Origin of the sequence: uncultured Desulfovibrio sp. (assembly GCF_902477725.1) — a bacterium.
GTDB lineage: Bacteria > Desulfobacterota > Desulfovibrionia > Desulfovibrionales > Desulfovibrionaceae > Desulfovibrio.
Genome location: NZ_CABSIF010000016.1, coordinates 1 through 57,671, shown reverse-complemented (window position 1 = coordinate 57,671; position 57,671 = coordinate 1). Strand labels below are relative to the sequence as shown.

Below are 57,671 nucleotides of genomic sequence, written 5' to 3'. Positions count from 1 at the left end.
AATGCGGGCGGCGCCTCGGACACTACCATCAATGCCAAGCGCAAGGCGGAACACGGCGCAGAAGTGGTCAACAAGGTGGTGCAGGGCATCAACCAGTTGCACACGCAGGCAATGGGCCTCAAGACCGGCATGGCCTCGCTGGGCGATCAGGCCCAGAGTATCGGCCAGATCATGACCGTGATTTCAGACATTGCAGATCAGACCAACCTGCTGGCCCTTAACGCGGCCATCGAAGCGGCGCGCGCGGGCGAAGCCGGACGCGGATTTGCCGTTGTGGCCGACGAAGTGCGCAAGCTGGCGGAAAAGACCATGCAGGCAACCCGAGAGGTTGGTTCCGCCATTCAGGGCATCCAGAACGGCACCACGCAGAACATTGATCAGGTCAACCAGACTGTAGACACCATCGAGCAGACTACCGAGCTTGCCGGAACCTCCGGCGAGGCACTTTCCGAAATTGTGGTGCTGGTGGATCAGGCTGCGGATCAGGCTCATTCCATCGCCGCCGCCGCTGAAGAACAGTCGGCCACCAGCGACGAGATCAACCGGGCTGTGGAGCAGATCAACACCATCAGCTCTGAGACGGCCTCCGCCATGTCGCAATCTGCAAACGCAGTGACGGAACTGGCGAAGCAGGCGCAGGAACTCAAAAAGCTCATTGCGCAGATGGTTTCCTAGCTGGCGCGGAAGTGAGCCTGCCCTGCAACAAATGCAAAGTCCCTGAACGGCAAACTGTTCAGGGGCTTTTTCGCGCTCTGCCCCATCGACACAGGCACGGCAGCAATAAAACAGATCAGACCCGCCTTCGTTCAATGCAGCACCTAACGTGTTGCCACTGAACGAAAGCGGGCCTGTTTTAAACACCCTGCATTGGTCTGCCCAAAAGAAGTAAGACCAACGGATATTGTACAAAACTGAAAGCTTACGAAGGTAGAAACAGCCTGCGAAGCTCTATCTGCTAGATATCCTTAATCACATCCTGCATGCTATAGAGCTTGCCGGGCTTCTGCCCTGCCATCCAGCCAGCGGCGCGGATAGCGCCGCGCGCAAAATTCTCGCGCGAGTGGGCCTGATGGGTCACTTCAATGCGCTCCCCGGGCCCCATAAAGTACACGGTGTGTACGCCCACCACATCCCCGCCGCGTATGGCCTGAATGCCGATCTGCTCCTTGGGGCGAGCGCCGATGATGCCGTCACGGCTGGAGCAGCGCACATCGTTGAGCTTCCAGTCGCGGGCCTCGGCAAGGCACTCGCCAAGTGTCAGGGCCGTGCCACTGGGGCTGTCCTTTTTGCGGTTGTGGTGCAGCTCCACCATTTCAATATCATAATCTTCGCCAAGGGCCTTGGTAAGCTGGGGCAGGATGTTGAGCAGCACATTCACGCCGATGCTCATGTTCGAGGCCCAGAAAATGGGGGCCTTGTCGGCAAGGGCGCGCAGTTCATCCTTTTGCTCATCGGTAAAGCCCGTGGTGCCGATAACTAGGGCGTTGCCCGTCTGCGCCACGGCCTGCGCCGATTGCAGGCTCACGGCAGGCGCGGTGAAGTCAATGACCACTGCACCAGGAAGCTTGGGCAACAGGGCAGCCAAGCTGTCGGAAACAGGACAGGCAGCGCCCGCTAGAGCGGCTATGCGCTCCGGGCTGTCCACCAGCCCCGCAAGGGTGAACTGCGGGTCGGCTTCTACAAGCCCGCTGATGGTTTTGCCCATGCGCCCGCTGGCCCCGACCACAATAATAGAAGTGCTCATAGCTTCTCCGTTTCCGTTATTCCGGCTCAATGCCGGATTCACGCAACAGGTTTCTGAATTCCGTTTCATCCAGCACGGTTACGCCAAGGGAGCGCGCCTTGTCCAGCTTGCTGCCCGCCTTTTCGCCCGCCACAAGATAGTCCAGTTTTTTGCTGACAGCACCAAGGGGAACAGCCCCGGCGGCCTCGGCCCACTTTTGTGCCGTGCCGCGCGGCACGCTGATGGTGCCCGTAAAAAGAATGGTTTTGCCAGCCAGCGGCCCTTCGACAAGGGTTTGCGCGCCCTGAGCCGAATCCGCGCCCTTGGGCCACGGCCCCTTCTCCTTGAGACGTGCAAGCTGCTCGCGGTTGGCGGGGCTGTCAAAAAAGTTGCGTATGGACGAAGCCACTTCCGGCCCCACATCGGGCAGGGCGAGCAGGCTTTCCACCGTGGCATTTTCCAGTTCGTCCAGATCCGCAAAGCGCGCTGCCAGGGTGCGGGCCGTCTGCTCGCCCACATGGCGGATACCAAGGGCGCTGATGAGCCTTTGCAGGGTGGCGGTGTGGCAGGCGTTTTCCAGCGAATCCACAAACTTTTGCGCCAGCACCTCGCCCATGCGTTCAAAACCCAGCAGATCCTGCACGGTGAGGCTGAACAGATCGGCTGGCGACTGCACACGCCCGCTGGTCACAAGCTGCTCGATCCACTTTTGCCCCACGCCCTGAATATCAAGCCCGGCCTTGGAAACAAAATGAGTTATTGAGCGCAGCCGGATAGCGGGGCAAGCCAGATTTTCGCACCGCCAGGCAGCTTCGCCTTCTTCGCGGTACACGGGCTGCCCACAGGCCGGGCACGTGCGGGGGAACTGATAGGGTTCAGCGCCCGCAGGCCTTTTATCCAGCACCGGGCCGACCACTTCGGGGATAACATCGCCCGCGCGCTGCACAATAACGGTATCGCCCACGCGCACGTCGCGCGCGCGGATTTCATCCTCATTATGCAGGGTTGCGCGCGAAACCATTACCCCGCCCACAGCCACAGGAGCAAGTGTGGCCACAGGCGTAAGTGCCCCTGTGCGGCCCACCTGAATTTCTATGCCCTCAAGCAGGGTCTGCGCCTGCATGGCAGGGAACTTGAAGGCCACGGCAAAACGCGGCGCGCGTGCCGTAAAGCCGAGTGCTTCCTGCGCTTCAAGGTCATTCTGCTTTGCCACGGCACCGTCAATTTCCATGGCAAATTCCGGCCTGTTTTCGCGCACCCAGTTCACATATTCTTCAACATCCTGCGGGTTCGCGCAGAGCTTGCCGTTTGGCGGGGTAAGAAAGCCGTATTCCTTGAGGCGGGCCATCAACTCCGAATGCAGGCGGCAGGGCTGCGCCGGGGCCCACTGCGCATCGCCCAGACTATAAGCCAGAAAACGCAGGGGGCGGGATTCAGTAACCGAAATATCGAGCTGGCGCAGGGTCCCGGCGGCGGCATTGCGCGGATTGGCAAAGGTCTTTTGCCCCAGCGATTCCTGCCGGGCGTTGAGAGCGTCAAAATCTTTTTTAAACATCACCACTTCGCCGCGCACTTCAAGCCGCGCAGGAAACGGCCCTTCGCCCCTGAGACGCAGAGGCACGGTGCGGATGGTACGCACGGCCTCGGTGACGACTTCGCCCACCTCGCCGTCGCCGCGCGTCAGGGCCTCCTGCAACTCGCCGTTCACATAGATGATTTCCAGCGCGAGGCCGTCAAGCTTCGGGTCACACCAGAAGGCTTGCGGCAGAGGGCCGTTGACTTCCGTATCCCATGCACGGCGCATACGCTCCACAAAATCGCGCCACTCTTCGACAGAAAAGACGTTGTCTAGACCGTACATCTGGCGGCTGTGGCTTTTTTTGGCAAGACCGTCCAGCAGCTTGCCGCCCACACGCAAGGTGGGTGAATGGGCAGAGCGCAGCTCCGGCCAGCGGTCTTCCAGCGCGGCCAGCTCATGAAACAGCGCGTCAAACTGGTCGTCCGAAATTTCCGGCGCATCCTGCGTGTGGTACAGATAATTGTGGCGCTCCAGTTCGGCGATCAGCCAGCGGGCGCGGTTGCGCTCCTCGCTGCTGGGGCCGCCAGCGGGGCCAGTGGCAAAGAGGCTGTTCTGCTCCTGCCTGCCATTGCGTGAATTCTGCGACATGAAAAAACCTTTCTGATGGTCAGCCGCCGCGCCCTTGTTTGGCTTCCGGGCTTTGCGGCGGCACTGCACACAGGGGCAAACGTCCCCGTCTATTCGGGCATGGCGATAAGTCTGGCCCGCAAAATGCGGATGCGGTCACGCAGCTCTGCGGCCTGTTCAAATTCCAGATCGCGGGCCGCCTGACGCATTTCCTTTTCAAGCTTGACAACAAGAATGGCAACATCCTCGGCTGTCAGTGGCACTGCGTCTGGCTCGCGCTGTTTGCCCTTACCCTTGCCGCGCCCGCGCCCGCCGCCATCTTCCACATACAGGCTATCCAGTGGCGATTCAAGCGATTTGCGGGTGCTGGTGGGCGTGATGCCGTGCTCTTCATTGTAGGCCGACTGTCTGGCGCGGCGGCGCTCGGTTTCGCCCATGGCGGCGCGCATGGAATCGGTGATCTTGTCCGCATACAGTATCACCTTGCCCTGCGCGTTGCGCGCGGCGCGGCCAAAGGTCTGGATAAGCGAGCCCGTGGAGCGCAAAAAGCCCTCCTTGTCCGCATCCAGAATGCACACAAGCGACACTTCGGGGATGTCCAGCCCCTCGCGCAGCAGGTTGATGCCCACCAGCACGTCAAATTCCCCAAGCCGCAACGCGCGGATAATCTGCATGCGCTCGAGCGTATCAATGTCCGAATGCAGGTAGCGCGCCCGCACGCCCATGTTGCAGCAGTATTCTGTGAGATCTTCCGCCATGCGTTTGGTAAGTGTGGTGACAAGCACCCTCTCGCCCAGCGTTACCTTGCCCCGGCATTCGCCAAGCAGATTTTCCATCTGGCCCTTGGTGGGGCGTACTTCCACAACAGGATCCACAAGGCCCGTGGGGCGGATGATCTGCTCCGCCACAATGCCCTGCGCCTGATCCAGCTCGTACTTGCTGGGCGTGGCCGACACGTAAACCACCTGATTGAGCAGGTTGGTGAACTCGTTGAACTGGAGGGGGCGGTTATCCAGAGCCGAAGGCAGGCGAAAGCCGTAATCCACAAGGGTCTGCTTGCGCGAACGGTCGCCCTTGTACATGCCGCCCACCTGCGGAATGGTGATGTGCGATTCGTCCACAAAGAGCAGAAAGTCTTCGGGAAAATAGTTGAGCAGACAGGACGGCGGCTCGCCCGGCTTGCGGCCGTCGAGGTGGCGGGTATAGTTTTCAATGCCGTTGCAGTAGCCGAGCTCTTCAATCATTTCGAGGTCAAGCTGGGTGCGTTGCTCAATGCGCTGGGCCTCCACAAGCTGCCCGTGCTCCTTGAAATACTTAAGCCGCACCGCCAGTTCATCGCGTATGTCGCTGGCAGCCCGCTTGAGGTTGTCCTGCGCGGAAACAAAGTGGCTGGCAGGATACAGCACTGTTTTGCTTACCTCGGCCAGCACTTCGCCTGTGAGGGGGTCAATCTCGCGCATGAGGTCAATGTCGTCGCCAAAAAATTCCAGCCGCAGCGCCCGCTCGTGATGGTAGGCGGGAATAATTTCAAGGGCATCGCCGCGCACGCGGAAGGTGCCTCGGTGGAAGTCGTAATCGTTGCGCTCGTAGTGCACTTCCACCAGCCGGGTGATGAGCTTGTCCATGGGGAAGTGCTGCCCCACCTCAACGGGAATGACCATCTTGGCGTAATATTCCGGCGAGCCAAGGCCGTAAATGCACGAAACCGAAGCCACAATGATCACATCGCGCCGGGTCAACAGGGCGTGAGTGGCGGCATGGCGCAGCTTGTCGATGTTGTCGTTGATGGATGAATCTTTTTCAATATATGTGTCCGAGGCCGGAACATAGGCCTCCGGCTGGTAATAGTCGTAATAGCTGACAAAATATTCCACGGCATTGCGCGGAAACAGCCCCCGGAACTCGCCGTAAAGCTGGGCCGCCAGCGTTTTGTTGGGGGCGAGAACCAGCGCCGGGCGGTTGCAGCGGGCAATGACGTTGGCCATGGTAAAGGTTTTGCCGGAGCCGGTAACGCCCAGCAAAACCTGGGAGGGAACCCCGGCCTGAAGATTGTCCACAAGAGCGTTAATGGCCGTGGGCTGGTCGCCCGTGGGCGTGTATGCCGTTTCAAGGCTGAATGGGATGACCGGATTATCTTCCATAATATTATGTTTTGGAGTAAGAGGACAGGATTACATCAATAACGAACGGGAATTGCCATGGAAAAAATCTTCGTACCTTCACAGATAGATCTGCCCATCGACCGGGTTTTCATTGTGGCCGCAACTCTCAGCACCTTCAAGGGCTGCCGCCATCTGGACGTGCAGATTTTCCGCCCCGGCGCGACTGATGCCGAAGTGGAAGCCATCAAGGGTCTTGGCCTTGTGGCCCCGGTTGACCCTTCCGTTCCGGCAGAAGTGCTGCAAGGCGCTACGGAAGAAGCCGCCCTGCGCTGCGTGCTTGAATCCTTCACCGCAGAAGAAAGCCACGCGCTGGTTGAATACCTTGAAAAGCGCTATGCCGACCAGATCGAAAAAATCACGGTCTGCCCGCTTGATCTGCCCGTGCCCTTTGGCGTTGCGCCGCTGGCAGGCATTGGCGAAGGCAAGACCACGGGCTTCATCCGCTTTGACGCGGTGCGCGACTACCCGCTGCCCTTCCCGGCCTATGGTTTTTACGATCTGGCCGCCCAGAAGCCGTCTGGGGAATAGCTGTACACGACTCCCCAGGGCAGCCATGGAAACGGCAGGCCGCTTTCAACCATTTCAGGCGTTGCGCAACTTTGCGCAGCGCCTGTTTGCGTTTGCATGGCAAGGGCACGCTCAAGCTCGGCCTGAAAAATCACACGCGGCAGCATTACGCCGCCCATGCGCATGATGTGCGGCGTTTCCTGCTGGCAGTCAAGCAAGGTGGCCCCACGCTGGCGCAGCAGACCCACCAGACCGGCCAGCGCGGCACGTGAGGCCTCCGGCTGGGTGTGGAACATGGATTCGCCAAAAAAAGCCCGCCCCAGTGCCACACCATACAGACCGCCCACCAGCTCGCCATCACGCCAGGCCTCAATGGAATGGGCATAGCCAAGGGCGTGCAGGTCTTCGTAGGCGCGCATCATGTCGTCAATAATCCAGGTGCCGCCCTCCTTGTCCCTTGGCGCTGCGCAAGCGCGGATAACCTGCTTGAAGGCGGCGTTGTGGGTCAGTTCAAAAGGATGCAGGCGCAGCTTGCGGGCGCTGCGCGCAGGCAGGCGAAAGGCCTCAAGAGGCATGACGCAGCGGGGATCCGGCGACCACCAGAGGATGGGCATTCCCTTGGAATACCAGGGGAAAATTCCACGGCTATAGGCAGCAACCAGACGTTCTGGCCGCAGATCGCCGCCCAGACACAGCAACCCGTCTTCACGGGCTGTTTCCGGCGGCGGAAATTGAGAGGCCAGTGCTGTAAATGCCCCGATCATAGCGTCCTTTGCCGACAGAGTACCATTTGAATATTTTATGGGACGGGGCGGATGCCATTGAAAACAGCGTAAACGCAAGCAGGCCGGAACTGCCGCATTCGGCAACAGCCCCGGCCCGCCTTTCTGCATATAATCAGGCGTCTACAGGCACCGGTTTGCGGCTTTTGGCCGCGCTGCCCTCATGTTCAAGGGCCAGTTCCTCGCCCTTGACTGTCAGCTTTGCGCTGCCGCCCTTTTTGAGCGAACCGAAGAGCAGTTCGTGCGCCAGACGGTCTTCCAGCTCCGTGCGCAGCAGGCGGCGCAGGGGCCGCGCACCCATCGACGGATCAAAGCCCTTGCGGGCAAGCCATTTGCGGGCGGTCTCCGTGAGTGTAAGCGTTACGCCGCGCTGCTCGAGGCTGGTGCGGATTTCGCCCACAAACTTGTCCACAATGCGCAGCATCATGGGTTCTGTGAGGCTGCCAAAGGGCACCAGCGCGTCCAGCCGGTTGCGGAATTCTGGGCTGAAGGTGTTTTCCACAGCCTTGAGGCCCTTGTGCGCCGCATCCTGCGGGGCTGTGCCGCCAAAGCCCATGGCGGGCCGCGACATTTCAAAGGCCCCGGCATTGGAGGTCATGATAAGGATAACATGCGAAAAGTCTGTCTTGCGCCCGGTGTTGTCCGTCAGTGTGGCGTAATCCATCACCTGGAGCAGCACGTTAAAGATATCCGGGTGGGCTTTTTCCACTTCGTCCAGCAGCACCACGGAATACGGGGCCTTGCGCACGGCCTCAGTCATGAGACCTCCCTGATCAAAGCCCACATAGCCTGGAGGCGCGCCGATGAGCCGCGAAACAGAATGCTTTTCCATGTATTCGCTCATGTCGTAGCGCAAAAATTCCACGCCCATGAGTTTGGCAAGGCTGCGGGCCACTTCCGTTTTGCCCACGCCCGTAGGGCCGTAGAACAGGAAGGCCCCAGCGGGGCGCTGCTCCTGCCCAAGCCCGGCGCGGGCGCGCAGGATGGCGCGCACGGTCAGCTCAATGGCTTTTTCCTGCCCGAACACAAGGCTCTTGAGGTCTTTTTCAAGCGTTGCCAGCTTGTTGCGTTCCTTGCCGGAAACTGTGCGCACGGGTATGCCCGCCATGCGGGCCACAATGCGCTCCACATCGGCCACGCTGACCAGCGGGGCATCCTTGCCGCTCTTTTTGGCAGGCTTTCCGGTAGGCGTTACGCCACGGCCAAGCCGCACGGCCGCGCCAGTTTCATCCAGCACGTCAATGGCCTTGTCGGGCAGCAGACGGTCGCGCACATGCCGCGCGGTAAGATCCACCATGGCCTTGAGGGCCGCAGGGCTGTAACGCACGTGGTGATACTGCGCATAGCGCGGCTCAAGCCCTTCAAGAATGCCAAGGCATTCTTCTGTGGTCGGCTCGGTAAGGTCAATGCGCTGAAACCGGCGGGCCAGCGCGCGGTCCTTTTCAAAATGGTTGCGGTATTCCTCGTAGGTGGTGGAACCAATGCAGCGGATTTCGCCATTGGCGAGCACGGGCTTGAGCAGGTTGGACGCGTCAAGCGAGCCGCCAGAGGTGGAACCTGCGCCCACGATGGTGTGGATTTCGTCAATAAACAGGATGCAGTCGGGCTGCTCCTTAAGCTTTTGCACCACAGCCTTGAGGCGGCCTTCAAAGTCGCCCCGGTAGCGCGTGCCCGCCAGCAGAAGGCCCATATCAAGGGCGTAAAGCTTTGTTTTGGCAAACATTTCAGGCACGTTGCCTTCCACAATGCGCAAGGCAAGGCCCTCGGCCAAAGCGGTTTTGCCAACGCCGGGGTCGCCCACAAACAGGGGATTATTCTTGCGGCGGCGGCACAGCACCTCAACCGCGCGGTCAAGCTCCGCAGTGCGGCCCACGAGGGGGTCAATCTTGCCTTCCTTGGCGCGGGCCGTAAGCTCAACAGTGTACTGGGCCAGAGGGTCGGCCTTGGCTTCGCCGTCCCCGGCTTCGGCCCCGGCTTCCACGCCGCGCGAGCCAGCGCCTTCGTCAAGCCCGTGCGAAATAAAGGTCAGCACGTCCAGCCGCTCAACGCCCTGTTTGCGCAGATAGAAGTGTGCGTAGCTTTCTTCCTCATCCATGATGGAAATGAGCAGGTCGCCAAGCTCCACAGCATCACGCCCGGAGGAGCGGATATGCTCCAGCGCGCGTTCAAGCACACGCTGCACACTGTCCGTCTGCGAGACTTCGTGCTTTTCCGCCAGGGAAACGGTTTCCAGTTCCTTGTTGAAAAATTCCTCAAGCTGCTCGCGCAGCACGGGCACGCTTGCCCCGCTGCCCTCAAGAATGATGCGCCCCTTCATGCTGTTGGTCAGCGCAAAGAGCACATGCTCCACAGTCAACAGATCATGCCGTCGCCGGTGGGCTTCCATGAGGGCGTCCCGAATGACCAACTGAACATTTTTACTCAACATAGGCTTATCTCAATGGATTTTTTCCATGGTGCATTTAAGGGGATACCCTGCCGCCCGCGCCGTGTTGTGCACACGCCGAACCTTGGCCTCGGCTATTTCAAGGGTGTATATGCCGCATTGGCCTACCCCGCGCTGGTGTACCGCCAGCATGATGGCCGTGGCTTCTTCGGCGGTTTTGTGGAAAATACCGCACAGTACCGACACCACAAACTCCATGCTTGTATAGTCGTCATTGTGCAGGAGTACCCGGTAGCGATCCGGTTCCTTAAGTTTTTTTTCCACGATTACGCGGCTGTCGCCGCTGGTTTGATTGTCGGGGATAAAAGACATGCATGGCTCCCAAGACGTTTCAGCTCTGCCGCGATGAATCCGCGCCGGCATCGGCCTTTTCGGTCAGGCCCAGCACTGTGCGCCAGTGCGCCCTCTGCGCTTCGTCAAACACAAAGGAAAGCTGTTTCGGCTTGTTGTTTTGCCGCAACCATTCCTGATGCAGCTCATGATAACTTTTGATGCTTATTTCGGCATTGTCAAGGTTCAGACGCTTCTCGACCCTGGCAATATCCTGCGCCCGGCCTTCCAGCTCAACCACCTGGGCAAAGGGCAGCGCGTCCAGCTCCACTTCCACGGTGTCCATGCGCCAGGGCTCGCGAACTTTTTCGTACCGGGCCGCCACCGTATAGCCCAGACCTTCCAGAATACCCCGCAAGGCCGCGCCATCGGCAATTTCCGTTTCGCGCTCCTCCCGCACCTTAAAGCCGCCGTCTTCCATGGCGGGCAGCTTGAGCGTGATCAGGTGGCGCGTTTTGTCCTGCCATTCCTGACTGCGCAAACGCAGCAGTTTGCCGCCTGTGACCAGCGCTCCATGGGCAGTGTCAAACACCCAGTTACATTCAAAATGGGCGCCAAGACAGTGCGCCCCGTTGTCCACCAGCGCCTGACGCAGGGTTTGCAGATTCACATGCAGATATTTGCGTTCAATCTCAAGGCCCATGACTGCCGCCTTTACTTGCGATGAAACAGTTTTTGCTGCAAGGCGGCTATGGTGCTGATGCCGCCCTGCTCCGCAGACGGGTGCACAATGGGGTCAAAGCCCAGCCGCCGCGCCTGCGTGAGGCGCAAATTCTGCGCGGATACGGGCCGCACCTGCCCGTTGAGATCCACCTCGCCCCACAGTACGCTCTTTTCCGGCAGCGGAACATCATAATACGACGAAAGCACCGCAGCCACCAGCGCCAGATCAAGCCCCGGCTCGCTCAGCTTCATGCCGCCGCCCACCTTGGCGTAAATATCCACCTGAGCAAAATTGAGCTTGAGCCTTTTTTCCAGCACGGCCAGCAACAAATGCAGGCGGGCCACGTCAAAGCCAAGGGCCGCCCGGCGCGGGATGCTCAAAAATGTGCGGGAAACCAGCGCCTGCACCTCCACTGCCAAAGGGCGCTGCCCGTCCACGGCCATGACCACGGCAGTGCCGGATAGCGAAGGATCACGCTGGCCCAGAAAAAACGTGGAGGGATCGTCCACAATCTGCATGCCCGTGGCCTCCATACGGAAGACCAGCAGTTCCTCATTGGGGCCAAAGCGGTTTTTGAACACACGCAACAGGCGAAACATCTGGCGGCGGTCGCCCTCGAGCGAAATAACGGTGTCCACCATGTGTTCCAGCAGACGGGGGCCAGCCAGCACGCCATCCTTGGTCACATGCCCCACCAGAATCAGGGTGCAGGACAGACGGCGGCAGGCTTCGAGCAAGGTTGTTGCCACGGCCCGCACCTGACTGACATTGCCCGGCAGGCCATCGGCCTCAAGGCTTGTGAGGGTCTGCACTGAATCCACCACCAACAGGGCTGGTGGTGCGGCATTGGCCGCCTCAAGCACATCCTCCACACTGGAGGTGGCAATGGCCATCAGGTTATGATCCAGCATGCCGAGGCGCTCGGCCCGCCCCTTGATCTGCGGCAGGGATTCCTCACCGCTGGCGTAGAGCACGCGCCTGCCCTGCGCTGCCACAAGCCCCGCCACCTGAAGCAGCAGGGTTGATTTGCCGATGCCCGGCTCGCCGCCCACCAGAATGGCCGCACCGGGCACAAGGCCCTTTCCCAGCACACGGTCAAGGGCTTTCAGGCCGCTGCCGTAGGGCGCATGCCCGGCATCTTCCACATCCCGCAAAGCAATGGGGCGGCTGGAAGAATTCGTGGCAGCGCGGGGCCTGTTGCCTCCTGGAGCGGATTTGGACTGCACAGCCGCCTGAAGCGTATTCCACTCATGACAGTTGGGGCATTGCCCACGCCACTGCATGGTTTGTGACCCACAAGAAGAGCATATATAAATTTCACGTGTTTTCGACATGAATAAAGCCTACGGAAAAAGTACACAGGGCGCAAGGCGTGGGCGCTCGGGCAATGCCGCATATCCCCTCTGCCACTGCCCTGCAAGGCTGGCGCAATAAAAAAATTCCGGCGAGATTGAAGCAGCAACGCCCGCTGTTGAACGGAGCCTTGTGCGGGCAACCGTGTCAACAACGGGCGATGGTATACAGCCGTAAAATTGCGGCCTGTGGCGTCAACCGGAGCAGGTGGGCATTTTCAGCCACATTCTGCTCTGGAGTATGGATAGTTGCAAACCTGGCAGTTGCCCCAGCCTAGCCCTTGGAACCACGCTTGGAGGCCTTGAGGGGGTTGACCTTCTTGGTGGAAGCGGTCTCCACCTGAATGCGGTGCTGGTTTGCGGCCACCAGGGCATCCACATCCAGCCCGAGGGCGGCAAGCCTTTGAGGCATTTCCTTGCGCACACCGCTATAGCGGTTGCGGTCGGCAATGGGGCGTCCCACAAATTGGGCGGTGGTCAGATACAGGCCCCTGCTGTCGATGGCCAGTACAGCCTCCGTTCCATTTTCCTGAACGGTCTGGATCATCATTTCCGGCGTTGTTCCAAAACGGTTATACATGTTACCTGTTCTCCTGTATGCCTTTGCGGCGGTAAACAGTGCGGCCCGATTGAGGGCAACAGGTTCCATTGTACGAAAAAGAAATTCAAAGTCAACACAAAAAAGAAAAATATTATGACGTTGCGTCTCGTATGATTGCAACTACATGGATTATCAGCGCAAAACTGAAACTATGAGCACGAAAAAATGCGTAATGGAGAGCGCATAAACGCGTGGTGTCAGGAATGAGGACGTACCAAACAATCAGCAGCACCATCAGCGCCGCAACTGCCTGCCAATACGCTGCGGTTGCGCCCCTGAGCCTTGGCGCTGTACAACGCTTCGTCCGCTCTTTTGAACGCTTCATCAAAGGACATATCGCAGCAATCACGCACCAGTAAGCCGCCCAAAGAGATGGTTACAACCTTGTCTGCCCCATCGGGATGCTGGAGGCGCATATCCTCCACAGTCTTTCGGAGCTTTTCCATGAGGCAAACAATCTGCCGCTCCTCTGACGCGCTGGCCAGCACGGCAAATTCCTCCCCACCGATGCGAAAAACCCTGTCGCCCCGGCGGGACAGGCGGGTACTCACACTTCTGGCGATTTCGCGCAGAACATGGTCGCCGGCCTGATGCCCAAAGGCATCATTCAGCCGCTTGAAATGATCGATGTCAAACAGCACCAGCGAAAAAGGCACGCCAAGCCGTAATGTCTGGGCAAACCAGGCTTCGGCCATTTCATCGAACATCCTGCGGTTGAGCAGCCCGGTCAGGGAATCATGCTGCGCCTGAACCCGCAAGGTATCATTAAGTTTTTGCAATGTTTTGCGCAAATATCTGTCGCGCAGCAGATTCACTGTGGTACCGATTATGACCGCAAAACCAAGCACAAAAAAAATAAACGTGGTGGCAAGATGCATGCGGAAGCTTTCCGCAAGGTCGGCCAGCAGAGGGCCAAGGCCCTCAAAGCCGTAAACGCTCAGCCCTTCCTTGTCGATGCTGACTGTATCACGCAAATAGGGCTGACCACCGGGACGGAGTTCCCAGGCTTCATAGCCGTCTACTATTTTGCGCAGATACACGGATTCAAGATGTTCACGCTGATAACGGAGCAGATATTGCGCTGCATCAAAAGAAGCGGCTGCCCCATCGGGCACGACCCGCAGCATGTTTTGCGGCGAATCAGAAAGCACAACTACGCCCGCCTTGTCCGTAACAAAGCCAGTGGGCAGGTAAAGCTGCTGGGCAAGCGTGTCAGTATCAATTTTAAGGACCACAACGCCAAGATAGCCGTCAGGCCCGCTGACAGGTGCAGCAAAGTGGAAACCGGGAATGGTCGAAACCCGCCCTACAACAAACTGCACCGTGCTTTCCCCGGCCATGGCGCGGATAAAATAATCACGGTCGGCAAGGTTAACGCCAAGGAGATTTTTGGGCATTCCGGCATCGTTGGAGGCAACACATACGCCGTTTTTATCAAGCAGGAACGCACGGTGCAGCCGGAGCGTGTCCCCCACACTCTGAAGGTAGCGGGTGCATTCCGCAAAATCCCCGTCTCCCTTCAGAGCGGCAATAATGCGCGAGTCTGTGGCCAGAAGTACGGTAAGTTTTTTTATCGTATCAAATTTAAGGTCAGCCATTTCAGCAACACGCTGAACACGCTGCGACAGAGAATATTCTGCTTCATCAATTGCAACTGTCAAACTTTCTGAACGCCAGTGCAACGCTACAAGCAGTGAAAATAATGCAGCAACAGGAAGTGATAAAGACCAAAGCAGAAATATTGCCCGAGTTGGACGTTCTTCAATTTGCGTTCTGAGCAGTCCGAACAGTGACTTCATATACAAAAAACCATATTCACAAGCCATATTCCCTTGCGTTTGTCGTAAAGAAAATTACCCCCAGTACCTTCATCAATTTATGCGCTCTTGGCAACTAAAAAATGCAACCATTGTACATAAAAATTTTCATGACCACAATAAAACAATTACATTTACTATGTACTGTTTTACGTAACATTCTGAAATACTGAAATCTGCCATATCGATACAGCCTGCACCATCAGTTTTCAGTAACGTCTTGCAATATGTAATCAACAAAACATTGCTGACTGCTGTCAGCAACTATCAGTGCAAAGCACGTGAAATTTTTTGTCATTCCCCACGCTCTGCATTATAATTACCGCAGCAGCCAGCAGTAAAAGAAAAGAGAGCTATTCTTCCGTCATATTCTCGGCAAAATGTTGCTCTGCCCACTGCGCCACACGCCGCTGCATGTCGCCCAGTTGCGCATCGTCAAGTTCAAGCCCGGCGGCAGCGGCATAGTTGACCACATAGGCGTAGGGATCAGCCTCAAACCGGTATTGATCCTTGTTATTCCGAATATTGTCAGTCATGGCCTTTTCAAGCCAGTCCATCATTTCCTGGGCTGTAGCGAACACATGCCCTCCGGCCAGATCATTGGCTTGCTGATACATACATCCTCCGGGGTAACTGGTTAGAGCGGCCATCTGTGCAGAAGACTGCTTTTTGCCATTTAACGGCAGTATGGCCTTTTTATCAATGCGCCTGATCGCATGCCCGATGGCAGAAACATGCCGCTGGACTTTCGCGCACTTGCACTGCATCATAAGCATATATGGTCAGCTTGCAGGGCATGCAGCCGCTGCAAACATCTTTAAGCACTTTTTCCCGACATTATTCATGCTCAGCTCTACAAGTACCACTACCGACGGTTCCTCAACAGATGGCCGCGCCCACGCGCACCGGAAGTTTTCTTCATTGCTGTTCGACAGGCAGGACCACAAGCTCATCCAGATGGTGAACGCCTTTGTGGACGCCCGCGCACAGGATCACGCCCTGCGCCAGCCAGAACCGGGCCTGCACCCCCACGGCATCATTGAAATGACCTCTTCGCACGGCCTGCGCCTTGCCAGCGCCGTCATCGTGCTGCTGGAAAGCCTGGAGGCTGGCGGCCCCAGCGAGAGATTGCAGGCCCTGCGCCGCTTGCACGACGAGGTCCTGTACTCCACGCATTCTTCGCTGCAAAACAATACAGCGCGCGTGCTGGTGCAGATCATGAAAGACCTCGTGCGCTCGCACAACGATGCCAGCCACCAATTACCCCTCGCACACGAATTTCATCAGGCCGTGCGCGGCACGCCGCGCATTGTGCGGGCATTGCTGCGTAAATACCACCTGCTTGAAATGCCGGAGGAATGGAACCAGCACGCCTTTGACCACCACGTGCACGACGCCAACACCAAGGGGCGCAAAAATCCAACCCATCTGGTCATGGATGCGTGGATCAAGGGCATCCGCTTTTTGACGGTAATCTACTATAATACCGTTGACCCCGAAGCTGCTCAGGAACTGCTGCGCGCCGCGCGCATCATGGACATTACGGTGCGCATCGGCATTGAGTTCAAGGCCACGTTCCGCGACAAACTGGTGGAATTTACATGGTCGCCGCTCAATACCGAAACATCGAGGGCTTTTGACAACCTGCTGCACCGCAAGGACATCACAGACGCGCTGCGCAAGTACGCGCCCGTCAACGACTGGATGCGCGCCTACGTGCTCAAGCTCTTGCGAGCCTGGAACGAGAGGCACGCCGCCTCGCTGGCTGCTCGATGGGATATGCCCGCACCGGAACCCATCAAGGAAGAGGTTTTTCTTGCCTATGTGGGGCAAAAGCAGCCGTCCTCGCTGCATCTTGCCGAATTTATTTATCATCAGCTTGAGCCCATGCGACAGTTGCGCGGCGAACGCCTGCGCGAGGCCCTAACTGCGGAAACAAACCCCGCACGGGCGGCCAAACTGCGCGAAAGTCTGACGGAACTGACCGACATGGTGCCCGACATGCTGCGCGATGACTGGCTCGGCCCGGAGGCCAACCCGGAGATCGTGTTCCCTTACAAGCCGCACAAGGATTTGCCCGCTATTTTGCAGCAGTCGCCGGAATTCCTGCTGGAAAACATCTACCCCCTGCACCCCTGCCAGATCGTGCTCAATCTGGCAGGCCTGACGGAACAGGACGTGCTGGAGTTGCTGTGGCTGGGCCGTGGGCGCATTACCCACCTCGAGCTTTTTAACCTGCGCGAATGGACAGCCGGTCAGCTTGCTCATGTGGAAGAGATCAACACCCTGCAAAGGGCCGTCAACGAGGGCAGCACCCCGAGGCTCAAGCAGGTCATCCGCAGCATTATCAGCAAGGAACCCAAAGATTCTCCGCGCATGCCCCTGTTTCAGGAGATTCTGGGTCATATTCCGCAGTTGCAGGAGTTTTATGCGCTTTCGCCGCTGGGTTCGCGCATCGGCACGGATTCCACCAGCCGCTCGCACCACACCCACGGCATGGGGCTTGTGTTTGTGGAAACGCTGCCCCCCAAGGCCCGTGCAGCCCTGCGCAATGAAGATAACGCCCTGCGGCTCACCCTGCCCGTGCATACTGATATTTACCGCTTCACGCACTACCATGAGCCAGCACAGCCGCAACCATGGTGGCAGCGCCTGCTCAGACGCATTCCCGGCCTTGGCAATCTGGGCTGCCACAGGGTACGGGGCTGGGGCCTTGAAAAAAACACCACCAGTGTGGGCCATGACGGCAATCTTGTGACCCTGGGCGGTGTTGACGCCAAAGGCGTGAACCGCGAAATGCAGCAGACGCCCGGCCCTGAAAAAGGGGAAATCCCCTTCTGGTCGCCCGAATACATGAACAGCGACATTGTCAACGTTCTCAAAATCCTGGCGGGTTTTTTGCCCGCGCAGTGGGCCTTCAGCTATGTGGACGGCTGGTGGGTGCTCACATGGTTTGGCGCGCTCATATGGTTTGCCATTACTGCAGTGCGCAACGTGGGGCAGGCGGTTGTGGGCGGCGGGGCCTTTACCCGCTCTGTGCTGGTGCCGTGGAAGCGCTATGTGAGCTGGAGCCGCATGGCCGACTCGCTGTTTTACACAGGCGTATCCGTGCCATTGCTTGAAGTGGTGGTGCGCCTGTGGCTCTTGCAGGACTTCATGGGTCTGACGGTGCAGGACAACGCGCTTGCGGTCTATACGGTCATAGCCATGATCAACAGCGCCTATATTTCAGGGCACAACATTTACCGTGGCCTGCCCAAGGAAGCCATAGTCGGCAACCTCTTTCGCAGCGCGCTTTCCATTCCGCTGTCCATGCTCATGGGCCAGGGCTTGCTGCTCTGCTTTACCGCAATGCACTTGCCTGATCCCATAAGCCTGATGCAGAACTGCGCGGCCATTGTTTCCAAATGTTCGTCCGACATGGTGGCATCCATCATCGAAGGTTTTGCCGACCGCAACATGTATCTGCGTATGCGGCAATGTGATTACGACAGCAAGTTTACGCAGATATACAAAAGTCTGGCGCGGCAGGAACTGCTGTTCCCCAGCAAAGACCTTGAAACAATGCTGCAAGATCCTGCGGAATACTGGCGCATGCTGTACGGCAAAGACCGCGCAGCAGCACGGCAAACAGTAACGCACCTTCTGGACATGATGTACATGTGGTATTATCAGCCCCGCGCCCGGGAGGTATTCTGGCGCAAGCTGTGCGCCCTGCCGCAGGAGGAACGGCGCATTGTTATTGGCATGCACGCCCTGCTCTCGCTTGAACGGGAAATCAGCACCCTCATTCTTGAGGGCCTGCTGAAAAAAGATTTTGCCCGCGCACTGGCCTTTTATCTGCAAAACAACAGGACGTATGTGAAGGAACTTCGCCGCGAGGCGCAGTCAAAACTGGGCGCATGCCCCTGCTTGTGCTGACCCTGCATGGGCCATGGCAAGAATAAGGAACCGGCATCCGGACAAGTCGAGCTTGACTGCGCGCCTTGCCTCCGGTAGTGCTCCTTGCCCAAAGTATTGAGCGCGGTTACACCGCAGAGGAAAAGGCATTCGGAGCGGGGTCAAACTCAACATGCTTGATTTGTTTGATTTTTTATTTTTTTGCAAAAAAAAGTAAAAAAATCAGTCCAAACCCCTTTTCAAGCTCCGAGCGCGTCTTATTTCTATGCCGGTGCGGAACTGAAGCGAAGTGGAACTGGCTTCGGTTCATAACGCGCAATATTTCCAGCGCGGCCACAGCGATGCGGCCGCTGCTGCGTCCTAAATGGACAATAATAATATCATTTCCGGGAGGATTTGACGTCATGAAGCTGAAGCCCCTTAACGACCGTGTGCTGGTCAAACGCCTTGAATCCGAAGAAAAGACCGCCGGTGGCCTGTTTATCCCTGATACGGCCAAAGAAAAGCCTTCCAAGGGTCAGGTTGTTGCTGCCGGTCCCGGCAAAGCTGGGGAAAATGGCGAACGCGTCGCTCTGGCTGTGAAAGCGGGCGACATGGTGCTGTTCAACAAGTATGCCGGCACCGAAGTCAAGCTGGACGGCGTTGATCACCTTGTGATGCGCGAAGAAGACATTCTCGCCATTATTGACTAACTCCCACCGCTGCCGAATTATATTTCAGGAGGAAAATTTCCAATGTCCGCTAAAGAAATTCTTTTTGACGTTAAAGCCCGTGAAAAACTTGCCCGTGGCGTCGACAAGCTCGCCAATGCCGTTAAAGTGACCCTTGGCCCCAAGGGCCGCAATGTTGCCATTGAAAAGTCCTTCGGCGCTCCCGTCATCACCAAGGACGGCGTGACCGTGGCCAAGGAAATCGAACTGACCGACAAGTTCGAAAACATGGGCGCCCAGCTCGTCAAGGAAGTGGCCTCCAAGACCTCTGACGCCGCTGGCGACGGTACCACCACCGCCACCATTCTGGCCCAGGCCATCTACCGCGAAGGCACCAAGCTTGTGGCCGCTGGCCGCAACCCCATGGCCATCAAGCGCGGCGTGGACAAAGCTGTTGAAGCCCTGATCGCCGAACTTGCCAACCTGGCCAAGCCCACCCGCGACCAGAAGGAAATTGCCCAGATCGGCACCATTTCCGCCAACTCTGATGCCACCATCGGCAACATCATCGCCGAAGCCATGTCCAAAGTGGGCAAGGAAGGCGTGATCACCGTTGAGGAAGCCAAGGGTCTGGAAACCACCATGGACGTGGTGGAAGGCATGCGCTTTGACCGCGGCTACCTCTCCCCCTATTTCGTGACCAACACCGAAAAGATGGTCTGCGAAATGGACAATCCTTACATCCTCTACACCGAGAAGAAAATCTCCAGCATGAAAGACATGCTGCCCGTGCTCGAGCAGGTTGCCAAGGTGAACCGTCCGCTCATGATCATCGCTGAAGACGTGGAAGGCGAAGCCCTTGCCACCCTGGTGGTCAACAAGCTGCGCGGCGCCCTGCAGGTTGTGGCCGTGAAGGCCCCCGGCTTCGGTGACCGCCGCAAGGCCATGCTTCAGGACATCGCCGTGCTGACCGGCGGCCAGGTGGCTTCTGACGACACCGGCTCCAAGCTTGAAAGCATGACCCTTGCCGAACTTGGCACCGCCAAGCGCATTGTCATCGACAAGGAAAACACCACCATCGTTGACGGCGCTGGCAAGGGCGACGACATCAAAGCCCGCGTGAAGCAGATCCGCGCCCAGATCGAAGACAGCACCTCTGACTACGACCGCGAAAAGCTCCAGGAACGCCTGGCCAAGCTCGTGGGCGGCGTGGCCGTTGTGCATGTGGGCGCTGCCACCGAAGTGGAAATGAAAGAAAAGAAAGACCGCGTTGAAGACGCTCTGAACGCCACCCGCGCTGCCGTTGAAGAAGGCATCGTGCCTGGCGGCGGCACTGCGCTGATCCGCGTTTCCAAGGTGCTGAACGACATCAAGCCCGCCGACGACGACGAACTTGCTGGAGTAAACATCATTCGCCGCTCCATTGAAGAACCCCTGCGCCAGATCGCCCACAATGCCGGCTTTGAAGGCTCCATCGTGGTCGAAAAGGTTCGCCTGGGCAAGGACGGCTTCGGCTTCAACGCCGCCACCGGCGAATACGAAGACCTCATCAAGGCTGGCGTTATCGACCCCAAAAAGGTTACCCGTACAGCCCTGCAGAACGCCGCTTCCGTGGCCGCCCTGCTGCTGACCACCGAATGCGCCATTGCTGAAAAGCCCGAACCCAAGGGTGCGGCTCCTGCCATGCCCGACATGGGTGGCATGGGCGGCATGGGTGGCATGGGCGGCATGTACTAAGCCAGCCCAACAGCTCATACGTTTGAAGAATGAAAAAGGCTCCCGCGAAAGCGGGAGCCTTTTTGTTGTGCTGACGAAGTCGGCGCAACCAGAAAGCAGGAGCAGGCTGCGGCTTGACCGCGCCGGTAAGCGACTGGTTTCTGCGCTTACAAAGTCCGCAACGCGGCTTTGCTCTGGGTAAGGCCTCCCGCGAAAGCGGGAGCCTTTTTGTTGCGCTGACGAAGTCGGCGCAACCAGAAAGCAGGAGCAGGCTGCGGCTTGACCGCGCCGGTAAGCGACTGATTTCTGCCGCTCCCCCCGCAAAAAAACTCAAAACAAATCTGTTCTATACCTGCCGTGCTTCGGGGTTGAGGCAGTTGGCTGGCAGCTTGCCGTCCAGGGCTGCAAAAATCTTTTCTGCGCTGCTGCGTCCCATATTTCTGAATCCGTCCATAGTCGCCGCACCCTTGTGCGGCGTCATCAGCACGTTGGGCAGCTCACAGAGAGCAGGAAGCACCAGCGGTTCGTTTTCAAACACGTCCAGCCCTGCCCCGGCTATCACGCCGTTTTTTAGGGCACTGGCAAGCGCGGCCTCGTCCACCACCTTGCCACGTGCGGTATTGATGAGGATGGCATGAGGCTGCATGAGTTCAAGCTCCCTGCTGCCTATATATTTTTCCGTTTCCGGCGTCAGCGGCATGTGCAGGCTGACAAAGTCGGACTGTCGCAGCAGATCATCCTTGCTGACATAGTGTGCGCCCGTACTCGCCTCAAAGTTCTCGTTGCGGTGCCGCGCGGTGTAGAGCAGCGACATGCCAAAGCCTGCAGCCCGTGCGGCCACGGCTTGGGCAATGCGCCCGCTGCCCACGAGGCCCAGCGTTTTGCCCGATACCCGCAAGCCCAGATTGACAGTCATGGGCCATGGCTTTTCGCCACTACGCACAAAAGCATCGCAGTCGCGCAGTTTGCGGGCCACGCCGAGCATGAGCGCAAAGGCCATATCGGCAGTGTCATCAGTGACAAAGCCGGGATTGTGCGTCACCCATATACCGTTGCGGGTGGCAGCGGCAATATCCACATGATCAAAGCCGACGCCAAAGCACGAAATGATCTTGCAGGTCAGGGCCATGGCATCAATAACATCTGCGGGCAAGGCCACCACCGGAGAAAGAACGCCATCGCAGCCGCGCACCGCTTCAACCAGCTTTTCGTGCGGCAAGCCGCCACTGGGACCCATCTCCACATCACAACGGGTCTGCAGCAATTCAAGGGCCTCGGGCACCACCGTGCGCGGAACAAAAATTCTTGGTCTGCTCATGAACTCTACTCCAGAATACAAAAAACTTCAGACAAACAGAGGCGCAACCCGCCGGATAATCCAGCGCAGTCGCCTGTTTTGTAGTAAACAGCTAGGAATACGTTGGCAAGGAAGATGAAGGGATGCCCACGGCCGCACTCAGTACAAAGACAGAGCCAGCGCAGCAGGGCAGACTGAAGGACAGCACCGTGAACGTGTGCTGAAAAAACCTCTAACAGCCCGGCGGCAAAGGTCTGTCGAGCAACGAGGCCATGTCGCCGCCCAGTTTTTCCCTTAAGGCTGCGGCGCGCTCCTGCTCCAGCATGATCATGTCCACTTGTCGGGTATGGATGAGCAGATAGCCGAGCATACGGGTTTTTTGCAGAATATCGGCAGCGGGGAAGTTTTCCGCCACCGCAAAGAGCGAATCATCCTTCACATCAGCGCGGAAGCCGTGCGCCTCCAGCAGGTCGGCCACCATGCGGGCGCGCAGGCGGCGGCGCTGCCGGTCGGCAGCACCTCCCTTGAACTGGAAGCTCACAAAATTTTCATGGTTATTTGCGCCAGCCAGACTTTCCACCGTGCAGAAGTGGTAGCCGTAGCGGGCCTGCAAAATCATGTAATTATCAGAAATGATAAAAAAGTTTTTGTTGGACATGGCATTGGGCGCTGTGCTTTCCAGATCCGGATTCATGGTGCTTTCAAGCATCACGGTCATGAAGCCAGAGGCGCTTGCCGCAGGCGGCCCGGCCCATGGCACGGCAACCATGCCGTCCCACAGCGCCAGCATGGGCGTACTGGCGATATCGGCGATATCCACCACCGCGCCGCCCACATACCGCCTGAAACCGTCGCCCATGTCCACAATCCAGTACTGAAGCTTGACCCCGGCCTTGAGCTGCTTGCCCATGCGCTGGTTGACGTCTGAGCCATCCTCAAACATGAGCTGTACGGATTTTTCGTGGCAAAAGCGGGTGATGTCGTGCAGGGTCTGACAATGTTCCGGCGCAAACTCCGGTGATTCCGGGTCCAGCAGATGCAGGGGAACCATCAGGGTCGCCAAGGCCTCAAGCCGCTGATGCACCGGGCTGCCTTCCATAAGATTTGGCGGCTCCGACACCTGGGCGGCAAGCTCGGGATTCAGCCCCGCAAACACGGCGCAGCGCACGGCATCCAGGGTGGCGTCCCCGGCATTGTCCAACAGGCTACAGGCATTAGGCAGGCTGAACACGGCGGGCAGGCGGTACTCGCGCGCTACAGAGGCCAGATGCCCCGCCATGCCGCCCGTTTCGCTGACCATGCCAGACGCGCGGGAAAGCAGAGGTGCCCAGCGCGGCAAGGCCCGCTCAACCACCAGAATGCCACCCTTGGGGAAGGAAAGCATGTCCGCTTCCTTACGGGCAACAAACACAGGCCCCATACCCACGCCGGGGCTTACGGCAACGCCGCCGCAAGCCAGCATGGAAAGGCCTTCGGGCAGGTTTTCCGCCAAAATTTTACACTCGCCCGGCCCGACAGCTGCGCCGTCAGCAACATCGGCCCGGTTTTCCGTGGCGGCATCTGCCGCGTGCAGGGGGCGGCTTTGCAGCACCACAATACGCCCGTTGCGGGAATCAAGCGCCCACTCCACATCCTGCGGCTCGGCGTAGTATTCTTCCAGCGCCAGCGCAACCTGGGCAAGGTCTGCGGCCTGTGCATCGGTGAGGCTGGCTGGCACGCCAGCAAGCCCTGCAAGAGTCTTGCTTATGGGCTGCGGCGGATTGGTGCGGGTAAAAATAAAAACATCAGGTGTAACCGCGCCGTCCACCACGGCCTGGGGCAGGCCCGGCACGGCATTGAGCAGCACCTGCTCCTGCCCGCGCGCGGCAGCCACAGGATCACGGCTGTAGGCCACGCCGCCAGCGGCGGCTGGCACCATGGCAAGCACGCCCACGCACATGGGCGCAGCATCATCAGGGATGCCGTGCTGATACCGATAGCTCATGGCTGTTACGGCATACTTGCTGGCGATAATTTCTTTCCAGACCTCGCAGGCTTCTTCCGGCGGCACGTTAAGTTCGGAGCGGTACTGCCCGGCAAAGGAGACACCAAGCGAATCTTCGCCCACGGCGCTGCTGCGCAGTGCAAGGGCAAGACCCGGCCCAGCCCGGCGCTGCATGGCGGCCACGGCCTCGGTAATTTCCTGCTCCAGCTCCGGCGGCAACGGCGCGCTGAGTACGGCCTGCTGCAATGCCGCAGAAAGACTGAAAACTTCATCCAGGCTGTGCATATCCGTAGCCTGAATGCGGCGGTTCAGTTCGCTGTGCAGGCCGGTGTATTCCATAAAACGATAGTAGGCGCTGACCGTCACGGCAAAACCATCAGGCACGTCCAACCCTGCATGGGCCGCCACTTCACCCAGATTGGCCATCTTGCCGCCCACAAGGGTGATGTGGTGCAGGCGGATATCGCCAAGCGGCATGATATTGGGGCCATCCTGATGCGGCTGATCTTCGAGCAGATTCTGCATCTGCTCACGAATGCGGTCAAAGGCCTGCTGCAAAGGCTCGTAGCCTTCATCTGAAAGCGCGTTGAGGTCGCGCACCATCTGAAAAACCGCCGTTACGGCGCGAGTGCTTACGGCATGCACGTAATCCATGCCAAAAGGCCGCGCGCCGGAGAGGTGCTCCTCCACATCACTCATGGCCTCAAGGGCTGTCTTGTTGGACGACAACAAGCGGCGGAAGCGCGCGCAACGCTCCCTCAGGTGGGCCTTGAAAGCCTCCTCACGCGCAAGCTGTTCCGCGTCCGGCTCATCCGAGCCATCGCGCACCAGCCACTTTCGCAGGCAGTCGAACACCGTCATGTCACATAGCGGACCGGGCCGCTTCCTCCATCTTAATGATCAGCTCGCTGATGGCCACGGGCTTGAGCATGTAGTCATACGCGCCAAGATCAAGCCCCTGCACGGCCACGCCCATGCAGGCATGCCCCGTAAGCAGAATAACGGGCAGGTTGGGGGCTTTTTCCTTCATGTGACGCAGGGTTTCCAGACCATCCATGCCGGGCATGCGCACATCCATGACCACAATATGGAACGTCTCGCCCGATTGCAGGGCCTGATCCAGCAGATCAAGGGCCGACTGACCATCGGGCGCGGTTACAACTTCCATACCTCGCCGGGTAAGGCGTTTTTCCATCAGTTCCAGAAATTCCACTTCGTCGTCCACAAACAATGCGCGCATGGAGGCCTCCTTCATATGGCAGCATGCCCCGTTGGGGCCGCCTAGTGGTATTATGCTTCTGCGCTTTCTTCAGGCGCGAGCTGCGGCGGTTCCGCAGGCAGAAAAATATTGAATGTGGTGCCGTGCCCAAGTTCGCTCTGCACGTCTATGCGCCCACCGAGCTTTTCAAGAATTGTGTAGCAGATGGCAAGGCCAAGCCCCGTGCCCTCGCCCACCTTCTTGGTGGTAAAGAAGGGGTCGAAAATCTGCCGCAGGGTTTCCGGATCCATGCCCGGCCCGGTATCGGTAAAGGAAACGCGCACTCCGGTACGCCAGGGCTGCGTGCTGACGGTCAGGGTGCCATTCTTGCCCATGGCATCAATGGCATTGTCTATCACATTGATGAATATCTGTTCAAGCTGGGCCGGGTCGGACAAAATTACGGGAACATGCGCATCGTACTGCCGCACGATGGCGATATTGCGGTTGGCGGCTTCGGTTTTAAGCATTTCCACGGCCTGATCGGCCAGGGAACTGATAAGAATTTCCGTACGGCCCGGATTCATGCGCCGCCCAAAGCCCAGCATGCGCTGGGTTATGCCCTTGGCGCGCTTGACGTGCTGCTCGATTTTTTCTGTACTATCAAAAATTTCTTTGTAATTCTTCATGGTTGACGGGTCTTCATCGTCCAGCAGGTCACGTATCCAGCCCGCGTTTTCCTGAATGAGCATCAGGGGATTGTTGACCTCGTGCGCCACGCCAGCCGCCATCTTGCCCAGAGCGGCCATCTTGCTTGACTGCAGCATGCGCGCGTCAATGTGGGCCTGCTTCTGATCCGAGGCTTCAAGCGAAGCCACAAGCCGCCGGGTGCACAGCTCCGCGCCCATGCAGGTCAGCGCGCCGCCAAGCAGGGTAAAGAAGAGTATCAGCGCCTTGAGCTGCCGCAGAGGCTTGAGGCTGTCGCGCACATCATCCATGACCACCAGCACCCACGGCATGGAATCCAGCCGCATCATGGCCACCACCATTTCTTCCCCGCTGGGAATGACCGTGCGCATGGTCACCACATTGTTGCGGGTCAGATCCTCCTGCGGCGGGGTAAAGTTCCCCATGATAGGGCCATAGAATCGTGAACTAGTTTGCAATACTCCGGTATTGCTAACGATAAATGCGTCACTGTGCGGGCCGGAGTATATGCGCCGCAGCAGTGCGTCAATGGCGTCCATGTCGATGGTGGCGCGCATGATATAGGTGCGCCCGCCCTCGTGCCGCAGCACGGCAATGATAAAGTGCGGCACATGGCGATAGCCCATGAATACATTGCTGACGTACACGCCCTTGCGCAACACCTCCGAGAACCAGGGGGCCTCGGAATAATTGGCGTCCCGCAGGTCAAACGGCCCCACATAGGATACATGGCGGCCATCCATACCGATAATGCCCAGATCAACAAACGAACGGCTGTTGCTCTGCATCACGCTGAAAATTTCGCTCAGGCGCGCGGAATTGCTGAGATCAGAATACGGATGGGTGAAGGCCAGGTTTTTGACCTGCGCGATGCGCTCTACCATGAAGGTATCAAGGGCGCGGTGCTTGCTGCTGATGACAGCCTCGATGCCTGCAGTGATTTTTTCGTCATAGATGGCGCTGAGCCTGTCCAGACAAAATATCCCCAAAGCGACCAGCGGCGTGAGCGCCATGAGCAGCAGAGTTATCAGCAAACGGCGATATATGGCCCTGTAGCCTCTGTGGGATGCAGGCACGGTGGACGACATTAACGGGCCTCCTGGGATGGAGAATCAACAACGCCAGCCAGGGATTCTCCCCTGAAAAGCGCCCGGCAGTGGGCCAGCATTTCCTTGCGGCGGGCCGCAACCTGCCCAGGGTCCTGCATGATCATATCAAGCTGGCGGGTGTGGATGGTCATATACCCTGCCACTGCCAGCAGGCGTTCGCCTTCTTCCTTGTCCATATCCTTGAGCGTGGCGCTCACGGCATCGTTGCGCACCACTGGTGAAAAACCGAATTCCCAAAGGATATCGGCCACAAAGCGCACCCGAAGAATACGGCGCTCAATGTCGGCAGCACCGCCGCGCAACTGGAAATTCAGATAGTTCTCGCTGGTGCGCTCCGAAAGACGCGCCTCAACCGAAACAAAATGGAAGCCAAAGCGGGAATGCAGGCTGCAATAATCGCTGGAGATAAGAAAATAATTTTTTTCAGTGAAATACGCCGTCTGCGCCGCAGGATCCAGATTGGGATTGGCTGTGGCCTCAAAAAGCACAGAAAGAAAACCCTTGCCATCCACAGGTGGCGGCCCCTGCCAGGGGTGGGCGTTCATGCCCTGCCACAAGGCCAGCATGGGCAGGGAGGCAATGTCTTCCACGTCAATGACAGGCCCGGTGGGGGTACGCACAAAGCCATCACTGAGGTTGACCACCCAGAACTGCTTGACCACTTTGTCGCGCAGTTGCTTGATGCGCTGCGGCGCGTACTTTTTTTCCGAGCCAAGGCTGAACATGGCGCTCACGGCCTTTTCGTGGCAATAGCGCACAATGTCGTGATAGGTGGCGCAGTTGGCCGCCTTGAAGTCCACGCTGTCCACCTCGAGCGTCAGGGGCAGAATGCGGCGGGAGGCGGTTTGCAAAATCTGGTATACGGGGCTGCCGGGCATGTAGTCCTTGCCTGGGGGTACTTTGGGCAACAGGGAATCCTGCCGGTTTTCGTACACGGTGCACAGGTCTGCGCAAAGGGTGATGCGCTGATCACTTTCTACCACTTCCGTGGCCCATTTGAGGCCAAAGACGGCGGGCTTGCCGAACTCCCGCGCCAGCGAAGCCAGCCGTGATCCCTGAAAACCGCGCTCCGCCACAATCCCGGCAGCGCGGTCAATGAGCGAACCCCAAATGTAATTGTCATCTGACACCACAAGGATGCCGCCGGTGGGGAACCTGCGCGCGTCTTCCCAACGGCGGGCCACCCAGGCAGGGCCGGATACGCGGCCCGGATTGACCGTAAATCCCCCTTCCAGCAGCAGGGCATCATCCAGCGCCCTGGCTGGTTCCGGCAAGGCGGTTTTTTCCTCCTGCGGCAAGGACATGGGGCGCGCCATAAGCATAAAAACCCGCCCCTCCGGGTTGCACACCCAGGTGAGCACCTCGGGCCTTCCGGCGGCTTCTTCCACTGCGAGGGCAAGCTCTGCGGCGCGTATGGCGGTGGCATCGTCCAGCACCGGACGCTTGGCTTTATAAGGACGGCGGTCTGTCACCGTGTGCGGCGCCGCGCGCGAAACACTTATGGCGTCCACCGGCAAGGTGGAATACTCCACCTCCTGCGGCAGCCCCGCGCACCCAAAGACGTGCACGTTCTCGCTGTGCGGGGTCAATGGCGCGGATGACTGGGCAATGCCGCCAAAACAGCCCTCATCCACCGCCATACAGGTGAGGCAGACGCCAGCCCCTCCTTCTGTCAGCCCGCGCGCACGGCGGTAAACCAGAGCCTGAGCGCGCTGCTTGCTGGACAGGGTTACGCGCACCGCACGCAAAATATCATCGTCATGCGCCTGCAACGAAACAGGCGGCCCCCAAAGTACAACGCCGCAGCCTTCGCCCTCGCCCGCGGCAGGCGGCCATACGCGCCCTCGCAGCAAAAGCTGCATGGGCTTGCTGCAAAGGCCGCGTAAACGCTGTACCTGCTCAAGGATAGCTGCGGCAAGGTCTTCCGGCAGGGGGGTTCCCTCCACCAGCGCGCCCAGCTTTTTGGAAAGCCGCGCCAGATGGTTGGGGGCCAGGCCGCCAGCAGCCTGAATGCAGCGGTTGATCTCGCTTTGCAGGTCGCCGCTCTGAAAATAGTGCTGACACCCCGCCGCCGTGACCACAAAGCCCTGTGGCACGGCACCGGGAAAAATGGGGCGCAGTTTTTCAAGCCGGGCGGTTGCCGGGTCCACCAGCACCCGCCCCTCGCTGTGCAGGGTTGCCAGACATCCGGCATCGTCCTGGCACAGGGGAACAACTAGCGGCCCGAGCAGGCAGGCTTCCGGCTCGTATACTTCTTCCGCCACCAGCTTTTGCAGTTCACCAAAGCGGGCGTAAAGGGCCGGGCAAGGCGCGGGATCAAGCCGCTCAAGCTGCTTGATGCACTGAAAAACCTGGGTGGCCATAGAGGTGCAGAGCGCCCGCACACGATACAGGCCAAAGGGATGATCGCAGCAAAGCGTGTATTCCAGATCGGTCATGGTTTCCTGAAAGGCGTTCCATGCCGTAAGAAACAGGCGGAAGGAGTGGTGCCGCAAGGCAAAAAAGCGTTGGGCCTCCTCCGCCGCACTGACGGAAGAAGAGGAAACGGCTTCGTCGCCCCGGCGGGCGCCTCGCGTTAAAAAGCCCAACAGACGGCTCAGGGACATGGCGGCTCCACAAGATAAGGCTGTAAACCTGCGACAACGCGAAAAACCGCGCCGCGCCAACAGTTACACATTGAACCTAGCACAGCACCAAGCCGCCTTCAAGCCGCATGTGACAGAATTCCCATTCTCAAAAAACAAATTTGGAAAAGAAAATTATGGATAAAACTACAGCGGCGCAACGCCGTTGGGCTGTTGCGGCACAGGCATGTCGCCCTGCGGATTGCCTTGGGGATCGCCCTGCTGGCCATCGTCCATATCGGCCAGAAGGCGTAACTGGGCCATGCACTGCTCCACAAACTGGGGTTCGCCCACATCCTGCCGCAAAAAGGCGTTGATGTCCGGCATTTTGGTAATAGCTGCGTCAATTTCCGCATTGGAGCCCTTGGCATAGGCACCGATGTTGATCATGTCTTCCACGCGGCGGAAGGTGCTCATGCAGCGGGTGACAACGCGGCCTGCGAGAACATCCTGCCGGTCGCAGATATCGGAACGCAGACGGCTGATGGAACGCAGCACGTCAATGGCGGGAAAATGCCCCTGGTCGGCCAGATCGCGCGTAAGCACAATATGCCCGTCAAGGATGGAACGCACGGAGTCGGCGATGGGTTCGTTAAAGTCGTCGCCGTCCACAAGTACGGTATAAATCCCCGTGATGGTTCCCTTGGCGGAACGCCCCGCCCGCTCCAACAGCTTGGGCAACTGGGCAAAAACCGAAGGCGTGTAGCCCTTGGTAGTGGGCGGCTCGCCCACGGCCAGCCCCACTTCGCGGGCAGCCATGGCAAAACGGGTTACGGAGTCCATCATCAGCAGCACGTCCATGCCCTTGTCGCGGAAATATTCCGAAACAGCCGTGGCTGCGTAGGCCGCGCGCATGCGTACAAGAGGAGACTGGTCTGACGTGGCGATAACCAGCACGGAGCGGGCCATGCCCTCGGGGCCGAGGTCGCGCTCCATAAATTCCACAACTTCGCGCCCGCGTTCGCCAATGAGGGCAATGACGTTGACATCCGCACGGGTATAGCGGGCCATCATGCCCATGAGCGTGGATTTGCCCACGCCCGAACCGGCCATGATGCCCACGCGCTGCCCCTTGCCAAGGGTCAGCAGGCTGTTGACCGAGCGCACGCCCACATCAAGAATATCGGTAATGCGCGGGCGTTGCAGGGGGCTTGGCGGATCGGCATAGATGGGCACCAGCTCGGGATTCCAGTGTTTACGGGCCTCCTCAAGCCAGTGGGGCACAAAGGGGCGCTGCTCTTCCTGCTGGCGGATAAAATCTTCTCTGGAGCTTTCCCCAGAGGGCAGGGGCGAAACGTAGAGATCCGCGCTTATGGGCGCACCGGCATCCAGTGGGGTACCAAAGGCGTCAAAGGCGCGGCCCAGCAAATCCGGCCCTACGGGGAACACCGGGGGCAGACTTGTGTTGCGGATACGGCTGCCGGGGCGGATGCCCCGCATGTCGCCATAAGGCATGAACAGAAGATTGCCCTCGCGAAAGCCCACAACTTCGGCGGCGATGCCGTTGTCGCCTTCATCGGGCAGCATGTGGCATACGGCCCCAAGGGGGGCGCGCAAACCGCTGCCCTCGGCCACTAGGCCCACGACCTTGTTGACCTTGCCGTAGAGGCGCACGGGAGTGCTTGTTTTGAGCAGCTTTATGCAGGAATCTGGGTCAAGCTTCATGGCTGGCTATCCCGGCTGGCCGTTGCCCGAGCCGGGCAGAAAGCCCCCGCTGACAAAGACGCTGGAAGAAGATTGCGAGACGTGTTCCTTTTCCTCTTCCGGCAGGGGAAAGAGCTCGTCCTCAAGCTCGGCAAGGCTGGGATTGGCATTGTGTTCCGCTGCCTGAGCATGGGCAGGTTGCGGAGCATGCGCCTGAGCAGGCTGCCCTTCAATACCATCATCAGGCTGCGCCATCGGGGCCGGGGATGATTCCGCAACCTGCCCGTCTGCCTGAACTCTGGGTTCTGGCATGGAATCCTGCACCATTTCGGGAGAGGCATTGGCAGAAGGAGCAGCGGCATCGGGCTGCGCGGCAACATCAACTGGCGCAGACTCCTGACCATGCTCAAAAGATTCAGCGGCAGCAACCGTATCAACAGCCCCTGACGCGGGCATAACTTCACCGGGCGCGAGGCCAGCGCCATCCTGTCCGGCAAAGGAGGCCTGCTCCGGCTGCGCATCTTGGGCCATATCTGGTGCAGATTCGTGCGCAAATTCCGGCCCGGATTCCGGCCCAGGTTCCAGCAAGGATTCAGCCTGAGTTTCTGCCGGATGTTCTGGCAACAGTTCCGGCTGACCCGCCGCACCCTCTGGCGCTGCCGCCAGTTCAGCCGCCTCCACAGGCGCGGGTTCCGCAACAGGGGCAGCCTCGGGCACGACTTGCGTCAGCCGCGCAGATTCACGCGCAGCTGTGGCGCTCACCTCTTCCCGCGCCCTTTCTTCCTCTGGGCGCGGCGGCAAGGTCAAATGCTCCAGAATGCCATTGACCATTTCACGGTAATGTTCGCGCAGATTCTCCACCGAACCGCTGACGCTCTCGGCCACAAGGCCGCCAGCCTCAACAGAAGGATCGCCGTTCACGATCCATTGACTCAGCTCGGGCACACGCTCGCGGGCGGCCCGAAACAGGTCGCTCACGGTATCCTCGTCATCGGGGTGCACGCGGATGCTCACGGTGGCGCGGTCTTCCAGCAATTGCAGGGAACCAAAGACCAGATTCTGCAAAATGCGCTGATGCTCGGCCTGCAAAATCCAGCCGGTTCCGGCCTCAACGGCCACGCGGGCCAGCTCGGCCAGTTCGTCGCGCCAGGCTTCGCCAAGGCTGTGCCGCTGCACCTCAAGAGCGCGCAGCATGTTGCCGAGCATCTGCCCCACATCAACGCGGAACTCCTTAAGCTCGGCCCCGGCCTGCTCCATGCCCGCCTGAAAGCCCTCGTTATGCGCATTGCTGCGGATAAACTCGGCTTCTTCGCGCAAATCGCGGGCCTTGCCGTGCTCGGCCTCGGCCTCGGCCAGTTCTGTCTGCGCCTGAGCCTTGAGCTCTTTCGCTTCGCGCGTGAACTGCTCCACGCGGGCCTGAGCCTCGGCCCCGGCCTCTTCCAGCACCTTTTGCCTTTCGGCGTAGGCTGCGCCAAGAATCTCACGCGCGCGTTCCTCGGCCCTGGCGCGCACCCGAGCAAGATAGTCCTCCTGCTGCAGGTGCTGGACGCGTTCACGGAGCAAGGGTTCCTGCATGGCATCAAGCTGCTGAGGTGTTGCCTCGCGCTCGCCCATGAAGATGGTGCCCCATTTTTTGCGCAACTGGTCTGACGCCATGCCGGGTTCCGATGGTTACAGATTCTGCGGCAGGCCGCTACACAAACACGTCGCCAGCGCCACGGCTGATGACAAGCTTGTTTTCGCCTTCAAGCCGCCGCACGATCTTGACAACGTTCTGCTGGGCCGACTCCACATCCGAAAGCTTGGCCGGGCCCATGAATTCCAGTTCTTCGCGAATCATGTTGCCCGCGCGTTCCGACATATTCTTGAAGAACTTTTCCTTGAGGTCGTCGCTGGCGCCGCGCAGGGCCAGGGTGAGATCTTCGTTGGAAATTTCCTTCAGCATTTCGCGTACGCCTCGGTCATCAATATTCTTGCAGTCCTCAAAGACAAACATGAGGTTGCGGATATCTTCGGCCATCTGCGCGGAATCTTCCTCGATTTCGGAGAGCACTTCCTCTTCGGTGGCGCGGTCCACAGCGTTGAGAATTTCTGCCACAGACTGTACGCCGCCCACTTTTTTGCCTTCCTTGCCGCCCATGGCGATAAGCTGGCTTGTGAGCACCTTGTCCACTTCCATGAGCATTTCTTCCGGCACGGCTTCAAGCCGCGCAAGGCGCATAAGCACCTCGGCGCGCACGCCTGCGGGAAGGTTTGTCAATAAATTGGCGGCCTGATCCGGATGCAAATGCCCAATAATGAGGGCCAAGGTTTGCGGATGCTCGTTGCGCAGAATCTGCGAAAGCAGCTTGGGGCTGACCGATTCCAGCTCGCGGAAGGGCGCGGGGCCGGTTTCAAGGCTCAGGGAGTCCATAACGTACTTGGCGGTTTCAGGATCAAGATTCTTGACCAGCAGGCGTTTCAGCGTTTCGCTGCCGCCCGTGATCATATCCACGCCTTCAACCAGCGATTCGTGAAATTCGCGCAGCACTTCTTCGACTATTTCGCGCGGCACAGGCTCCAATTCCACGATAGCTCTGGAGATGTCGGCTATTTCCTGCCGGTCCATGCGTTTGAACACGTCAGCCGTGAATTTGTCGCCCATGGCGAGCAGCAGCACTGCAGTACGCTGTTTGCCGGTCAACTCCATCTCCTTACTCCTTCACCGAGATCCGCACTAGGCTGCTCGGGGTTGCTTATTCCTTGTCTGCAAGCCAGCGCTTGATAAGCCGCACGGCCTGATCCATATGCTGCTCGGTAATGTGGAAGAGCCGCATTTTCAATTCTTCAACGCGCTGATTGCTTTCTTTTTGCGCAAGGCGCAAGGCCTTGAGCTGCGAGAGCGTCGAGTTGCTTTCCGTCAATTGACGGTTCTGTGCTTTAGGCGGTAGCTGTTTCATCATTTTTCATCCAGCCGCGCACCAGCATCACCACCTGCTCCATATGATTATCAGAAAGGGTGAAAATGTGCGACTTCAAGGCTTCAATATCTTTGAAAACAATTTCATCGTCTCCATCAGCTTCCGGCTCGTCCTCTGCCTTGGAGGCCTCTTCAAGAGCCTCATACAGAGCCAGCTGTTCTTCGGCTGCGGGCAGGCCTTCAAGCCCCTCAATCATTTCACCGGCTTCAACCTTGGGCCGGATGAGGGCCAAAACCACGGGCCGCACCACAAGCATGAGGAACAAAAAGGCCAGCAATGCGTTGAGCAGGGGCTTACCCAGCCGTTCGGCATAATCGGCCAGTATTTCGGCAAAATTGGGATCCTTGGGCGGCTCGGAATCCGTAAACGGAGCGGAGCTTACTTCCAGAGCATCGCCACGGGCCTTGTCCAGACCCACGGCATTGGTAACAAGCTGGCGCACCCGCTCAAGGTCATCGGCCTTGCGCGGCACAAATGTCCACGCTCCGCTGGTCTTTTCATACGTCCCATCGATAAGGACTGCAACCGTCATACGCTTTAAATCGCCCACATTGGATACGATTTGCTGCTCTTCCTTGTTAATTTCGTAGTTGGTGGTACGGGTTTCGCGGCTGCCGTTCTGCTGTGAAACAGATCCGGCTATGCCATCACCACGGAAGTTGGCATCCGGCGAGCCACCCTCAAGATTCGAGCGGCCCTGCTGGGTTTCCTCACTGCGCTGCTCGCTGCGTACTGCGGTTTTTTCGGGGTCAAACAGTTCGCGACGGATGGTGCGCTGGCTGAAATCCATATCCACATTGACCTTGGCGATAACACGGCCAGGGCCAAACATGGGCTGCAACATTTCTTCAATGCGGCGTTCAAGGTTGCGCTGCACCTGCTGGCGGTGTTCCATCTGGGTGGAGCTTGCACCAGCGAGGCTGTCTGATTCCGGCTGATACAGCACCTTACCGCCATTGTCGGAAATGGAAACATGCGTTTTGTCCAACCCTTCAACAGCCATGAGCATCATGTTGAGGATGGCGTTGATTTCTTTCTGGTCGGGCTTGAGGTTGGGCCGCTTGAGCTTGAGCACAACCGAGGCTGAGGGCGACTGGCGTTCTTCCACAAACAGGCTGCGGTGCGGAATGACCAGATGCACGCGTGCGCTTTCCACATTGGGGAACTCGCTGATGGTGCGCGAAAGTTCACCCTGCAAGGCACGGGTGTAGTTTATTTTCTGCACAAAATCAGTTTGCCCGACCTTGACCTTGTCAAAAATTTCAAAACCAATGCCCTGCCCCACCAGACCGCCTTCGCCCGCGATCTTGATGCGTTCATCGTACACAGCTTCCTTGGGAACAAGAATGGTCTTTCCGTTGTCCGTAAGCTGGTACATGACCTTGTCGGCCTGGAGCGACTTGATGACAACGCTGGCGTCTTCGGCGCTGAGGTTGGAATACAGCACCTTGAAGTCGGGACGTGACGCCCAGACAGAAAGGCCAATGGCCGCAGAGCTGATGAAGACAAATCCACCCAGAACCATCACGCGTTGCGCAACGCTCATTCTGGCCCAGACTGCCTTGATGGAATTGACAAGTTGCATAAGAAAAGCCGGCATATGGTTGCTCCTGCGAAGACGTGGCGTAATTCCGGCACTTTGGCCGGGCATATGCCCTGCCAAAGCAATTGCCATGCCATATTACAACATACTGTAATTATATAGTTTTTTAAAACACCCCCCTGGTTCATTCAAATTTGTGACGCAGCGCCAGAAACGCCGAATCCCCCAAGGCACAGCCAGTGGGGGATTCGGCGTTCAGGAGTATCACGCGCGGAAATAAAAATCTGGAATTTGTAAAATGCACCTGCCCGGACGCATCACAATGTAAATAAACACTCTGCGCCCCGGCGGCGAACATATGATCATGCAGATGCCTTAGAACTGCATGCGGGAAATTTCCTTGTACGCCTCAAGCACCTTGCCGCGCACGGCAGAGGTCAGCTTCATGGCCATGCTGGATTTCTGCATGGTGATCATAAGTTCGTGCACATTCTGGGTGCGGCCTGCGGCGAAGTCTTCGATAGCCGCATTTTTGGCGCTGTCCAGTTCGTTAACCTTGTTGAGCGAACTTTTGATGGTGCCGGAAAAGCTGTTCTGCGGCGTCACCGGCGTGTGCGCCTGTGTGGGATATTTGATAAAATCCGCTTGGGCGCCAAAATTTTCGCCACGGTCAACGCTGTCGCGCAAAAGGCTCTGGTCAAGAGTTTTGGCAAACTGGGTCTGGCCGCCGATGGAGCCGCCCTGCTGCAGGCCGCTCTGCACCTTGCTGAAATTCTGCACTGCTTCGCTGTACGCCCGCATGCCAACTGCCTGAATGCTCATAACAACCTCCGCGCTCCAGAAAAATCTTTTTTATGCTGTCATCGTGGTCATGGCTTAGGGGATGCTTCTAAATAAAAGATTTTGCGCCGAGGACAAGGAAAACAGTGTTTTTTACGACAGGAGTGGACTCTTTCTGTCCATGACTGGAGTAAAAAATGCTGTATGACGCAGTAATCGGCCAAAAGAATTATTTAGTAACAGACCCTAGCGGCCAATATCCAAAGCCTTGATGAACATGCCCTTGACGGCATCCACGGTGGTGACGTTGGCCTCGTAGTTGCGCTGGGCAGTCATGAGGTTGGCCATTTCCTCAACCACGTTGATATCGGGGTACATGACGTAGCCTTCCGCATTGGCGTCAGGGTTGCCTGGCTCGTACACCCGCTTGAAGGGCCGATTGTCCATGGTCACGGCAGAAACACGCACGCCCTGCACCGCCCTGTCGAGGGCCGAACGCATGTGGATGGAAAAAGGATCATCCACATCAGCCGTTTGCTGCACCACGCTACGCCGACGGTACGGCCCACCCTGGGGCGTGCGCGTTGTCTTGGCGTTGGCAAGGTTCATCGAAATGGTGTTGATGCGGGTGCGGTCGGCTGCAAGGCCGGACGCGCTGATATCAAATGCCGTCATGAAGTCCATGGCTTCCTCCTACACTGTCCGCTGCCGGGGATCTTATGCCGCGTATGGAAGCGGCGCGGCGGCGGGCAAAAATCAGGACTGCTTGCCATCCTGAATGATGTTGTTCAGTCCTTCAAAAGACTTGCTCATCACCTGGGTAAGCGCTGTGTACTGCAACTGGTTCTTGGCATGCTTGGCCATTTCTTTATCAATATTCACGCGGTCTTCGCCGTGAACAACACGCGGTTTGACCGCCATATCCCATTCCGGTCCAAAAGAATCAGGCCTGAAAGCCGTGGGCATATGAGAAGATTCCGTGCGGGTCATCTCCCCGCTGGAATCAAGCCCGAGGGCCGATTGCAGTTCTTTTTCAAAAGACAGCTCGCGCGGCTTGTAGTTGGGCGTCTCCACGTTGGCGATATTGCCCGAAATGACGTTCTGCCGCTGCAACTGCATATCCATGACCTTGCCCACAAGGCCTATCTGCATATTGAACATTGATTTCATACTACGTACCCCCGTGGTTCACGGAAATCTGCTTGCCAAGCCTTTAGCAACAAGCGTTCCACAACATAAAAAGCATGTAATTAAGATATGTTAAAAAACAAAGAACGGGCAGAGGTCGGTATTTTGACAGACGCAGGGAGTTCCGTCAGGCCAGAACGCAAGCGCAAAAAACAAAAAACCCGCCCGAAAATCCGGGCGGGGTCAATCTGGCAGGAATGGACGAACTGCGGCTTACAGTTTCATCTGGGCATCGGTAACGCCCAGAGCGTGCAACTGCAAATAGATGCGGGCGCAGGCTTCCGCATCCGACCCTGCATGGTGGTGGTTCAGCGCTATGCCAAAGTAGGCACTCACGCTGCTGAGCTTTTTGGAGGCAAGCGGCAAACTGCGGCGGGAGCCTTTGAGCGTACACAAAAAAGGCGCACGGGGTTCCTGCACTCCCACTGCATGGCAGCTTGCGGCAAGCACACGCTTGTCAAAGGAGGCATTGTGCGCAAGCAGGCTGCCCGCCCCTTCAAGAAAGGCATCTATTTGCGGCCACAGTTCGGCAAAAGTGGGCGCATCCTTCAGCATGGGCCAGGTCAAACCGTGGATCTCGGTAAACATCACGCGAGATGACGGCGGCCTGATGAGGCTGTAAAAAATATCGGTCACGCTGCCCTGCTCAATACGAGCAAGGCCCACGGCGCAAGCGCTGTGGGCCGAGTAGCCGGAAGTTTCAAAATCAATAGCTACACTACGGCTCAAATCTGTAGAAACCACACTTACTCTTTTGCAGCTTTGTGGGCGGCTTCGGCCAAACGCGCCTTGATATAGTCGCGCATGACGGCATCGTCGTCCTCGAGGTTAAAGCAACGGGCGTCTTCGCCCATGAGGCCGCCGGGCACAAAGTCGCCCTTTTCGCCGGGGTCAGAGACCATTTCGTCATAAAAACAAATGGAAAGCCAGCGGCTTGCCGGTTCATCATCCACCACATCCAGCAGCACAAAGAGTACACGTTCGGTCTGTACGCTGTGGCGCGCCCGCAGGGAATAACTTACGCCGGGCCGGGCCTTGAAGGTAAAGGAAATATTGCTGTGCGCGGCCAGAAAATTCATGTATTCCGTAAATGATTTCTTGATGTTAAGAGGGTCATCCTGCCAGGAATCAAGAAATTTACGCAGTTCTTCGGAACCTGTAACTTCCATACGCGCTCCTTTTATGGGTTACGGCGGCGTGTCAGCGGGTCCATTGCCAGGGGGGGGTGCCAATGTTCAGCCCCCAAATGCCACGCCTGTCCAATACCGCCTGATGCTCCTGAATAAGCCAGCGACGGCAAAAAATAGCCCTGCACTTCTGCCTGTCCACCCAGGCCAGACCTTCCATCACCAGCTTGTAGTTGACGGAATCACCGCTCACCTGCACAAGCGCGGTAATGGGGCCAGCTTCGAGCTGCCCCACGTCTTCAACTTCCACTTTGGCCCCCGTGGGCATCATGCGCTGCAAATAGGCCAGCGCCTGAGGCCCGTAAGGCTGCCTGAGACTGGGAGCTTCAATGCCGTAAAAAACCAGTACTTTCTCTGGTTCTTCACTGTCTTTCTTGGTGCTGACTGAAATGGTATTGCCGTCTTCCACTCTTACCACATACGCATCCCACGTTGTAGCCGCAGCAGCGGGAGACACAGCCAGAACCATAAGGATTATACTTGCAAAAAGCCGGTTGAGCATTGCTGAACCCCTCGGTAAAGGCCTGCAAATGTGCGCCAGCAGATAATGCCTGTGCCGCCAGACCTTTGTCAAGGCAGGCGGCACAGGCATCAAGGAGGGGAATCAGAAATCAAACAGTAGTGCTACCCCCAGACAGTACGTCCTATCTGGTAGGCGGCTGTGGCTACAGCAAAGGCCAGAGCAGTGTTGAACACAATGCTGAACGCCACCCAGCCCCAGCTGCCAGCCTCTTGCCGAATGACCACCAGGGCCACAAAGCAGGGGGAATACAGCAGTACGAAGAGCATCAACGAAAGCGCGGTGGCCTTTGACCATGCTTCATCACCCTTGAGACGCTCCGCCAAGGGGGCGGCGTCTTCGGGATCCTGGTCGCCCATGGCGTAGGCAGTGCCCATGGTGGCCACAACAGCTTCCTTGGCGGCCACACCGGCCAGCAGGGCTATATCGGTGCGCCAGTCAAAGCCCATGGGGCGCGTGGCGGGTTCCACGGCCTTGCCAAGACGGCCAGCCACGGAGAAGGCCAGGGCTTCTTCCTTAAGCTCGTTGCGCACATTGCCGAGTTCTTCTTCAATGGGGGCGCGGGCTTCGTCACCTTCAGGGATAGCCGCGATCTTTTCCTCAAGCTGGGCGATCTGGGCATCAAAGGGTGCGGACTTGTCTTCCGGCAGACCGGGGAAGGTCATGGCGGCCCAGATCAGGATGGAAATGGCCACCAGCACGGTACCGGCCTTTTTGAGGTACATCCAGGCTCGTTCCCAGCAGTGCAGCAAAAGGCTCATGAGGGTAGGCATGCGGTACGGGGGCAGCTCCATAACAAAGGGAGTGGCCTCGCCCTTGACGATGGAAGAGCGCAGCAGGCGCGCCACCAGCAGAGCCATGACCCAACCTGTTATCATGATAAGGAACATGACGGTGGGGGCGCTGTCAGGAAAGAATGCCCCGGCCAGCAGCAAGAACACAGGCAGCTTTGCGCCGCAGGTCATGTAAGGCAGCGTCAGCAGGGTTGCCAGTTTTTCCTTTGGGCTGCGCAGGGTACGGGTCGCCATGACACCGGGGATAGCGCAACCGCCCGCAATACCGCCAGCGATAATATAGGGCATGACCGATGCGCCGTGCAGGCCGAAAAAGCGGAAGATGCGGTCCATCATGTAGGCCACACGGGCCATGTAGCCGCTGTCTTCCATAAAGGATATGAGCGCAAACATGATGAGGATGAGCGGCACAAAGCTGACCACGCCACCAACACCCGCGATGATGCCGTCAACAATAAGCGACTGGGCAAAGCCCTCTGGCAGCAGGCTTGTGCAGGTATCGCCCAGCAATTTAAAGCCGTCTTCAACCCAGCCTTTGGGATAATCGCCCAAAGTAAATGTTACCTGAAACATCAGGTAGAGCACGCCGATCATGATCAGCGGCCCAAGAAAGGCGTTGGTGAGTACCTTGTCCAGCTTGTCGGAAATGGCCAGTCTGTCCTTGCCGGCATCCTGGGTCACGATGCCGTCGCGCAGGAGGCTGCGGATAAAGCCGTAGCGGTAATCTGTGATGATGGATTCAAGATTGGCGTTGAGCGTGCTGCGCACATGAGCGGCAGCCTTTTTGCGCATGCCCTCAAGCTCTTCGGCCAGGGCGGCATTGGTGGCGCGAACCTCGCTCATGATTTCACTGTCGCCTTCAAGTATTTTGAGGGCAATCCAGTGGGGCATGTATTTTTTTGTCAACAACCCACTGTCTTCAATACGCTTTTCCATATCCAACAGCACAGGGTCAATATCGCTGCCGTAAGAAATACGCAGGGCATTGGCCTTGCCCTCCTGCGCCAACCTGATGGCGACAGCCATGGCTTCATCAAGCCCCTCGCCAGAGCGTGCCACCATGGGCAGCACGGGGATGCCCAGCAGTTCACTAAGGCGCTCCATATCTATATGGATGCCTGCGGCGCGGGCTTCGTCCATCATGTTGCAGCCAAGCACCACGGGAATGCCCATTTCGAGCATCTGCACGGTAAGCAGCATGTTGCGCTCAAGGGCCGAGGCGTCCACAACGTCAATAACGGCCTGCACATTGCCAGCCGCCAGCTCGCGACGCGCCACCAGCTCTTCCATGGAATAGGCGGTCAGCGAGTACGTTCCGGGCAGGTCAACCACGGTAACCTGCTTGCCGCCCACGGTGATGTGCCCTTCTTTTCTGTCAACCGTAACACCGGGATAGTTGCCCACATGCTGTCGGGCACCAGTGTAGCCGTTGAAAACCGTTGTCTTGCCGCAGTTGGGATTGCCAGCAAGAGCTATCCGCAGCTTTCCATCAGCGTTGAAATTGGCATCATCGGGATTATTAAACTGCCGAACCGCGCTCATGCACGCACCTCCCCCATGCTATAAACAGACTGACGCCGCACTTGCGACATCCCAGCCATTACCGCGAACAAAAATTTGTTCATACCAGCCTTCCTGCCAGCAGCCTTGCCGTCATACGGCTTGCCTTTTCCGACCTGTTTTCGATCCTGCCGAAGTGTCTCAGGAAAGGCGCTGCTCAAAAAATTGAAATTCAATTCCAAAGTCCTGATTGATTTAGCTACCTGCCCCCCAAATGTCAAGCGATGGATACTAATTTTCCGCAACTTTACTCAGCCAATTGAGCTCATGCCCAATACACCCGCGCCCAGCCAGATTCCCCCCGCCTCAAATGTTGCCCCAAGCAGTGACCTGCAAAAAAACGGGAGGCCGCCGACCTTGGTCAACGGCCTCCCATCCCGTCACCGGGTTGGCAGTTCTGCATTGAAGAACGCTCCTTCAGCAGTCTATGCGCCCTTGAGGCATTCACGCAGGGAAGATACGCCGCACGAATGAACCATTTGCAGAGGGATGTTGCGCGAACGCGCCACCTGCACGGCCTTGCGTTTGGCTTCGTGCGAAATTTTATTGGTGAACACGATCATGGCGTCAGGGTTGCCGATTTTGTCCACAAAATTGCGCTCATTGCGGGTAATGAACTTCAGGGAATGTCCGTCCTGCTCCGCCGCCGCCATGTAGTCTTGTTTCAGTCGGTCCATACCGCCTATCAGGGTTACGCACATATGATCCTCCGTCTTTTGCCGCACTGCTCAATTTTGCGCGGGTGGTGTTGCTCTGTGCCTCTCTTTTAATTGAAAAAGAATTTCAAAGTCAAGAGGTCTGGATCATATTTTTGAAAATAAATTTCAATACAAATAACAAGGGCGCTCTCCCCTGCGGAAAAGCGCCCTGATTTTGTGCAAAGGACGATAAAAAAGCTTCTATTCCCAGCTACTTCCAGCGGGCCAGAAATTCTGCGGCGCTGTTGCCTGCGTCAATATGCTTGAGCAGGGCGCTGCCGAAAACAACGGCATCTGGCCGTGCATCGGGCGAAAGAGCCTCAAGCTGCGAAGGCTCACGCAGGCCAAAGCCAAGAGCCAGCGGTAGCTTGAAAGCAGAACGCGCACGCCGCATGGTCACTGCCACCTGGGGCGCAAGGTCGTTGCGTTCGCCAGTGATGCCCATGACCGAAACCACGTACACATAGCCTTCGCCCACGCTGTCATAGAGGGCCATGCGTTCCGCGCTGGTATTGGGGCCAACCAGAGGAATGAGGGCAATGCCTTCTTTTTTCAGGGCTTCACGCAGTGGCCCGGCCTCTTCATAGGGCAGATCAGGCACGATAAAACCATGCACGCCGCCGCGCGCGGCGTCCCGCGCCAGCTTTTCGTAGCCATATTGCAGAAAAGGATTCAGGTAGCCCATGAGTACCACACCAGCCTGAATTAGCCCCTTGCGTTCAATGAGTTCTTCCAGAATGCCGCGCAGGCTTACGCCATCGCTCAGGGCGCGGCGCGAGGCGTCTTCCACCACCGGGCCATCTGCCACAGGGTCGGAAAAGGGCACGCCGATTTCGATGATATCCGCGCCGCCTTCGTCCAGTTCCATCAGCGTGGGCCAGAAAGTGGACTGATCGGGAAAGCCCGCCGTCAAAAAGGGAATCAGTGCCGGGCGACCGGCTGCCTTGGCATCGCGGATTTTCTGTTCAAGAATATTCATGACTACACCTCTTCCTGGCCCTGCGCCGCAAAGCCCAGCGCCTTGTTGACAATGCCCAGATCCTTGTCGCCGCGGCCAGACAGGTTCACCACCACCTGATCGCCTTTTTTGAATTCCTGCGGGTGGTCGAGCACCCAGGCAAGAGCGTGCGAAGATTCAAGCGCAGGCAGGATGCCCTCTGCGCGGCACAGACGCTGGAAGGCGTTGAGCGCGTTGGCGTCCTTGACCATGCCGTAATGGACGCGCCCGATTTTTTGCAGCCATGAATGTTCTGGCCCCACGCCGGGATAATCCAGCCCGGCAGAAATGGAGTGCGAGGGTTCAACCTGGCCGTCTTCGTTTTGCAGCAGCATGCTGTACGAACCGTGCAGAACACCGGGGGTACCAAGATTAAGCGGGGCGGAATTGAAACAGCCGGTCTCGCCCGTGCCTGCCGCCTCCACGCCGATGATGCGCACGCTGGCGTCATCCACAAAGGGATGGAACATGCCGATGGCGTTGGAACCGCCGCCCACGCAGGCAACCACGGCATCAGGCAGCCGCCCGGTTCTTTCCAGCATCTGGGCGCGGGTTTCACGGCCAATGACGCTTTGCAGCATGCGCACCAGCTTGGGGAAGGGGTGCGGCCCGGCAGCGGTGCCAAAGCAGTAATGGGTTGTTTTCTGGCTGCCGATCCAGGCGCGCAAGGCCTCGTTGATGGCATCCTTGAGGGTGCGGGTGCCGCTTTCCACCGCATGCACGGTAGCGCCCAGCAGCTTCATGCGCATGACGTTGGGGGCTTGCCGCACCACATCTTCCGCACCCATATAGATGGTGCATTCCAGACCCAGGCGGGCGGCAGCGGCAGCGGTGGCAACGCCGTGCTGGCCAGCGCCGGTTTCCGCCACCAGGGCTGTTTTGCCCATGTACTTGGCAAGCAGGGCCTGCCCAAGGGTGTTGTTGACCTTGTGCGCGCCCGTATGCAGCAGATCCTCGCGCTTGAGCCACAGGTCAAAACCCAGCTCGCCCGAAAGCGTGGGGCAATAGGTCAGCGGCGTTTCGCGCCCGGCATAGTTGAACAGCAGGTCTTTCAGCTCTGCCTGAAACTTATCGGTGGGATAAATGTCGCGCATGGCCGCTTCCACTTCCATAAGGGGCGGCATAAGCAGTTCGGGAACAAAGCAGCCGCCGAACTCACCAAAGTAACTGTCTTTCATAGCGAATACCCATTGCCTTTGGAGTTTGCGGCCATGAATGCAGCCGCCATTTTTTCCCTGTTTTTACACCCCGGCGCGTCTTCCACGCCGGAATTGAAATCCACCCCGGCAGGCGCGCACATGCCTACGGCCTTTGCCACATTGGCTGCGCTCAATCCCCCGGCAAGCAGCCAGGGATGCGCCGGGCGCAGGCTGGCCAGATCCGACCAGTCCAGCTTGTGCCCGCTGCCGCCGCCTTTCAGCCCCGCGTCAAGCAAATAATAGGCGCAGGCTTCAGCATTGCGTTGTAAATCATTGTACAACAAAGCGCGGTGGGTGTAACGGTCTGGCCAGAGCACCCGAATGACGCGCTCCGCGCCGATGGCGCGGGCGCATTCCACACTCTGGTGACCGTGCAGTTGCGCATAATCAAGCCGGGCTTCGTCCATGATACGCCGGATTTCGTCCGAACCCTGATTTACAAAAACGCCCACCCGCAGCATGGATCCACTGCCCAAGGCTGCAGCCTGCGCAACCGTCACGCCGCGCGGGCTGCGGGGGTGAAAAATAAAACCGCACATGGCAGCCCCTAGGCTGGCCGCATGGTCAACATCCTCTTGCCGTGTGAGGCCGCAGAACTTGATCAGCATGTGCAATCTCCCTCAGTTTTGGCCGCAGCTCCCAGCAGGGTCGCCAAGGCCTCGCCCGGAGCGCCGCCTTCCATCAGGGCGCTGCCCACAAGGGCGGCGTGATACCCCGCAGCTGCCGCTGCCCGCAGATGCTCTGCGCGACTCATGCCGCTGGCTGCAATCCACAGTTCGCCATTGGCTGGCGGGCAGGACTGTATCAGTTGCAGGCAGGCATCGCGATCCACCGCCAGACTTTCCAGATCGCGGGCGTTGACCTGTATGATGCACGCCCCGCTCTCGCGGGCCAGGCGCAGGTCTTCCGCATCAAATATCTCCACCACTGCCTGGATGCCGTAGCCCTCCGCCTGTTCGCGCAGGGCGCGCAAGGTCGCGGCGTCCGGCGTCAGGCGCACAATGAGCAACAATGCCGAGGCTGGCGTGGCTGCCGTGGCCCGCACCTGCAAAGGATCAAAAATAAAATCCTTGCGCAGCAGAGGCACACGCGGCCCATTGTAGAGCGCCGGGTCAGCGGCGCGGGCCAGATATTCCAGGCGCCCGCGGAAAAAGGTTTCTTCCGTCAGCACCGAGACGGCGCTGGCCCCTGCGGCGGCATACTGGCGCGCCACATCTTCCACAGCCAGACTCTCGCAGATCACGCCGCGCGAGGGCGAGGCCCGCTTGTATTCCGCCACCACCGCCAGAGGGCAGCCCGGCGCGCGGAGGGTCAGGGCCGCAGCAAAGTCTGGGCGCTGGCCTTCGTATACTGCGGGCAGAGCGCCCTGTGCTTCCAAAGCACGCAGAGCCTCTACCTCAGCCTCCTTGGCCTTGCGAAAGCGCTCAAGCAGCATTGAGCACCTTCCTGCCCACACCGGCGCTCACGGCCTCGCGGGCGCGGGCCATGCACAGGGCCATATCCATCTTTTCTTCCAGCAGGTAGATGGCAAGCCCCACATTGAGCACCACCATGTCCATCATGGCGCGCGGCCCCTGCCCGTTGAGAATATCCTTGAGCACGGCCACGGCTTCTTCCTTGCCGCTCACGGCCAGGTCTTCCACAGTGCAGGATGCAATGCCGAATTCCTGCGGGTCAAGCATCATGGGCGTCACCTTGCCATTGTGCAGCAGGGCCATCTTGGTGGGGCCGATGGGCGTTACCTCGTCATAGTTGCCCGAACCGCAGACCACGGCGGCGCGGTGCAGGGGTGACTGCATGAGTGTTTCGGCCACCAGCTCCACCAGTTCGGGCCGCGCCACGCCCATGAGCAGATGGCTGGGCCGCGCCGGGTTAATCATGGGGCCAAGAATGTTGAACAGGGTCCGCACGCCCATCTCCTTGCGCACAGGGCCGATATTGGCAAAGGAAGGATGAAAGTACGGGGCAAATATAAAGGCGAAATTACGCTTTTTGACCATCTCCGCCACAGAGGCGGGGTCTTTTTCCAGCGTGATGCCGAGGGCTTCCAGAGCATCCGCGCTGCCGCACTTGGACGAAACCGCCCGGTTGCCGTGCTTGACCACCCTGTAGCCCATACCTGCCAGCGTCAGAGATGAAGCCGTGGAACAGTTGAAGGAATGACGTCCATCCCCGCCGGTGCCCACCACATCAATGGTTGTTCCCGAAATGCCGTCCACGCGCACGGCGCGGGCCAGTGCGGCGCGTGTGGCGTGAGCCAGTTCAAGGGCGCTCTCGCCCTTCATGCGCAGCCCCATGAGGAAGCCGCCCGCCTGCGCCGGGGTCATCTTGCCGTCCATGAGGGCCGCAAAACCCGCCGCCGCCATTTCGGCGGAGAGGTCTTCCCGGCGGGCCAGACGCTCCAGAATACCGGAGAAGTCGGAGGTTTCCGCACCTGTGCCAAGGATGCTCTGCGGGAAGTTGCCCAGCAGACGCAGGCCGTCCGGCGTAAGCACGGACTCGGGGTGGAACTGCACGCCAACCCACGGGCGGTCATTGTAGCGCAGGGCCATAACTTCACCTTCGGGAGCGCGGGCAGTGACCGTAAAGCGGGGATTTTCCGCGTCCTCATCGGCGCGCACCACAAGGGAGTGGTAGCGGCCCACGCGCATGGGGTTGGGCAGGCCCAAAAACATGCCAGTGCCGTCGTGCACGATTTCAGACTGTTTGCCGTGCATGATGCACGGGCCGACCTCAACCTTGGCCCCGGCATGCAGCCCCAAAAGCTGATGCCCAAGGCACACGCCCAGCACGGGAATGCGCGGGCTGAGGCGTTTGAGGAACTCCGGGCAAAGCCCCGCATCGGCGGGATGCCCCGGCCCTGGCGAAATGCAGACCATGGAAAGTTCTGGATTCACCGCCATGTCCAGCACGGCGGGGTCATCGTTGCGCAGCACCACGGGCTTGTGGCCCAAGGCGTAAAAAGCCTGCACAAGATTGTAGGTAAAGGAGTCGTAATTATCGATGAGCAGAAACATATTCTTCGTCCTCCGCACGCAGGGCCAGGCGCATGATGGCTGATTTGTTGCACACTTCCTTCCATTCCAGATCGGGATCGGAGTCATGCACGATGCCTCCGCCCGCCTGCCAGAAGAGCTTGCCGTCACGCATCCACATGCTGCGGATGGTGATGCCTGTGTCAAGGTTCACGCTGTCCTTGTCCAGACCAAGCCAACCGATGCAGCCAGCGTAAGGGCCACGCGCGCGGCCTTCCACCTCGCGGATGATTTCCATGGCCCGCACCTTGGGCGCGCCCGAAACCGTCCCCGCCGGGAAGGTGGCCGCCAGCACGTCCAGGGCGTCCAGGCCTTCCTCAAGCCGGGCGCTGACCCGACTGGTGAGGTGCATGACGTGGGAGTAGCGCTCAACTTCCATGTAGCGTTCCAGATTCACCGAGCCGGGCTGGGCCACGCGGCCAAGATCGTTGCGGCCAAGGTCGACCAGCATGACATGCTCGGCGCGTTCCTTGGGGTCGTCCCGCAGTTCGGCGGCAAGGGCGGCGTCTTCAAGGTCGTCCGCGCCGCGTTTGCGCGTGCCTGCAATGGGCGAAAGCTGCAAATGCCCCGCCGTGCAACGCACCATGACCTCAGGCGAAGAACCGAAAAGCGTCAGCTCGGGAAAGCGCATGTAGAACATATAGGGGGAAGCGTTGAACCGGCGCATGCGGCGGTACAGTTCAAAGGGATTGCCCTCAAAGGGCGTGGAAAACCGCACGGAAGGCACAACCTGAATGGCCTCGCCCTGACGCAGCATTTCCTTGATGCGGCGCACGTAATCCTTGTAGCCTTCCTCGCCGGGTTCGGCGCAGACATTATCGGGATTGATGCGCACGGCCCCGGCCTGCCCCGTGGCGCGGGCTTCAAGTGATTCACGCGAGCTTTGCAGCGCACGGTGTTCGCCCAGGCTCACCTGACAGAGCCGGTTGTACAGATGGTCGAACACAAGCACGGTCGACGGCAGCATGAGCAGGCAGTCGGCCTCGCTCTGCGGCATGACCGGGGCCAGTTTGGGATTGAACAGACCCGCCATGCCAAAGCCAAGATACCCGTAAAGAGCGCGGGTAATGGGCGGCAGATTTGTGATGTTGACCGGGCCATCTATGGTCAGCGCAGCCATGAGCGCCCGCAGGCCGTCCACAAAGGGTTTGCCCTCAAAGCGCGCCAGGGGTGTTAAGCTGCCGTTGCGGATGTCCAGCGCAAGCTTGCCATCACGGCAGGAGATGAACAAAGCCGCATCGCAGGCCAGGATGCTGTACCGGCCCCAGCGACCGTCCACCTCGGCGCTTTCAAGCAAGATGCCGTTACCGGCGCCGACCATGCCCATGAACAGGCTGATGGGCGTGTCCATATCCGCTGGCAACCAGCGGGCGGTTTGTTGCAGCGTCAGCATATGCTGCGCATCACCGTTATCTTTCATCTGGCGCATCCTTTGGGTTTTTGTGCCTGAAAAACAAAAAACGCCGTCTCCCTTGGGGAGACGGCGCCTACTTACGACAATGCCAACGTACCGGAACTATTAAGCCCGCACGTCTCCCCCACGCAGTTGGATGCGCCACCACCAGCCTTTGAAGCTGTTAGAAATGGTGTTGGAGAAAACGTTCATATAAATGCCTAGTTCCTTATGTTTCAAGTCACACTACGCATCCAGCCGCAGGCTGTCAACAACGCAGGACGGTTTTTCAGTAAATTTCCGTTACAGCCTCAGCTATGGCAAGCGGGAGGGCACGCCCGGAGCGGCTTTGCCCTCCCTGCTTCCTCGGCCTACTTGCCGAACAGAATTTCCTGATAATTGGGCAGCGCCCACAGGTCGTCAGCCACGCGCACTTCAAGCATGTCCGCGTAGCGGCGCACTTCAAGCATGCGGGGCAGCACATATTCGCGATAGCTCAGGGCGGCCTCAAAGCCGTAGCCCAGGCTGTCCGCCTTGGCCAGCACTTCTTCAAGCTGGCCGCAGGCATCCTGCATGAGGCGCAGATTTGAAGTGATTTCGGCCAGGGTCACAGTTTTGGGATCCTTGCCGATGGCGCGCATGTTGGCCGCGGCAGCGGCCAGTTCACCCTGATAGCGCATGCCCGCAGGGTAAATGATGGTGTGGGCCATGCGGATAACCAGATTGGCCTCGGTGCGCACGGTCTTGCAGTACTGCTCAAGGTAGATTTCCTGCCGCGCCTTGAGTTCGGCCTTGTTGAGCACGCCTGCCTTTTCATAAAGGCTGACCACTTCGGGCTTGGTCAGTTCGGCCAGAGCCTCGGGGGTGGTGCGCAGGTTGGGCAGGCCACGGCGCTCGGCTTCCTTGTGCCATACTTCGGAATAGCCGTCGCCGTTGAAGATAACGGCGCTGTGCTCGTCGATGACATGGCTGATAAAGGATTCCAGGGCCTGATTGAAGGTCTTGCCCTGGGCCAGTTCCTTTTCAAGCCAGTCGGCTGCAAAGCCCAGCGAATCGGCCATCATGGTGTTGAGAGCGGTGATGGAACCCGCCGCAGACTGGCTGGAGCCAAGCGCGCGGAACTCGAACCTGTTGCCGGTAAAGGCCACGGGGCTTGTGCGGTTGCGGTCGCCGGGATCGGCGGGCAGCGGCGGCAGCGTATCCACGCCCAGATTGAGGGCGCGGCCCGTGCGGCCACCGGCGGCGTTTTCAACGCGTCCGGCGCGGAAGGCTTCAAACACTTCCGTCAGCTGATCGCCAAGGAAGATGGACATGATGGCCGGCGGGGCCTCGTTGGCGCCCAGACGGTGGTCGTTGCTGGCGCTGGCGACGGTTGCGCGCAGCAGACCGCCAAACTTGTGCACGGCACGGATCATGGCGGCGCAGAACACCAGGAACTTGGCGTTGGCATGCGGGGTTTCGCCGGGATCAAACAGGGTGCCCAGCTCCGCATTGCCGATGGAATAGTTCAGATGCTTGCCCGAGCCGTTCACACCCGCAAAGGGTTTTTCGTGCAGCAGGCACTTGAGGCCGTAGCGCTTTGCCACGTTGCGCAGCTTGGCCATGATGATGTGGTTGTGGTCAACCGCGAGGTTGCTCACCTCAAAGAGAGGCGCGATTTCGTACTGGCTGGGGGCCACTTCGTTGTGGCGGGTGCGCACGGGCACGCCCAGCTTGTACAGTTCGCGCTCCACTTCCATCATGTACGAAAGCACACGCTGCGGGATAACGCCAAAATACTGGTCGCTGAATTCCTGCCCCTTGGCCGGGCGCGCGCCAAACAGGGAACGCCCGGCGATCTGGAGGTCGGGGCGGGCAAAATTGAAGTTGTGGTCAATGCAGAAATATTCCTGCTCAAGCCCGGCGTAGGAAACAATGGGCAGCGGCGTATCTTCGCCAAAGAGCGCCAGCACGCGGTGCGCCTCGCGGTTCAGAGCCTGGCCGGAACGCAGCATGGGCGTTTTTTTGTCCAGGGCAACACCCGTCCACGAAAGGAACATGGTGGGGATGCACAGGAAGGTGCCGTTGGGGTTCTCCATGATGTAGGCGGGGCTGGTCACATCCCATGCGGTATAGCCGCGCGCCTCAAAGGTGGAGCGCAGGCCGCCGGAGGGGAAGGACGAAGCGTCAGGTTCGCCGCGAATAAGCATGGAGCCGGAAAATTCGGCGATCACGCCGCCAGATCCGTCGGGCATCAGGAAGCTGTCGTGCTTTTCGGCAGTCTGCCCGGTGAGGGGATAAAAAATGTGGGTAAAGTGGGTGGCACCCTTTTCAATGGCCCAGTCTTTCATGACTGCGGCAACGGTATCGGCGATGGCGGGGTCCATGCGTTCGCCGAATTCAATGGTTTTACGCAGCGCCTTGTACACGCTCTTGGGCAGGCGTTCACGCATGATGCGGTCATTGAATACGTTGCACCCGAAAATATCGGTGGGTTTGGTGTCCACAAAATTCAGGGGGGCCGCTTCGGGTTTGTAAGTAGTGATGGCCTCAATGGCGCTTTGTCTGGCGGATTTGCTGCTCATGGACGAACCTCGCGCTCAGGGCTGGCGCAGTGTTGGGGGTGCCGATATTCCCGCTTATGGCGGTTGGATTTATGCCGCTGCATGCAAATCACAAAACGCCCGCGCCCGTGCTGCCCTGGCGCACGCGGACAAGGGGGGCTGTTGCAGAGACCTTGCGGACGCCGTGCAGACGCCCGCACCAAAGCCATGATCTCCGGGCCTGACCGTGAGGGCCAGGCCCGGAACAGTATACTCTACCGGAACGCGCCCTGGAGCTGCCCGCCACCACACAAAGCCAGCCATGCAGAATCAATCAACACGGCCAATAGGCAAAGGCAGCGGCAAAACCGGAACGCGAACCAGAAACCGCTTTAGTTCACGCTCACGATTTCGATTTCAAACGTCAGCGTCTTGCCAGCGAGGGGGTGGTTGGCGTCAAGGGTGATCTCGTCCGAGCCAACTTCGGTGATGGTCACGTCCATCTGGCCCTGCTCGTTGGAGAGCTGCAAGGGCACGCCCACGTTCAGGGGAATGTGGTCGGGCACCTGGGCGCGGGGAACGGTGAACACCAGTTCGGGATCAGCCTCGCCGTAGGCATCATCAGGCGCAACGGTCACGGTAACGGTTTCGCCCGCTTCGCGACCGTCAACGGCGGATTCAAAACCCGGGATCAGCATACCCTTGCCCATCACGAATTCCAGGGGTTCGCGCTCACGCGAAGAGTCGAACACAGTGCCATCGTCAAGGGTACCCGTGTAATGCGCGCGCACCGTATCGCCTTTTTTAATAGGCATAACTACTCCATTGCAGTGTATGTGGGCGGTCTGCGGCAGTGTGCCGCATCGTCGGCAGAAGCTGCCAGGGCAGAAACCCGCCCGCGAAAAGAATAACGCCCGATAATAAAGTGCAAGCAAAACACGCCGGGGGGCTTCTGTCAATCTGTAACGTTGTTACAAATGCCTCCAATCCCCCTGCCAGCGCGGGTTTGCGGACTTTGATCTTTTGCGCGTCATTACGGTAAAAATGCAACTGCCGTAGTTGCATTCCGCCCTGGCGCGACACTGCTGCCACACCGCCACTACAGCAGCTTGCAGGCTTGACAGAGTGCCATACGACACTAATAATCAGCAATTGCTCTCAACGGGAAAATCCCGCTCTTGTTCGGGCGGCACACGCAATCTTTCAGAGGTATCTCAGAGGTATTTTTATGTCCGATATTCGCTCCACGTGCACCGACGAATGCAATTTTTATGGCCGCCACACCCCCCGCGAGCTGGCTGAAACCTTCGGCACCCCTCTCTATGTATACAATGAGAACGTGCTGCGGCAGCGTTGCCGCGACCTTATGGGGCTTTCCAAACACCCCGGTTTCGGTGTGAACTATTCTGTTAAGGCCAATGCAACCCCCGCCCTGCTGCGCATAGTGCGCGAGGAAGGGCTGGTGGTAGACGCCATGAGCCCCGGCGAACTGTACATGGACGAGCTGGCCGGTTTTACGCCTGCCGAAATTCTGTATATTTCCAACAACAACTCCGAAGCCGAGCTGAAAAACGCCGTTTCGCGCGGGCTGCTTATCAGTGTGGATTCTCTTTCGCAGCTTGATACCCTTGGCCGCATCAACAAGGGTGGCAAGGTCATGGTGCGGTTTAACCCCGGCATTGGCGCGGGCCACCATGCCAAGGTCATCACCGCGGGCAAGGACACCAAGTTCGGCGTCACCCCCGACAAGCTGGACGAAGTTTTTGCCCTGCTTGAAAAGCACGACCTCACGCTGGCTGGCATCAACCAGCACATCGGCTCGCTCTTTATGGAACCCGACGGCTACCTTGATGCCGCCGAGGTGCTGCTGCACCTTGCCGACCGCCTGCCCTCCAGCATGCTGGCAAAACTCGAAGTCATCGACTTTGGCGGCGGCTTTGGCATTCCCTACCACAAGTACGAAGGTCAGGCCCGCCTGAGCATGACCGACCTTGGCAGCCGCCTGCACGCCCTCATTGCGGGCTGGTCTGAAAAATCCGGCTACAAGGGCCGTTTTCTTGTGGAACCGGGCCGCTATGTGGCCGCCGAATGCTGCGTTCTGCTGGGCACCGTGTTTGCCGTCAAAAACAATGGTGACAAGCGCTACGTGGGCACCAACCTGGGCTTCAACGTGCTTGTGCGCCCCGCCATGTACGATTCCTTCCACGATGTGGAAATTTACGGGGCCGACCCCCAGACCCGCAAAAACATGGTGCAGACCATTGTGGGCAATATTTGTGAAAGCGGCGATATCCTTGCCAAGGAACGCGAACTGCCCGTTATGTGCGAGGGAGATGTGCTTGGGGTACTTGACGCCGGAGCTTATGGATTTACTATGGGTTCCAACTACAACCAGCGTCGTCGCCCTGCTGAAGTTCTCATTCAAAGCGACGGCACTGCCAAACTTATCCGCCGCCGCGAAACCCTTGAGGATCTTGCGCGCTGCCTGATGGATTAATGTGACACAATTACGCGGCGCATCCGCGCAGCAGGCCCGGCCCGCGCCCGACCTGAGCACTTCCCCCCGCGCGGTCTGGCGGTTGACCTGGCCCCAGATGCTCATGATGTACCTTATGTTCTTCATGGGCTTTGTGGCTGTGTGGGTTGCCGGACAGATCAGCGCGGATGTTCAGGCGGCGCTGGGCATGGTGAACCAGTGCAGCATCCTGCTGATGGTGGTCGCCATGGCTGTTTCAAGCGGCGCTACGGCGGCTGTCAGCCAGTCGTTGGGCGCGCTTAAAGTCATGCGCGCCCAACGCTATATTGGCACAACTGTTATCGGCTGCATGGGGCTTGGTCTTCTTGTGGCCCTGGGTGCCGCCCTTTTCAGCGATGGCATACTGCGCATGCTCATGGTGCCTGACAGCATCATGCCGCAAGCCCGCGAAATGTGGGCCGCCAGCATGCTTGGTCTGCCCGCGCAGTATCTGTACGCGTCAACCGGGGTCATGTTCCGCGCCACGCGCCAGGTTTTGCCGCCCCTATGGGTTGCTTCCGGCGTGTGCCTGTGCAACCTGCTGGCCTGCCTTGGCCTTGGGCTTGGCTGGTTTGGCCTGCCAAACATGGGTTATATGGGCCTGATATGGGCCAACGTGGGCGCGCAGTATCTTGGCGCTGTATGCAACTGCGTGCTGCTGGCGCATTCCGGCTATCTGAACCGCAAATCCCTGCCCTCCCTGCGCTGGCTCCGCGCTGGCCTGCCCTACCTGCTCAAGGTGGCCCTGCCCGCAGGCGCGGCGCAGATCGTATGGCAGTCCGGCTACATGATGCTGTTTGTTCTGGTGGCGTCACTGCCCTCCGACAGCGTCAACGCGCTGGCCGGTCTCAATGCCGGTCTGCGGGTGGAGGCCCTGCTGTTTCTGCCGGGCATGGCCTTCAACATGAGCGTGGCCGTGCTGGTGGGCAACAGCCTTGGTGCGGGCAAATCCGCCGAGGCCCGGCGCGTGGCCCTCAATATGGTGACGCTTGCGGCTGTGGCCATGAGCTTTATGGCCGCCCTGCTCTGGCCCTTCCGGCAGGAGGTTGCCCACCTGCTCTCGCAGGAGCCGGGCACGCAAGCCCAGATTGTAAGCTACCTTACCTACAACCTGCTCTCCACACCCTTTTCCATCGCAAGCACTGTCATGGGCGGCGTGATGACGGGAGCCGGTGCCACCAAGTACAACCTCATGATTTTTGGCGGCAGTTTCTGGCTGGTGCGCTTGCCCTTGGGCTGGCTGCTTGGTCACATGCTCTGGGGCACCGCCTCGGGCGTATTTGTGGCCATGCTCGTATCCCAGATTCTGCAAACCAGCATCATGCTTTATGTGGTGCTCTTCAGCGACTGGACGCGCTTTGCCATGAGCCGCTGCCGTCAGCCGCAAACCCCGTAAATACCGCCCCGGAGGCCGCAATTGCGGCACCTCGGCATGCGCCCGCGCACTGTTTATGCATCTGCGCATTGAGACGCGAGGAGACGATTGTGAGCAAGACCTTTACCCCTGTCAGTCTGGACGGACGCCAGCAGTATTACGAACTGTGGGGCCGCACCCCTCAGCGTTCACTGGACTATACCCTGGCAAACCTGTGGGGCTGGCAGGATTACTACGGGCTTGAATGGTGCTTTGAGGACAACCTTTGCTGGATCCGCCAAACCCGGCCCTATGCCGTGTGCTGGGCCCCTGTGGGCGACTGGAACACGGTTTCGTGGAAGGATCTGCTGCCCTGCGGCTTCAACCCCGAAGCCCACAACATCACCCGCGTGCCGGAAAAACTGCTGGAAATCTGGCAGCGCGAACTGCCCGGCCTTGTGGATGCAGAAGAAGACCGCGGCCAGTGGGAATACCTGTACAAACAGGAAGAACTGGCGGAACTGCCGGGCAACCGCTTCCATAAAAAGAAAAATCATCTCAACAGCTATGTGAAGACTTACGGCCAGCCGGACTACCACACGCTGGATGACGCCATGGTTGAAGACGTGCTGGCAGTGCAGGACGACTGGTGCCAGTGGCACGAATGCGAGGAATCGCCTTCGCTCAGGGCCGAGAACGAGGCCATCAACCGTGTGCTCAGCCACTGGAACTGTTTTACCGGGCTCGTGGGCGGTTCGCTCTATGTGGACGGCAAGATGGTGGCTTTCAGCGTTGGCGAAAACCTGGACGGCGCAAACCTTGGCGTGCATTACGAAAAAGGCCTGAATGGCTTCAAGGGCGTGTACCAGACCATCAACTGCCTGTTCTCGCGCAACGCTGGCGCAGGATTTACCTACATCAACCGGGCGCAGGATCTGGACGAAGAAGGTCTGCGCCAGGCCAAAATGACCTACCTGCCTGCCGACTTTCTGCGCAAGTACAAGGTGCGCATCCGCAAGAGCTGACATTTAGCTGCTGCGCCGTAGCGTGGGGGGCAATCTCTGTTCACCGCGCTTCGGAGCTGAAATGCAGAAAAACCGCGCAGCCATCCTTTATCAGGGCGGTATGCGCGGTTTTCATTTGTGCGGCCTAACTTTTGCTGCTCTCGCCCGGTGCACAACCAGTTGAGGGAACTCCTTTGGCAGGCAACTCAAACAAATGCAAAACCCCGACGGAAGCCGGGGAATTGCACGAAAAAACAGTTGAGGTGGTTGAATCATGCCATAATTGGTATTCCTGTCAACATAAGATACCAGTCGACAGAAAATACCCTTTCATTACATTTTATCTACTTGCGACACCCTGCCTTGAAATTTTTTAATCTGCAATATTAATCTGATACGTGGCATGCGCAGATGTGCCCTTCTGGCCCTGACAGCAAAAATATCGCCGCCCGCCCTCCTTTAGAAAAAATATTTTTTAGCCCTCCTGCCTCTTCACCATATCCCAAGGCAGATCAAGCAAATGCCTTAGCCCACATAAAGCGACACCACTCAAGCACAGCAATATTTGCGTGAAAACAACGAAATTTCGTTTTTATTTATGAAATATCATTTCGCTGCAAGCATAGAATGACGCACAAAATTCCGCAATACACCGTAATTAAAGGAATAATATATAACGGCTTGGTTCTTGAATACTACGACCCAATGATGCTGCTCCCCCACACAATGGGGAAAGCATATTGGGCTGAAGCAGGCAAAAGGAAACCACGGAGACTGAGCGGGCAACTTGCCGTGCTTTGCGCAGCTTCCGATGGCATATGATTTTGCTCGATCAATGTCTGGCTTTGTGCTCTGGGCTGGACAGAACAATGAACTTTTGAGGTGTGATGATGTCAAAATTCGCAACGCCGCAGTTGGATCAGCTTGAATCCGGTCCATGGCCGAGCTTTGTATCCGATATCAAGCAGGAAGCTGCGCATCGCGCGGCCAATGCCAACAATGTCGAGTATCAGATCCCTGTGGACTGTCCTGAAGACCTTCTGGGTGTGCTTGAGCTTTCCT

Annotated in this window: 46 protein-coding genes and 1 pseudogene (1 of these 47 running past the window's edge); 9 read left to right on the top strand and 38 right to left on the bottom strand. The window is 58.5% G+C overall.

The features are described from left to right. Window positions 1-675, top strand: partial view of a methyl-accepting chemotaxis protein gene (locus RDK48_RS13245; protein ID WP_298998579.1) — the end only. 1,641 nt of this gene lie to the left of the window's left edge; only the last 675 of its 2,316 coding nucleotides appear in the window; its start codon lies beyond the left edge, outside the window; it ends in the stop codon at window positions 673-675. Window positions 676-955: 280 nt separating this feature from the next. Here RDK48_RS13245 and dapB read toward each other — a convergent pair whose 3' ends face one another. The 3 genes from dapB to uvrB all read right to left on the bottom strand — a co-directional run bounded on the left by dapB (window position 956) and on the right by uvrB (window position 6,010). Then, window positions 956-1,744: a 4-hydroxy-tetrahydrodipicolinate reductase gene (gene dapB, locus RDK48_RS13240; protein ID WP_298998581.1), complete on the bottom strand. Its 789-nt coding sequence runs from the start codon at window positions 1,742-1,744 to the stop codon at window positions 956-958. A 16-nt stretch (window positions 1,745-1,760) separates the two neighbouring features. Further along, complete coding sequence (ligA, locus tag RDK48_RS13235; protein WP_298998583.1) at window positions 1,761-3,890, bottom strand: NAD-dependent DNA ligase LigA; 2,130 nt, start codon at window positions 3,888-3,890, stop codon at window positions 1,761-1,763. An 89-nt stretch (window positions 3,891-3,979) separates the two neighbouring features. After that, a complete protein-coding gene (uvrB, locus tag RDK48_RS13230; RefSeq protein ID WP_298998585.1) occupies window positions 3,980-6,010 on the bottom strand; it encodes an excinuclease ABC subunit UvrB in 2,031 nt (676 codons plus the stop codon). A 57-nt stretch (window positions 6,011-6,067) separates the two neighbouring features. On the opposite strand from uvrB, the gene RDK48_RS13225 reads away from it, so the two are divergent. Continuing rightward, complete coding sequence (locus tag RDK48_RS13225) at window positions 6,068-6,559, top strand: hypothetical protein (RefSeq protein ID WP_298998587.1); 492 nt, start codon at window positions 6,068-6,070, stop codon at window positions 6,557-6,559. Here RDK48_RS13225 and aat read toward each other — a convergent pair. The 8 genes from aat to RDK48_RS13185 all read right to left on the bottom strand — a co-directional run bounded on the left by aat (window position 6,523) and on the right by RDK48_RS13185 (window position 15,147). Beyond that, window positions 6,523-7,302: a leucyl/phenylalanyl-tRNA--protein transferase gene (gene aat, locus RDK48_RS13220; RefSeq protein ID WP_298998589.1), complete on the bottom strand. Its 780-nt coding sequence runs from the start codon at window positions 7,300-7,302 to the stop codon at window positions 6,523-6,525. The two genes, RDK48_RS13225 and aat, sit on opposite strands and share 37 nt — an antisense overlap. A 133-nt stretch (window positions 7,303-7,435) precedes the next feature. Continuing rightward, window positions 7,436-9,748 (bottom strand): ATP-dependent Clp protease ATP-binding subunit ClpA, encoded by a 2,313-nt coding sequence (gene clpA / locus RDK48_RS13215; protein WP_298998591.1) that lies wholly within the window; start codon window positions 9,746-9,748, stop codon window positions 7,436-7,438. A gap of 9 nt (window positions 9,749-9,757) precedes the next feature. Further along, complete coding sequence (gene clpS / locus RDK48_RS13210) at window positions 9,758-10,078, bottom strand: ATP-dependent Clp protease adapter ClpS (RefSeq protein ID WP_022659235.1); 321 nt, start codon at window positions 10,076-10,078, stop codon at window positions 9,758-9,760. A 19-nt stretch (window positions 10,079-10,097) separates the two neighbouring features. Next, window positions 10,098-10,739 (bottom strand): class IV adenylate cyclase, encoded by a 642-nt coding sequence (locus tag RDK48_RS13205; protein WP_298998595.1) that lies wholly within the window; start codon window positions 10,737-10,739, stop codon window positions 10,098-10,100. Window positions 10,740-10,750: 11 nt separating this feature from the next. Next, window positions 10,751-12,094: a DNA repair protein RadA gene (gene radA / locus RDK48_RS13200; protein ID WP_298998597.1), complete on the bottom strand. Its 1,344-nt coding sequence runs from the start codon at window positions 12,092-12,094 to the stop codon at window positions 10,751-10,753. Between the two features lie 292 nt (window positions 12,095-12,386). Next, window positions 12,387-12,692, bottom strand: coding sequence for a hypothetical protein (locus RDK48_RS13195; protein ID WP_298998598.1), 306 nt, complete (start codon window positions 12,690-12,692; stop codon window positions 12,387-12,389). A gap of 218 nt (window positions 12,693-12,910) precedes the next feature. Further along, the gene (locus RDK48_RS13190) at window positions 12,911-14,311 is read right to left on the bottom strand and encodes a sensor domain-containing diguanylate cyclase (RefSeq protein WP_298998601.1); all 1,401 of its coding nucleotides are present in this window, start codon (window positions 14,309-14,311) and stop codon (window positions 12,911-12,913) included. Window positions 14,312-14,883: 572 nt separating this feature from the next. After that, window positions 14,884-15,147, bottom strand: coding sequence for a hypothetical protein (locus RDK48_RS13185; RefSeq protein WP_298998604.1), 264 nt, complete (start codon window positions 15,145-15,147; stop codon window positions 14,884-14,886). Between the two features lie 226 nt (window positions 15,148-15,373). Between RDK48_RS13185 and RDK48_RS13180 the strand changes: the two genes are divergently transcribed. Further along, entirely contained in the window at window positions 15,374-18,451 is a 3,078-nt protein-coding gene (locus tag RDK48_RS13180; RefSeq protein ID WP_298998606.1) for a hypothetical protein, read from the top strand. Between the two features lie 172 nt (window positions 18,452-18,623). On the opposite strand, the gene RDK48_RS13175 is transcribed toward RDK48_RS13180, so the two are convergent. Then, window positions 18,624-18,836 carry a hypothetical protein gene (locus tag RDK48_RS13175; RefSeq protein ID WP_298998608.1) on the bottom strand — a complete coding sequence of 71 codons (213 nt, stop codon included), beginning with the start codon at window positions 18,834-18,836 and terminating at the stop codon, window positions 18,624-18,626. Between RDK48_RS13175 and groES the strand changes: the two genes are divergently transcribed. Beyond that, complete coding sequence (groES, locus tag RDK48_RS13170) at window positions 18,835-19,122, top strand: co-chaperone GroES (RefSeq protein WP_022659228.1); 288 nt, start codon at window positions 18,835-18,837, stop codon at window positions 19,120-19,122. The two genes, RDK48_RS13175 and groES, sit on opposite strands and share 2 nt — an antisense overlap. A 42-nt stretch (window positions 19,123-19,164) precedes the next feature. Then, window positions 19,165-20,817, top strand: coding sequence for a chaperonin GroEL (gene groL, locus RDK48_RS13165; protein WP_298998610.1), 1,653 nt, complete (start codon window positions 19,165-19,167; stop codon window positions 20,815-20,817). Between the two features lie 325 nt (window positions 20,818-21,142). Here the strand turns inward: groL and RDK48_RS13160 are convergent, their stop codons facing one another. From RDK48_RS13160 to RDK48_RS13035, 26 genes are all read right to left on the bottom strand, one after another. Next, the gene (locus RDK48_RS13160) at window positions 21,143-22,114 is read right to left on the bottom strand and encodes a D-glycerate dehydrogenase (protein WP_298998612.1); all 972 of its coding nucleotides are present in this window, start codon (window positions 22,112-22,114) and stop codon (window positions 21,143-21,145) included. Between the two features lie 211 nt (window positions 22,115-22,325). Next, window positions 22,326-24,938, bottom strand: coding sequence for a PEP/pyruvate-binding domain-containing protein (locus RDK48_RS13155; RefSeq protein WP_298998614.1), 2,613 nt, complete (start codon window positions 24,936-24,938; stop codon window positions 22,326-22,328). Between the two features lies 1 nt (window position 24,939). After that, complete coding sequence (locus tag RDK48_RS13150) at window positions 24,940-25,317, bottom strand: response regulator (RefSeq protein WP_298998616.1); 378 nt, start codon at window positions 25,315-25,317, stop codon at window positions 24,940-24,942. Between the two features lie 50 nt (window positions 25,318-25,367). Beyond that, window positions 25,368-27,071, bottom strand: coding sequence for a sensor histidine kinase (locus RDK48_RS13145; RefSeq protein ID WP_298998618.1), 1,704 nt, complete (start codon window positions 27,069-27,071; stop codon window positions 25,368-25,370). Then, the gene (locus RDK48_RS13140) at window positions 27,071-29,698 is read right to left on the bottom strand and encodes a PEP/pyruvate-binding domain-containing protein (protein ID WP_298998620.1); all 2,628 of its coding nucleotides are present in this window, start codon (window positions 29,696-29,698) and stop codon (window positions 27,071-27,073) included. Before RDK48_RS13140 ends, RDK48_RS13145 begins: the two co-directional genes overlap by 1 nt. A gap of 165 nt (window positions 29,699-29,863) precedes the next feature. Then, window positions 29,864-31,381, bottom strand: coding sequence for a FliI/YscN family ATPase (locus RDK48_RS13135; RefSeq protein ID WP_298998622.1), 1,518 nt, complete (start codon window positions 31,379-31,381; stop codon window positions 29,864-29,866). A gap of 6 nt (window positions 31,382-31,387) precedes the next feature. After that, window positions 31,388-33,016 carry a FliH/SctL family protein gene (locus RDK48_RS13130; RefSeq protein ID WP_298998624.1) on the bottom strand — a complete coding sequence of 543 codons (1,629 nt, stop codon included), beginning with the start codon at window positions 33,014-33,016 and terminating at the stop codon, window positions 31,388-31,390. A 37-nt stretch (window positions 33,017-33,053) separates the two neighbouring features. After that, window positions 33,054-34,049, bottom strand: coding sequence for a flagellar motor switch protein FliG (gene fliG / locus RDK48_RS13125; protein WP_022659219.1), 996 nt, complete (start codon window positions 34,047-34,049; stop codon window positions 33,054-33,056). A 46-nt stretch (window positions 34,050-34,095) separates the two neighbouring features. Beyond that, a complete protein-coding gene (locus RDK48_RS13120; protein ID WP_298998627.1) occupies window positions 34,096-34,302 on the bottom strand; it encodes a flagellar M-ring protein FliF in 207 nt (68 codons plus the stop codon). Then, complete coding sequence (fliF, locus tag RDK48_RS13115; RefSeq protein WP_298998629.1) at window positions 34,280-35,920, bottom strand: flagellar basal-body MS-ring/collar protein FliF; 1,641 nt, start codon at window positions 35,918-35,920, stop codon at window positions 34,280-34,282. Before fliF ends, RDK48_RS13120 begins: the two co-directional genes overlap by 23 nt. Window positions 35,921-36,238: 318 nt before the next feature. After that, window positions 36,239-36,685 carry a flagellar hook-basal body complex protein FliE gene (gene fliE, locus RDK48_RS13110; protein ID WP_308588011.1) on the bottom strand — a complete coding sequence of 149 codons (447 nt, stop codon included), beginning with the start codon at window positions 36,683-36,685 and terminating at the stop codon, window positions 36,239-36,241. Window positions 36,686-36,889: 204 nt separating this feature from the next. Continuing rightward, on the bottom strand, window positions 36,890-37,327 hold the full coding sequence (flgC, locus tag RDK48_RS13105; RefSeq protein WP_240824572.1) for a flagellar basal body rod protein FlgC: 438 nt from the start codon (window positions 37,325-37,327) through the stop codon (window positions 36,890-36,892). 72 nt (window positions 37,328-37,399) lie between these two features. After that, entirely contained in the window at window positions 37,400-37,813 is a 414-nt protein-coding gene (gene flgB / locus RDK48_RS13100; RefSeq protein WP_298998634.1) for a flagellar basal body rod protein FlgB, read from the bottom strand. A 231-nt stretch (window positions 37,814-38,044) separates the two neighbouring features. Next, window positions 38,045-38,575, bottom strand: coding sequence for a 3'-5' exonuclease (locus tag RDK48_RS13095; RefSeq protein WP_298998636.1), 531 nt, complete (start codon window positions 38,573-38,575; stop codon window positions 38,045-38,047). A gap of 2 nt (window positions 38,576-38,577) precedes the next feature. After that, window positions 38,578-39,000: a hypothetical protein gene (locus RDK48_RS13090; protein WP_298998638.1), complete on the bottom strand. Its 423-nt coding sequence runs from the start codon at window positions 38,998-39,000 to the stop codon at window positions 38,578-38,580. Between the two features lie 31 nt (window positions 39,001-39,031). Next, window positions 39,032-39,520, bottom strand: a complete 489-nt coding sequence (locus tag RDK48_RS13085) for a thermonuclease family protein (RefSeq protein WP_298998641.1) — start codon at window positions 39,518-39,520, stop codon at window positions 39,032-39,034. 122 nt (window positions 39,521-39,642) lie between these two features. After that, a complete protein-coding gene (feoB, locus tag RDK48_RS13080) occupies window positions 39,643-41,874 on the bottom strand; it encodes a ferrous iron transport protein B (RefSeq protein ID WP_298998645.1) in 2,232 nt (743 codons plus the stop codon). 443 nt (window positions 41,875-42,317) lie between these two features. Continuing rightward, on the bottom strand, window positions 42,318-42,593 hold the full coding sequence (locus RDK48_RS13075; protein WP_298998647.1) for a DUF2325 domain-containing protein: 276 nt from the start codon (window positions 42,591-42,593) through the stop codon (window positions 42,318-42,320). 208 nt (window positions 42,594-42,801) lie between these two features. Beyond that, window positions 42,802-43,569: a tryptophan synthase subunit alpha gene (gene trpA, locus RDK48_RS13070; RefSeq protein WP_298998649.1), complete on the bottom strand. Its 768-nt coding sequence runs from the start codon at window positions 43,567-43,569 to the stop codon at window positions 42,802-42,804. Between the two features lie 2 nt (window positions 43,570-43,571). After that, window positions 43,572-44,765: a tryptophan synthase subunit beta gene (gene trpB / locus RDK48_RS13065; protein ID WP_298998651.1), complete on the bottom strand. Its 1,194-nt coding sequence runs from the start codon at window positions 44,763-44,765 to the stop codon at window positions 43,572-43,574. After that, on the bottom strand, window positions 44,762-45,394 hold the full coding sequence (locus RDK48_RS13060; protein ID WP_298998653.1) for a phosphoribosylanthranilate isomerase: 633 nt from the start codon (window positions 45,392-45,394) through the stop codon (window positions 44,762-44,764). Before RDK48_RS13060 ends, trpB begins: the two co-directional genes overlap by 4 nt. Next, on the bottom strand, window positions 45,388-46,221 hold the full coding sequence (locus RDK48_RS13055) for an indole-3-glycerol-phosphate synthase (protein ID WP_298998656.1): 834 nt from the start codon (window positions 46,219-46,221) through the stop codon (window positions 45,388-45,390). Before RDK48_RS13055 ends, RDK48_RS13060 begins: the two co-directional genes overlap by 7 nt. After that, window positions 46,211-47,803: an anthranilate phosphoribosyltransferase gene (gene trpD / locus RDK48_RS13050; protein WP_298998658.1), complete on the bottom strand. Its 1,593-nt coding sequence runs from the start codon at window positions 47,801-47,803 to the stop codon at window positions 46,211-46,213. The genes RDK48_RS13055 and trpD overlap by 11 nt, the downstream gene beginning before the upstream one ends. Then, on the bottom strand, window positions 47,784-49,241 hold the full coding sequence (locus tag RDK48_RS13045) for an anthranilate synthase component I family protein (protein ID WP_298998660.1): 1,458 nt from the start codon (window positions 49,239-49,241) through the stop codon (window positions 47,784-47,786). The genes trpD and RDK48_RS13045 overlap by 20 nt, the downstream gene beginning before the upstream one ends. A gap of 344 nt (window positions 49,242-49,585) precedes the next feature. Further along, window positions 49,586-51,778 carry a glutamine synthetase III gene (locus RDK48_RS13040; RefSeq protein ID WP_298998662.1) on the bottom strand — a complete coding sequence of 731 codons (2,193 nt, stop codon included), beginning with the start codon at window positions 51,776-51,778 and terminating at the stop codon, window positions 49,586-49,588. Window positions 51,779-52,128: 350 nt separating this feature from the next. Continuing rightward, the gene (locus RDK48_RS13035) at window positions 52,129-52,551 is read right to left on the bottom strand and encodes a peptidylprolyl isomerase (RefSeq protein ID WP_298998664.1); all 423 of its coding nucleotides are present in this window, start codon (window positions 52,549-52,551) and stop codon (window positions 52,129-52,131) included. 413 nt (window positions 52,552-52,964) lie between these two features. Here RDK48_RS13035 and lysA point away from each other — a divergent pair, with 413 nt between their 5' ends. From lysA to RDK48_RS13015, 4 genes and pseudogenes are all read left to right on the top strand, one after another. Next, entirely contained in the window at window positions 52,965-54,233 is a 1,269-nt protein-coding gene (gene lysA, locus RDK48_RS13030; protein WP_298998666.1) for a diaminopimelate decarboxylase, read from the top strand. A gap of 1 nt (window position 54,234) precedes the next feature. After that, window positions 54,235-55,647: an MATE family efflux transporter gene (locus RDK48_RS13025; protein WP_298998668.1), complete on the top strand. Its 1,413-nt coding sequence runs from the start codon at window positions 54,235-54,237 to the stop codon at window positions 55,645-55,647. Between the two features lie 89 nt (window positions 55,648-55,736). Next, window positions 55,737-56,630, top strand: coding sequence for a DUF2156 domain-containing protein (locus RDK48_RS13020; RefSeq protein WP_298998670.1), 894 nt, complete (start codon window positions 55,737-55,739; stop codon window positions 56,628-56,630). A gap of 869 nt (window positions 56,631-57,499) precedes the next feature. After that, window positions 57,500-57,671: pseudogene (locus RDK48_RS13015) on the top strand (sulfite reductase, dissimilatory-type subunit alpha); the annotation flags it as partial.

Coding starts and splice junctions, on each gene's coding strand:
- dapB (WP_298998581.1), bottom strand. CDS start 1,744: ATGAGCACTTCTATTATTGTGGTCGGGGCCAGCGGGCGCATGGGCAAA.
- trpB (WP_298998651.1), bottom strand. CDS start 44,765: ATGAAAGACAGTTACTTTGGTGAGTTCGGCGGCTGCTTTGTTCCCGAA.
- fliF (WP_298998629.1), bottom strand. CDS start 35,920: ATGCCGGCTTTTCTTATGCAACTTGTCAATTCCATCAAGGCAGTCTGG.
- RDK48_RS13060 (WP_298998653.1), bottom strand. CDS start 45,394: ATGCTGATCAAGTTCTGCGGCCTCACACGGCAAGAGGATGTTGACCAT.
- lysA (WP_298998666.1), top strand. CDS start 52,965: ATGTCCGATATTCGCTCCACGTGCACCGACGAATGCAATTTTTATGGC.
- feoB (WP_298998645.1), bottom strand. CDS start 41,874: ATGAGCGCGGTTCGGCAGTTTAATAATCCCGATGATGCCAATTTCAAC.
- RDK48_RS13085 (WP_298998641.1), bottom strand. CDS start 39,520: ATGCTCAACCGGCTTTTTGCAAGTATAATCCTTATGGTTCTGGCTGTG.
- RDK48_RS13120 (WP_298998627.1), bottom strand. CDS start 34,302: ATGATGAAACAGCTACCGCCTAAAGCACAGAACCGTCAATTGACGGAA.
- RDK48_RS13155 (WP_298998614.1), bottom strand. CDS start 24,938: ATGACGGTGTTCGACTGCCTGCGAAAGTGGCTGGTGCGCGATGGCTCG.
- RDK48_RS13185 (WP_298998604.1), bottom strand. CDS start 15,147: ATGTATCAGCAAGCCAATGATCTGGCCGGAGGGCATGTGTTCGCTACA.
- RDK48_RS13140 (WP_298998620.1), bottom strand. CDS start 29,698: ATGTCCCTGAGCCGTCTGTTGGGCTTTTTAACGCGAGGCGCCCGCCGG.
- RDK48_RS13150 (WP_298998616.1), bottom strand. CDS start 25,317: ATGCGCGCATTGTTTGTGGACGACGAAGTGGAATTTCTGGAACTGATG.
- RDK48_RS13180 (WP_298998606.1), top strand. CDS start 15,374: ATGCTCAGCTCTACAAGTACCACTACCGACGGTTCCTCAACAGATGGC.
- RDK48_RS13035 (WP_298998664.1), bottom strand. CDS start 52,551: ATGCCTATTAAAAAAGGCGATACGGTGCGCGCGCATTACACGGGTACC.
- ligA (WP_298998583.1), bottom strand. CDS start 3,890: ATGTCGCAGAATTCACGCAATGGCAGGCAGGAGCAGAACAGCCTCTTT.
- RDK48_RS13205 (WP_298998595.1), bottom strand. CDS start 10,739: ATGGGCCTTGAGATTGAACGCAAATATCTGCATGTGAATCTGCAAACC.
- RDK48_RS13055 (WP_298998656.1), bottom strand. CDS start 46,221: ATGCTGCTTGAGCGCTTTCGCAAGGCCAAGGAGGCTGAGGTAGAGGCT.
- RDK48_RS13040 (WP_298998662.1), bottom strand. CDS start 51,778: ATGAGCAGCAAATCCGCCAGACAAAGCGCCATTGAGGCCATCACTACT.
- RDK48_RS13135 (WP_298998622.1), bottom strand. CDS start 31,381: ATGAAGCTTGACCCAGATTCCTGCATAAAGCTGCTCAAAACAAGCACT.
- RDK48_RS13160 (WP_298998612.1), bottom strand. CDS start 22,114: ATGAGCAGACCAAGAATTTTTGTTCCGCGCACGGTGGTGCCCGAGGCC.
- fliE (WP_308588011.1), bottom strand. CDS start 36,685: ATGAGCATTCAGGCAGTTGGCATGCGGGCGTACAGCGAAGCAGTGCAG.
- RDK48_RS13190 (WP_298998601.1), bottom strand. CDS start 14,311: ATGGCTGACCTTAAATTTGATACGATAAAAAAACTTACCGTACTTCTG.
- radA (WP_298998597.1), bottom strand. CDS start 12,094: ATGTCGAAAACACGTGAAATTTATATATGCTCTTCTTGTGGGTCACAA.
- flgC (WP_240824572.1), bottom strand. CDS start 37,327: ATGGACTTCATGACGGCATTTGATATCAGCGCGTCCGGCCTTGCAGCC.
- aat (WP_298998589.1), bottom strand. CDS start 7,302: ATGATCGGGGCATTTACAGCACTGGCCTCTCAATTTCCGCCGCCGGAA.
- trpA (WP_298998649.1), bottom strand. CDS start 43,569: ATGAATATTCTTGAACAGAAAATCCGCGATGCCAAGGCAGCCGGTCGC.
- RDK48_RS13195 (WP_298998598.1), bottom strand. CDS start 12,692: ATGTATAACCGTTTTGGAACAACGCCGGAAATGATGATCCAGACCGTT.
- RDK48_RS13225 (WP_298998587.1), top strand. CDS start 6,068: ATGGAAAAAATCTTCGTACCTTCACAGATAGATCTGCCCATCGACCGG.
- RDK48_RS13090 (WP_298998638.1), bottom strand. CDS start 39,000: ATGGAAGTTACAGGTTCCGAAGAACTGCGTAAATTTCTTGATTCCTGG.
- clpA (WP_298998591.1), bottom strand. CDS start 9,748: ATGTTGAGTAAAAATGTTCAGTTGGTCATTCGGGACGCCCTCATGGAA.
- trpD (WP_298998658.1), bottom strand. CDS start 47,803: ATGTTTCTGCTCATCGATAATTACGACTCCTTTACCTACAATCTTGTG.
- RDK48_RS13130 (WP_298998624.1), bottom strand. CDS start 33,016: ATGGCGTCAGACCAGTTGCGCAAAAAATGGGGCACCATCTTCATGGGC.
- uvrB (WP_298998585.1), bottom strand. CDS start 6,010: ATGGAAGATAATCCGGTCATCCCATTCAGCCTTGAAACGGCATACACG.
- groL (WP_298998610.1), top strand. CDS start 19,165: ATGTCCGCTAAAGAAATTCTTTTTGACGTTAAAGCCCGTGAAAAACTT.
- groES (WP_022659228.1), top strand. CDS start 18,835: ATGAAGCTGAAGCCCCTTAACGACCGTGTGCTGGTCAAACGCCTTGAA.
- flgB (WP_298998634.1), bottom strand. CDS start 37,813: ATGAAATCAATGTTCAATATGCAGATAGGCCTTGTGGGCAAGGTCATG.
- clpS (WP_022659235.1), bottom strand. CDS start 10,078: ATGTCTTTTATCCCCGACAATCAAACCAGCGGCGACAGCCGCGTAATC.
- RDK48_RS13045 (WP_298998660.1), bottom strand. CDS start 49,241: ATGAAAGATAACGGTGATGCGCAGCATATGCTGACGCTGCAACAAACC.
- RDK48_RS13075 (WP_298998647.1), bottom strand. CDS start 42,593: ATGTGCGTAACCCTGATAGGCGGTATGGACCGACTGAAACAAGACTAC.
- RDK48_RS13175 (WP_298998608.1), bottom strand. CDS start 18,836: ATGACGTCAAATCCTCCCGGAAATGATATTATTATTGTCCATTTAGGA.
- RDK48_RS13145 (WP_298998618.1), bottom strand. CDS start 27,071: ATGTCGTCCACCGTGCCTGCATCCCACAGAGGCTACAGGGCCATATAT.
- fliG (WP_022659219.1), bottom strand. CDS start 34,049: ATGGAGTTGACCGGCAAACAGCGTACTGCAGTGCTGCTGCTCGCCATG.